Raw genomic sequence first — 57,011 nt, 5'->3', positions numbered from 1 at the left:
TCAGCCAGCAAGTAGCCGGTTCCTCCGTGGAGTTCGACCATATCGAACCCGGCCCGTTTCGTTCGGGCGGCCGCCTCCGCAAAGCGGTCGACGATGGAATGGATTTCCGCGTCGGACAGGGCCCTCGGCATCCGGCCGAAGGTCTCGACGGCAGACGGCGCAAGCGGTTCCTCGCTCCCGGCAAAGCGCCCGGCATGGTTGATCTGAAGGCAGGCCAGGGCTCCTTCACCATGAATCACCGATGCCAGTTCCTTCAAACCGTCGAGGTTTTCATCGGTATCGGCGCGCAGGGTCCTGTTGGAGCCGCTCCCTTGCGGGTGATCGATCGTTGCATTTTCGACCACCACCATCGCTACGCCGCTCTTCGCCATCAGACGGTAATGGTCGAGTAGGAGGGGGCTGACCGTACCGCCCTCGCCGGCGTATCCCAGATAGAGCGGCGCCATGGTCAACCGGTTTTTCAAGGTGATCCCGGAGATTTCGATCTCGGAAAAGAGTTTCGGGTACACGTTCCACCTCCCTGGATGTCTCGATGTCGTCGTTCTGAAGAATTCTTCACCGGCCTGCGGAAACCCAACCGCCGGGGCATTCGCTGCGGTGGTCAAAAGGTGATGACCGTAAAGCCTTCATCCTGAAAACGGGTTCGTCGAGCAGGGTCAAACCCTGTCCCTTCTTAGAATCATACCACATTACAATCGGGTCGGACCAGCCAAACATAATGATTTGATTAAAATAGTAGCTTTTTAAAAGGGTGTTTTAGGTGCTTAAATGGACCATTTTGGCATCGAAAAAGCCCTTTTAACCTGAATCCGGGGGGGAATTTCTTGCGAGGATAGCCTATCCAACAAGATCGTTGAATGGTTCGATTTTTTTCGCTAACCTGAACCATTGGATTCGATCGGACAAGCCCCACAGATTCAGGGACGATGTTACGATGTGGGACCGTGAGGTGCATGCCAAAGGGAGAAGGAGAGGGTTGCAATGGAAATTATCGTCCTGAATGGGAGCCCAAAAGGTGACCTGAGCGTCACGATGCAGTACGTCCACTTTGTCCAGAAAAAATTCCCCCAGCATGAGTTGAAAATCCTGAACGTAGGGCAGCGAATCAAAACGATTGAAAAGGATGAGAGTGCTTTTCGAGAAATCGTTGACGCAATCGGAGCAGCAGACGGCGTGCTGTGGGCTTTTCCTGTATATTTTCTGCTGGTGCCTTCGAACTATAAACGATTCATCGAACTCATCCGGGAGCGTGGAGTCGAAGGTGTATTCAAAAATAAGTATTCAGCTTCTTTAAGCACTTCGATTCATTTTCATGACCATATCGCCCACAATTATATCAATGCCGTTTGCGACGATCTCGATATGAGATACGCTGGGGGATTCTCTCCTGACATGTATGATCTGCTGAAGGAAAAGGAGCGAAAACGACTGATCCTGTTCACAAGTCACTTCTTCGAAACCATCGAAAAGAAGATGCCTACGCCCAGGAATTTCAGCCCTTTGGTTCACAGCTCATTCAAGTATGTTCCCGGAGATGTCGATAAAAAGATTGGGACCGGCAGAAGAAAGGTGTGTGTTCTAACGGATTCAAAAGAACGGGAAGCGAATTTGGGGCGGATGGTGCACCACTTTACCGGGATGTTTCATGAGAATTTAGAAGTGATCGATCTGAACGAGGTCGATATCAAGGGAGGATGCCTGGGATGTATTCAGTGCGCATATGATGGCCGTTGTGGGTACGACGAAAAGGACGGCTATGCGGGATTCTTCAACACGCAAGTGAAAGGCGCGGATGTCCTCGTTTTTGCGGGATCGATCGAGGACCGGTATTTGTCCTCAAGGTGGAAGCTCTTCTTCGACCGGAGTTTCTTCAACAATCACGCCCCGGTCTTGACAGGCAAACAAGTTGGTTTCATCGTATCCGGGCCTTTGCGTCAGGTGCCGAACCTCAGGCAGGCTCTGGAGGCATTTTGTGAAATTCAGCAGGCCAATGTCGTTGACTTCATAAGCGATGAATGCGGGAATTCCCCGGAAATAGACGCTCTCCTCGAAGGCCTGGCCGGGCGGTTGATCCGCTTTGCAGAGGAGGGTTATGTCAAACCGGCCGGTTTTCTCGGTGTAGGCGGCAGGAAGATTTTCAGAGACGATATCTATGGCCGCTTGCGATTCCCTTTTCGTGCTGACCACCATTATTACAAGAAGAACGGGTTTTACGATTTCCCGCAGAGGGATTACAAGACTCGAGTCAGGAATGCGATAATGCTGCTCCTAACCCGGATACCATCGGTACGGAAAGAAATCTACACCGGGCGGATCAAAAAAGAGATGGTGAAGCCGCTCGAAAAGGTATTGGACAGGGACTGAATCGAGACGGCGAGAGATATGGAGAACCGAATAACACCCGCTATCGGGAGTGGAGAGATACCCCATGGCGAAGATCATCCATGCCCACCCGCTGCTCAAGGCGGGTTACGAATACCATGTCTTCACAAATCTGGACTTCTGGGACGCCCGCCGAATCCTTGGGGATTTGGCCACGGTCCAACGCAACTTCGGGCACGAACCCCCTGGAGATTGTTTTCCGACGCAGGTGGTGATGCGAAGGGGCCAGCCAGCGGTCGCCCGCACAATCGAAAGACGCCTGCAAAAGGCCATTCCCTCTCCTCCCCGCCATGTCGTGGTGGAGGCCGTGCTCATGCAGGGGTTCTATGACTTCGACCCGCTCCAGTACTACCCACCCAGGTGGCCTTGCGCAAGGATGATCCATTTCAGCCGGTGCCGCCTGCCGATTCACTTCCCGCCGTTGTCCACGCCCCATCGTGAGATGATCCTGGGATGGTTCGGGGATTTCATCCGCATTGAGCGGGTGCAGCGGGGCAAGAAGTTCGATCCGGTGATCACTTCGCACAAAGAAGCCAAGCGCCGCCGCTTTGCCCCGCTCTGTTTCTAGGCGTAACGCCGCCGCAACTCGATCTTCAGGACTTTGCCCAAGGCGTTCTTGGGCAGGGTCTCCACGAACTGAATGCGCCGGGGAGGGTGTTCGTGGTGCGCCGGATCCATTCAACAGCCATGGGAGGGGCCCCGTAAATCATTCCCCGAAGATTGGACAGGTCGTATGTGGAGAAGTCCGGTGCCTGAAGGGCCATAATGATCATGGTGGGCGGCAACATGGTGAAGGTGATTTTGAGGCGGTCCAGGGTTTCAAGCAGACCCGATGGGGAGAAGGCCGGCATATAGGCGTGAGCGCCTCCGAAAAGGTACCAGATGGTGCCGAGCAAATCCGCCGAATGGAACATGGGTGCGGCGTGCAGGCAGATGTCATCCTTCCGCGGGCCGAAGACCGGGGTGCACTGGAGTGTTCAAGTGTACCGGACATCTCTCGGATCAAAAGCAATGGCCCCCGAAGGGGCCATTTTAAAGGTGTAGAAAACGTCCCCGTCAGTCGCTGAGCCACAGTTGGGAGGTGTAATTGGCGACCGGGACGTGGAACGAACCCCAGGGGACGCCTCCCACCAGGACCCGGACCTGGGCGTTGCCACGGATCGGCCTGTGCCTGGGGTGGAAGGCCTCCCGCTCGATGGTGGCGAACCATGTCCTGGCGGCGAAGTCCACTTCCACATAGAGGCCGTCTTTTTCGTAGACGATGGTCCGTCCGCTCTCCAGCGCCTCCTGGAGGTAGGGCAGATCGAGGAAGGGCGCCCGAACCGGCTGACCGTTCACCTCGAGGCTCATATCGCCGAAGGCCCCGATGGTCTCGGGCAAAAGGCCCTGCAGCGACACAGACCCCTTTTCCGAAGCGCTGTCGTACCACCCCTCATAAGCCGTGAGTTTGGCTCCACCGACGTCATGCGGCACGCCTTGCCAGACCCAGTCCGTCATGACATGGTGTCGCAGGTGGCTGCTCAGGCTGTATTTGTCGTTCACGGTCAGAATGACCTGGAGGTCACCCGAAAGCGGGGTGATGACACTGGAGAGGTCGGCTCGCTGGATCTCGAAATCCCAGAGCTTCCTGAGGAAATCGAGCTTCAAGGTCACCCTGTCGCGCCTGACCGACGGATCCGTTTTGAAGGTCCAGACGCCTCTGCAACGTGTCCATCGCCCGTAGGCTTCCCGCGAAGACCATACATAGCCGTTCAATTCAACCGTGACGCCCTTTCGGGGGTTGAACGTGAACGCGTTCATGGGAATCCGCTCCAGCCAGCCGTCCGAGTTGAGCCACCCCAGTCGACCCCCCTCCAGGGAATACGAACTCATGCCGGGCAGCCTGACCAGGACATCGTCCAGCCAGCTTTCCGAGACCACCCCTTCCGCCCAGCTGGCAGGCGGGCTCTGGCCGATCTTGGTCCCGTTGTTGTATTCGCCGCCGGTCACGCTCCAGGCAACGCACCAGGGCCGCTGATCCGAGTAGGCCGTCGGGATCCAGGGGGCCGTCTCATCCGTAGCCATCAGGTAAAAGGGCTGGACGCTCAGGTTTTTCACTCCCAGAGGATCCGAACATGATTTCATGCCGATGTGGAACGAGAGTTCCTTGCCGAAGCTCGTCGTGTTCGTGACCCTTGTCATGAGGCTCGATTCGTACCCCACCTTCAAGTCCACCTTGAACCCTTTGAGTTTCGTCCCGAAGCTGAGCGAGGTCTCGTTGCTCATCTCCACCGTCGTGGTCTCTCCCTCGGACTTGGTTTCCTCTGTCTCCTCGCTGATATAGGAATAGGGGGTGGCTCCGGTCGTGAAATTCAGGGGGTTAATGGAAGGCTCACCCAACGATCCATCGCCGAAAAGCACTTCCCAGGGCATTTGCAGGGACTCCCAGCCCCGCCGGTACCAGCCCTCCAGATCGGTCGACCTTGGAAAGGGTTCGATCCCAGAGAGAAGCCCGGGGACATCATCTTGATCCCCACCGGGATCCGCCAGTTCGAATGCAACCGGTTTGACGTTGACGGATGTGGGTTGGACCTCGATGACGTGGACGTTCTGATTCAGCGCTGTGCCAGCTCCGGTCAGATAGTTGTAGTCATAGGCGTGCAGGCTGAAGTCCTGGACCATTACTTTGGGGACACCGAAGATCGCCCAGCCGATGCGCCCGAGTTCGTCCAACTCCTCGGCGCTCTGGCCCTCGGTGCCCAGGGTCTGACCGAACCCGGTCGTGATCGATGAACTGGTCGACACCTCGTTCTCGAGCCCGTGCGTGTAACTGATGTCCGCCCGGTCTTCAGCCTCGAATACGTGTAGCAATCCCGCATGGACCTCCATCCCGGCGGAGAACATGGTGACCTTGTCCCACTCCTGTGTGTGCTCGACCTTCGTACCCGTCGACTGACCGTATTCCACATTCGAGAGGCCTGCAACCTCGCTGGGTATCGGATCGTTGGGCGCAAAGGGAGGGGAACCGAGGATGATGCCATAGAGGGACCAGTAATTCCTGAGGGTGGCCGCATCCTCCTCGCTCTCCGGCATGCCGGTGTCCGTACTCGTCCCGCCCCAATCCCCGCAGCTCTTCGACGGCGTGGCCTGATTGATGGGAACCATGAAGTCGGAGATGCCGGCGAAGGCCCTGTCCCCAGAATCCGTGCGGTAGTGTACCACGAGGGTCTGCTGTCTCGCCTGGGTGGAGAGGTGAGCCGCATCGCAGGCTACCGTGTACCAGGGATAGGTCCAGACTTCACTCAGGCTGTCCCCGCCCGAGAAGGTATAAGAGTCCAGCCGCCAGCTCCCCTTCGGAGCGGCGGTGCTGTAAGTGAACTCGGCACGGCGGATCCGTGCAGGCCCGCTGCTCGTGGTGGTTTTTATGAAAAGCTGGATCGCAGGCGTTTTCGCCCCGGCGGCAAACCCCCCGAGGGCGCCCAGGGTGCCGACCTGCAGGGAGGCGGGGCCATACGCCCAGCTGTTGTATGGGACGGCAAGCGTACTCGGAAAGTCGGAGCCGCTACCGATCTGGCCGTTCCAGCTGGCTGCGGAGATCTTCGTGTAGTAGTTGGCCGGCCCATAGACGAGGTCGGGGGAGCCGTAGACGATCAGGATCCTGGGATCCGAGTCGGGCGGGTAGTACGTGACGGCATCCAGCGGCTGGTAAGCCCCGCCTGGCAGCAGGGAGGCGTAACCGCTCCAGTTGACCCCGTCCCCGCTCGTGTAGGTCCCCGAGTCGGTGAAGACATAGAGCATGTTGTTGAAGACGGTGATGGCGGCCCCGGCACCAGCCCCTTCCGAGTCGAGGTCGGTGCGCACCGACCCCAGCCGTTTCAGGGTGCCCCAGGCGTTCTTGGCCAGGTCAAAGTAGCAGACATAGGCGTACATGGCCGTGCCCTGGCAGCTGGAGTGGGAGGTGTAGGAATAGAAGATCTTGTTGTCGAAGATGGCGAGGCCGCTCGCGTTCATGTACTTGTAGGAAACGCACCAGCCGCTGTCATGCGGGCTTTCGGCGCGCACGAAGACCCAGTCGCCGGCAGCGGGATCTCTCGGCTGGCCGGCAACATGCATGATATTGCCTCCGAGCCATATCCGGTGGACTTTCCCGTTGACGTAGACGGCGCGCCCCGGCAAACTGGCCCATGCTCCAGACCCCCACAGCAAGAGTGCAGCGGCCAGAAGCGCTGAACCCACGAACATACGTTGCAAATATGCCCTCATTCCATGCCCTCCCTGTATCTAAAATACCCACTTCACTAGGCTTGCAGCGGACCCGATGCCCGTTTGCCGCCCTGCTAACGTCTCACTTGTAACACCTTGAGGAATTCTCCGGCCTTTTTGCCGCCGGTGCTCAGATAGGCGCCCGGGCCGGGGTGCACCTGGCTCCTCGAGCCACTGTTCAGATTCCACAGTGTGGGTGGAGTCCTCTCAAATGCTGTGCCAGGGACCTTTTTGATATGTTTACATTCCCCTTTGACGAGCCCCGGCGATGAATCTTCGCCGCAGCTCCAGATTTCTCCGATTTCTTGCGAAAGGCGCCCTTTTGTAGAGAATCTATAACATCTTCACAGGATTTTCCATGCTGAAATAAATGCGGGCAGCTCGAGGCGGATGGCCTCGAACAATCAGCCCGATATCCGGCCCCATCCAGGCCTTAAGATCCTGATATCACATTTTCCTTGACACCCAAGTCCGTTTTCAGCACATCTTTTCCACAAAAAATGCGGGTTCTTATCAGCGAAATCCGAGCCGATGTCCGGGAAGGTTTTGCCTCGGCCGTCTTCGAGACGGAAGACGCCATCCGCGTCTCCTTCCAGGTGGCCATGGGACTGTCGGTATCCTTCCTGGGCGCCTTCATCTGCGACGGGTTTGACGATGAGCGGTTCCTTTCCCCATCAAAAGACGGTGTGCCTTCTGTAGTGCAGGCTCGTGTCGAGACACAGGTATTCGGTTTTGCACAGGTGACGCGCGTGATCGTCCATGAAGCAGGATCAGACTTCGAAAGGTTTTTCCTTGCTTAAGAACAGTCTATTGTGTGAGCCCGAACATAGAGTTGTTTCCATCCGGAAATGGTCTTTTTGGCCAATCTCGGCGTCAATCTGCACGTTTGCTTGTGCGGCGACCACCAGGTCGTCTCAGTGTAAGCACTTGATTTAATTGATATTGACAAAAATTTTCATTCCCGGATTGGAAACTGAGCTGTACCGGGAAATCATTCCCGGATGGACACGATTTAATTCTGGTATAACTGAAATTGTCATAACCGTGGTTTTTGAAGACGGTTGCTTTCATAAGGGAGAAACGCAGACTTTGACATGAGGATGCCATTTGGTTCGGAGGTTCCATGACTACGTTCGTTCACGCCGCTGACATTCATTTGGATTCGCCTCTCAGGGGGCTGTTTCCCTACGAGGGTGCGCCTTCCATCGAGGAGATCCGGGGCGCGACCCGGCAAGCGCTCGACAATCTGGTCCGTTTTATCCTCGCGGAAGAGGTGCCGTTGCTGGTGATCGCCGGGGATCTTTACGACGGCGACTGGCAGGATTTCAATACCGGCCTTTATTTCGCGGGGCAGATGCGGCGCCTGGCAGAGGTTGGGGTGCGGGTGGCCATTGTCCAGGGCAACCACGATGCGGCCAACGCCATGACCAAGACGCTGCCCCTGCCGGATAACGTCAAGGTGTTCAAATCCCGCAAGCCCGAGACGTGGCTCCTGGAGGATCTCGGGATCGCGGTCCACGGCCAGAGTTATGCATCTGCGGAGGTTACGGCCAACCTTGCCGCTTTCTATCCGGAGCCGGTGGATGGCATGTTCAATATCGGCCTGTTGCATTGTCTGACCTCCGGCGCCCGGGGGCATTTGCCCTACGCCCCCTGCACGGTCGATGAGCTTGCATCCAAGGGGTACGATTACTGGGCCTTGGGCCATGTCCACAGTTTTTCGGTTTTGCGGGAAAGGCCCCGTATCGTCTATGCCGGCTGCAGCCAGGGGCGGCATATCAGGGAGACCGGACGGAAAGGGTGTGTGTGGGTCGAAGCGGATCATGGGGCACTGACCACCGAATTTGTCCCCCTGGATGTTGTCAGCTGGCTCGGTGTTGCTGCAGACGTCAGCGGGGCTGAGAGCATCGCGGAGGCGGCTTTCTTGTTTGGTAAGGCTTTGGGTGAGGCTATGGACAGCCAGGGCGGGCGGCCCTGCTGCGTGCGGGCGGTGTTGAAAGGACGCTGTGCCGTTCACGGGCGGCTTTGCTCCGATCCGATCGCGCTGACCGCAAATATCCGGGCGGTTGCAGCAGATGTTTCCGGCAAAAAGGCCTGGATCGAAAAGGTCGTGGTGCAGACCGGTCCGGAGGCGAATCTCGACCAGCTGGCGCAAAGCGATACCCCCCAGGGCGAATTGCTGCGCTATTTGGCCGAGTTGGCGGCCCATCCCCAAGATATCGATCTGGACTTGACGGACCTCAAAGCCAAACTGGCGGGCAGCGGCGTGGAGATTCCCCTGCGCGACATGGAGCAGGTGCTCAAAGACGCCGGGGCCCTGCTGCTGACCGCACTGGCGGACGCCCAAAGCGAGCAGGAGGCATCATGAAAATCGACATCCTCAGACTCCAGGCCTTCGGCCCCTTCACCGATAAAGTGGTTGATTTCTCCGGCGACGGTCACGGTCTGAACATCGTTTTCGGACCCAACGAAGCCGGCAAGAGTACGGCCCTTCGCGCCATGCTGGGGCTGCTTTACGGATTCGGCCACAAGGTGGAAGATGCCTGGCTGCATGATTACAGAAATCTGGAAGTGGGCGGGTCCCTGAGGCTTTCCGATGGCAGGCTGCTGAATCTGACGCGATACAAGCGCCGGAAAAACGATCTGATCGATGATGATACCGGAAAACCCATGGATCAGCTCGAGTTGGATGCCATTTTGGGCAAGATGGACCGCCAGGCGTTCGAACATGCCTTCGGCATTTCCCACCAATCCCTCCGCCAGGGGGTGGAAAGTGTTCTGGCTGCCGGCGGCGAACTGGGCCATGCCCTTTTTGCCGCCACATCCGGGCTCAATATCCTGAGGCAGGTCATGGCCGGGCTTGAAGAAAAACAAGACGGCCTGTTTCGACCCAGGGCGCAAAAGGCCGTCATCAACGCCGATATTGCAGAACTTGAGCACTTGAACAAGGAGCTTCGCACAGCGTCGGCCAGCCAGCAGCATTGGAAGAAGATGAAAAGCCGGCTGGACGATCTTTGCGCCCGTGAAGCTCGGGCGGCCGATCGTTTGGAAGCCATGTCTTCGGAAATCAGTCTGTTGTCCCGCCATCGCGAAGCGCTGAAGTATGTGACCCGTCGAGACGAACTGCAAAAAGCCCTCGCTGCCCTTGGCCCCGTGCCGGATCTGGCGGAGGACTTCGCCCAGCGAAGGGTTGGAATCCAGGTGACCATAAAAACCGCAGAACAGGCCGAACAAAACCTGCGTCTGGAGTTGGCGGATATCGACCGGCGGCTCGAAACGCTTACGTATGACGACCGGATCATCGTCCACGCAAGGATCATCGAAGAACTGGCGAAACAGGTCAGCGTTCATACGACGGCCCTGGCCGACATGAAGAAACTGAGGGGCGAAATATACCGCCACAATGAATCCGCTCAAAAAAATATCAGTCTTCTGCGAGCCGGATTGACCCTGGAGGGCATCGAGTCCCTCAGGCTGTCCACGGCGGATAAAGCCAAGATTCAGAGGCTGGGGAACCGCTCCGCTAAACTGGAAGAGGCGTTCAATCACGCCGAAATGGCGCTGCAAAATGCGAAAGCCGATCTGGCCCGGGTCAGAGAGGATCTTGACGGCCTCGAGACGCCGAAAGACTCCTCTTCACTGGAAGATTGCCTCGATCGTGCGAGTGGACTGGGAAAGATCGAAGAGCAGCTTTCCCATGCCCTCATGGAGTATGCATCGGTCCTGGAACAGGCCCAAGCCGATCTGTCCGCCTTGGGTCTGTGGTCCGGGGAACTGGGCGCGTTGGAAAAGCTGGCCATTCCCTCCGCGGAAACGATGCGCGGTTTTGAAAAGGCTTTCCTGGAACTCGAACAGGGTATCGAAGAACTCAAAAAGGAAGGCACCCGCCTGGACGGGGAGCTGAAAGAAAAGCGAAAAGCCCTTTCCGATTTGACCGAATCGCGGGGTTTGCCTTCCATGGAGGATCTGCAATCCCACCGTGCCCTGAGGGAACGGGGCTGGCGTTCGGTACGTTCGGTCTGGCTGGAGCAGGGAGAAGCCGACCGGGGCTTCCTGGAGGCCATGTCCCATGGCACCGACCTTGCCGGCGCATACGAAAAGGCTGTGTCCATAGCGGATGAGACCGCGGATATCCTTCGCGACGATGCGGAAGACGTGGCGCGCGCCCAGGCGCTGAAATCGGGCATCCAGGATCTTGGCGACAAGGTTTCGGCAAACAAGAGTCGTCAAGAGGCGCAGGAACGATCCCTGACCGTTCAGTGGAATGAGTGGAAAAATCTGTGGCAGCCGTTGGGCATTGCACCGCTGAAACCCCGGGAAATGGCGGCATGGTCGGCAAGGGCGGAGGAGATCAGACGCAGGGCGGCGGAATGCAGAAAGAAAAATAGTGCGGCTGCGCAGCTGAGAGCCGACATGGAGCGGATGGCCGGGGAACTGACTGCAAGATTGGGAGAACTGAACGTCCCTCTTCCGGACAAGCTCGGTTATGCCGAGCTGGTTGACCTTGGGAAACGAACCCTGCGGCAAAACGATCGACTCATCAAGGACCGCCAGAGCCGCGAATCCCAGATTGCCGGCTACGAGCGGCAGATCAACGACAGCATTCGGCTCAAAGACCAGGCCGAACGGGATATGAAGGCCTGGGCCTTGCAGTGGACCCAGGCAGTCGGCAAACTCGGGTTTTCGGCAGATGCGATACCGGAGGAGGTCAACGACTTCGTTCTGGCGCTGGACCAGGTCTTTGGTGAATTGGAAAAGGCCGGGGACAAAAGGCAGCGGATCGCCGGCATGCAGTCCAACTATGAAAAATACGCCGCTCGTGTAAAGGATCTGCTGGATGAACTGGCCCCGGATCTCGGGGCTGAAGACCCCACGGCGGCGATCGTTGAACTCCACGACCGTCTGACCTTGAATCAGTCCCGGTTCAAGGATCGAAAATTGTTTGAAGAACAGCGGAAAAAGAAGCAAGCTGATCTTTCGAAGGTCAGGGAAAATCTGGCGGCCGAAAGTGAAAAACTTCGGCTGTTGTGCGAGGACGCCCAAACGGATGCACCGGATCGGCTGCCGGAAATCGAAAAACGGGCGGCCTCCAAGGGCCGGCTGGCGGCGGATCTCGACGCTGCAAACGAGCGTCTGGCGGAGCTTGCCTCCGGAAGGGAATTCGCCGTTTTTGTGGCCGAAGTTCAAGCCCACGATCCCGATGAGCTGATCGCAAAACTGGGGCGGTTGGACCAGGAAAAAAAGGAGCTGCAACGCGAGCAAAAACAGCTGGTCGAAGACATCGCGCTGCAAAAAAGAGAGCTGGGAACCTTCGGCGGGCAAGCTCTTGCGGCTGGCATCGCCGAAACGACTGAAGGGCTCATCGGCAAAATTGAGACGGATGTTGAACACTACATCCGTTTGAGGCTTTCCACCGTCATTCTTGCAAGGGCCATCGAGCGCTATCGCCAGAAAAACCAAAGTCCGGTGCTGGATGCCGCCAGCAGGTATTTCAAGACGATGACGCAAGGCGCCTTCGAGGGGCTCAGGGCGGATTACGATGAAAAAGGAGACCCGGTCATCAAGGCGTTTCGACCGGACGGCAGGACGCTCATGGTCCATGAGATGAGCGACGGCAGTCGCGATCAGCTGTTTTTGGCACTTCGGCTGGGGGGGCTTGAAAAGCACGTCAAAAACAACGGCCCCATGCCGTTCATTGTGGATGATGTTCTGGTTCACTTCGACGATGACAGGTCCGCGGCCGCCCTCGCTGGAATGGCGGGCCTCGCCCGGAATACACAGATCATATTTTTTACGCACCACCGGCATCTCGTCGATATAGCGAAAGCCACCTTGAGGGATGAAATTCTGAAGGTGCATTCTTTACAATGAAATAGGGCGGTCAGGCCAATGGTCTGACGTCGTGGACGGATTCCAAACGGACTTCCCTTGACCAGAAGGAAGCGAAAAACATCCTGCAACCGCGTGCAGTCGACATTGCTCCGCTGCGCTCAGCCTCGCGGCTGAACCGGACCTTTAGAGACGATATCTAGTTTCCATCCGGAAATGGTCTTTTTTGCCAATCTCGGCGTCAATCTGCACATTTGCTTGTGCGGCGACCTATAGGTCGCCTCCGCGCAAACGCTTGATTTCCTTGATATTGGCAAAAAATCCTCATTTCCGGATTGGAAACTGCGTTGTACCGGGAAATCATTTCCGGATGGAGACTATCTAGTTTTCATCCGGAAATGATCTTTTTGGCCAATCTCAGCGTCAATCTGCACATTTGCTTGTGCGGTGACCTACAGGCCGCCTCGGTGCAAACGCTTGATTTCCTTGATACTGGCCAAAAAACCTCATTTCCGGATTGGAAACCGGGTTCTGTAGGGAAATTATTTCCGGATGGATACGAGTAGCATTTATGAGGTTCCCGGTTTGCCATGGCGGCGATCTACGACCCGTTTCAGATAGGAACGGTTTTGTTCCGAAGGATAAACGGGTATAATGCGAATCGATGCTCTTCTTATCGAACAGAATAGACAGGGTTTGGTCTTATAAGGGAAGGTGAATGAATCAGCCGTTCATGATGCAATTCTTGAAAGAGGATCCACCTGCGGCGATGTGAGGCGGCGCCGGTATTGCGGGCCGTTGTTGGGTAGTCTGCCAAAACAGGAGGAGGGAGGCAAGAGACAGGATTATGTTCGGTACCGTTTTCAATGGACTTAACAAGGGAGGATATCGCATGAAGGCGCTTGTGGTTATGCTGATCCTGATGACATTCGTCTGCGCATTGACGACATGGGCTGAAGAAATTCCAGAGATTGGGAAAGGAAGGGTCATGAAAACATGGTCCGAGGCGGATCAGGAGATTATCCGGAGAGAAGTGCGAGATCAGTTCAATCTACTGATTTCGGCCGTCAACCAGATGAACGCCTGTGCCTGGTCTGAATATTACAGCAAGGATGGGTTTTTATCCGCTTTCGCTGGAACAGACTATTTCGGTACGCGAAGGGAATGGGTCGATACCATTACATCCTATTTTTCGAAAAGAGATAGCCAGCATCTTGAACCTTTATCCGTGCACGTCACTCCCCTGGCTTTCGATATGGCTCTCATGACGAGTCAAGAGCGGTCAGAGGTGTGTTTAAAGAGCGGACAAACAACCAAATTCACACATGTGTTTACGATGATTTGGAAGAAAGAGCAAAGCGGCTGGAAGATCCTCCATTCCCATGAATCATGGATTGACGAGCAGGTGAAGTGACGGCATCTGCCTCAGAACAGAACCATTCGAATGGGTATACCATATGCTGCTCGAGGTCGTGAATTGACTCGAATCTGAGGCTTCGCTCGCAGCGTGTGGCTGTCGGGGACCGCAATGGACCTTAGTGATGCAGGCATATACCGCTGGCGGATCGAATAGTAAAAGCAAATGAAATCTTCGCAAAAATTTAGGTGGCTCTGGGCCTTCCCGCTGTTATAGCGTTTTCTCGAAAGAGCAGAAGGAGAACCACGTGCTCAAAAAGTTGGCAACAAGATTGCTGACCATTGGTATTGACAGGCCCTTGCCTGCGCCATCGAGTAAAGAAAAAAATCCTTGCTGAGCTTCAGACTGCATTTCGTGATTTGCCGGTATTGGAAATTGCAGATGGATTACCAACAGAGATCGAGTGGGCCAGAAATATGAACCGTTTGAGAGAACGCATTTTGAATCAAAATCCACGGAAATTACTGCGGTGAGATGTTTCCAACAAAACGATGTTTGCTTCTGCTGCTCGCTATATCTTTACCGAACTGAATTTTGTCAAACGCAGTCCTGAATGGATCACGTGCCGGCACCGAGCGATCAGGGAATCGTCAGTAGGCCATCCGATCCCGTACCCTTTCTATCCTGCCAGCAGCGGGAACCTGATCCGTCATGCGTATCATGTAGCCAGCTTTGAGGAAAAAACACAATGCAAGACGAAGGATATCGATTTTGTATTCGAATTCGGCGGTGACGGCGGCTATGGGAGCATGTGCCGGTTGTTCTACAATGCGGGTTTTCACGGAAAATATGTTATTTTTGACCTGCCGCCATTTTCTGCTTTGCAGGTTTACTTTCTCAAAACTCTTGGGTTGCCGGTTCAATCTGAGTTTGAGTTCCTGGAATGAAGAAGCGGAAGAGTTTACCTGTCTGATATACAGCGCTTAGAAAGCATGTTTATGAATCCGATTGAAGACAAGAACAAGACGTTTGTGGCTACATGGTCAATCAGCGAGGCGCCAATCCGTATCCAAGAAGCAATTCTGCCTTTGACGCGTCATTTTGATTTCTTTCTTATTGCCTATCAGGATAGGTTTGGGGAAGTGAATAATCTGGAATTTTTAGTAAATGGAAGGAAACTGTGACAAATATTGTCTGGGATAGTCTGATAATCGAACACATTCCTGGCAATAGTTATCTTTTCAGAAGGGCGCGCGATAAATGATACCGGTGCAAAATGAAAACTAGTGACCGATGATTTCCGATGAGATTCACCTGCGCCTCTTTATTGAACGCGGTTAGTGCGCGATAGTAGGGATAATGATATGAGTCAGTCACTGAAAGAATTCGTTAAGATGACACCCCTATATCCTGTTTTGAGGAACTGGTTCTTTTCCAGACAGCAGAAGAAGGAATTTGCAGAATGGGAAAGACGTGGGAGGCCAAATCCGCCACCGCATATCGTAAAGCAAAAGACAATCAGGGAATTCGCTGATAAATTCCGTCTGAGAATTCTAGTCGAGACAGGAACTTACTATGGAGATATGGTTGAGGCAATGAAAAACCATTTCGACCAGATATACTCTATTGAATTGAGCAGAGAATTATATGAGTGGTCAAGGAGGAGATTTTACGGTGACAAAAGAATAACGATAATCCACGGTAATAGCGGAATTGAGCTTGGAAATATAATTAGTTTTATAAAAATACCTGCGTTATTTTGGCTGGATGGGCATTACTCTGCAGGATTGACAGCTAGAGGCGATAAGGATACGCCAATATATGAAGAATTGATGCATATATTCCAAAGTGATCAGAGAGGGCATGCCATTATTATTGACGATGCAAGATGTTTTGGAACAGAACCTGGTTATCCGAGCATGTCCGAACTCATACAGTTCATTAAAGAAATGCGTCCTTATTCGTATATCGAGATAGAGAATGATAGTATTAGGATTACAATGAATACGGACCAACCCAAGGGATTGAATCTGGATTTGCAGCCAAAATGTTAGGTGGTTTCCATCCGGAAATGGTCTTTTTGACCAATCTCGGCGTCAATCTGCACGTTTGCTTGTGCGGCGACCTACAGGTCGCCTCCGCGCAAACGCTGGATTTCCTTGATATTGGCCAAAAATCCTCATTTCCGGATTGGAAACCGGGTTCTATAGGGAAATCATTTCCGGATGGATACTAGGTGTAGGGTTGCTGACGGGTATCCATCCGGATATTTTTGCCGGCCAAGTGCGAGTCTCCCATCCTGGAAGAGGCTTTTTCGGCCGAGATCTGTGAAAATGTCCGCCTGCGTGGGTGCTGCCTGCAGGTCGCCGTTTTCCGTTGCCGGGATTAATTCCATCGGAGGGTAATCATGGCTAAAATTTTTCCATTGAAATGCCTCGTTGTTTTATTGGCCGTTTGCTTCGTTTCAACCATTTCTTCGCATGCATCTGATAGAAAATCAAGCCTGTCCAAGGGGCAGCTTGTCTATGTACCCGCATATTCACATATTTACAGCGGAGACAAAGAAAAGCCATTTCTTCTTACAGTAACGCTAAGCATCAGAAACATCGACCCTAAGCGGCAAATCAAAATCACACTGGTTGATTATTATGAGACAGAAGGCAACTTGATTAAAAAATTCGTAGACGATCCAATCATTTTACAGCCATTGGGTTCGCTGCGCTATGTCATAGCGGAAACGGACAAGAGCGGCGGATCCGGCGCGAATTTCATTGTTGAATGGCAATCCGATAGACTGGTGAACCAACCCATCATTGAATCAATCATGATTGGGACACAGACGCAGCAAGGGATCTCATTCACTTCTCGTGGACGGGAAATAATTGTTACTAAGGAATAATCAGAGCTAATTTTCCCCTTCCGCTATGCGATTTACTATGCGATTCACGATTTTTGCCTGGGCTGACTCTACAGACGGTTTGTTCAAGAAGGGGCTTCTGTGAAAAGTATGCGTCTCTAGGGTCGGATTTTACAGGACATGCGGTTTCTGTTTTTCTGGTTGAAATGAGTTCACTGAAGCGGCTTCGCTTCGTTTTGTGATGTTTTCCTCCTTCATTGCTGTCAGAGAGGGTGAACCATGAAAATCCTGAGCGCTCCACGGATGGAACGCTGCATCGGCTGCCATTCGTGTTCGCTCGCCTGTGCGCGCCTGGTGCACAAACGCCTCTCCGGGGATACTGCAGGCATTGTCATCCTTTCCTCGGGAGGGCTGTCGACCGGTTTCGAGGCTCGCCTTTGCATGGCCTGCAATCTTGCCCCCTGCGCAGAAGCCTGTCCGACAGGGGCTTACAGCCAGCGAAAAGGCGGAGGCGTCATCGTGAGGATGAACCTGTGCATCCGCTGTGGGGCATGCGTTGAGACCTGTCCGGTCGATGCCATCTTCCTGGATCGAAGCGGCGAGCCTTTTGTCTGTTTGCATTGCGGTCAATGCGTAAACTACTGCCCGCATGATTGTCTGGAGATGGTCGACAGAGGGAATCCGTATGATTCGAGATTACTTTCGCGTTCTGCTGGTCGATCTTGAAACCGGAAAAGGGCGGATCGAGAAGGTGGAAGGGCGGGATAGCCATGCGGGGGGCAGCGGCTTGGCTGCCGTCGTCTTCGAAAGATTCAGCCGGGTGAATCGCCCTTGGGATGACCCGGAGCAGCCGTTTATTCTGGCGATTGGTCCACTGACCGGCTTCTTTCCCCTCATGAGTAAAACGGTCTGCGCTTTCAAATCCCCCTATCACGATCAATTCGCAGAGAGCCACGCCGGGGGGCGTTCGGCGCTGGCACTGCGTTTCGCCGACCTCGATGCCCTCGTCGTGACTGGCAGGGCCAAGGCGCTATCCTGCCTGGCGCTCGGATCGAAGCGACTGGAGATCCGAAACGTTGCCTTCATGCAAGGGATGGACGTTTCGAGTACGGGCAAGATCTTTCGGCGCATCTTTCCCGGGGCCGGGCACCGGAGCATCCTGCGGATCGGCCCGGCAGGGGAACGTCTGGCTGCCACCGCCTGCATCAATGTGGATAGTTACCGTCACTTCGGGCGGTTGGGCGCCGGGGCGGTCCTGGGTGCCAAGAATCTCAAGGGCATCTTCATTCACGGGGACGGAATCGGTCAGCTGTCTGACCATAAAGGATATTCGAAGCTGTACCAGCGGGTTTACAGACAGTTGACGTCCACGGACATGATGAAGAAGTATCACAATCTGGGAACACCGGAAAATATCGGGGTTCTGAACGAGTTGAAGGCCTTGCCGATCCGTAATCTCCAGAAGACCTTCGATACGGAGGTCAGCGGCATTACCGGAGAAAGGTTTGCCGAGGAGACCCTGCTGCGAAATCAAGCCTGCGCCGGCTGCCCGATCGGCTGTATCCACCTGGGCTACGTGCGTGAGCAGTTTATGAAGGATAACCGATATTTTTTCCTTCAGGTTCCATACGATCACGAACCTATTTTCGCTGTCGGCGCCATGCTTGGGGTCAACAGCGCTTTCGATGTGTTGGGCCTTATCGACGCCGTTGAACGGGCGGGTCTGGACGTGATGTCGACCGGGGTAGCACTGGCCTGGGCTACGGAGGCCTTCGCCGAGGGGATCCTATCCCAGGAAGATACCCTGGTCGGCCTCAGATTCGGGGATGCCGGAGCGTATAAACAGGCTGCGCATCATATGGGCCGCGGGACGAACCCGTTCTACCGCCTGCTGTCCGATGGCATCATGCACGCGGTGAGGACTTACGGCGGCGGAGATTATGCCTGTGTGCTCGGGTAGGAAATGGCCGGCTACGCTACAGGGGAGGTTTTTCTGACAGACCAGGCCCTTGGGTTTCGGCATTCGCATCTGGACACCGGCGGTTACACGTATGATCAAAAAACCCAGGAGAAGAATGTTGCGAACGCCGTTGACTTCCTTGTCGAAGATGAGCGGAGCCGTGTGCTGTTGACCAGTATGGCGGCCTGTTTGTTTGCCCGCAAGGTCTACCAGCCGGAGCTGTTGACGGAATGCCTGGAGTCATTGGGCTACGACAGACTCGCCCGGGACATCGACACCGTCGCGGCGTCCGTCCAGAGGCTGCGATGGAATATCCGACTGGCGACCGGCTACGAGCCGCATCGGATCGACATACCCAAGCGGTTTTTGGAGACGGTCAACTGGAAAGGGGCGATCGACGCAAGTTACCTCGACAACCTCAAAAATGAATACAGCCGGCGCATTCTGCAGTTCAAGGGGTGAATGGAACGTCGTTTTTGGGAGGGGCTGCTGCCGACGACAGGATGCGGCATCGATTCATCGTTCCGTTGTCGGTAAACATACGGCTGCAGGCATTCGAACCTGGTATACGCGCGTTCAGCGCCGTTCATAGGTCCGATAGCGTGAAGTGCGCTGTGAGAAGAGACGGCCTGTACCTAAGGGACCTTCTAGCAGGCTGTTAGGATTTCAAGGGGAGAAAGGCATGATGGTGGATATACCTGTGGAAGAAGGCTATGTTCTGCTACAAGACGTTAAGGTCTGGTATCGGATCGTCGGCCGCGCAGAAACGCCCGGCAAAGTCCCGCTGCTTTGTCTTCACGGAGGGCCCGGAGTGCCCCATGATTACCTGGAGCCTCTGGAGGCCTTGGCTGCCGGGGGGCGTCAGGTGGTCTTCTACGATCAGTTGGGATGCGGGAATTCAGACGTGCCGGATGATCTGTCGTTGTGGCGGATGGAGCGCTTCCTCGAAGAGATCGACGCCGTTCGAAAAGCCCTTCAGCTCGAGGACATTCACCTCTTGGGGCAATCATGGGGCGGCATGCTGACGATGCAGTATGCGCTGCGCCAGCCGCGTGGTCTGTGTAGCCTCGTCCTTGCCAGTGCGCCGGCCTCCTCCCGTCAATGGGCCACGGAGGCCAAACGCTTGCGGGAGGAGCTGCCGGCCGAGACCCAGGAGACTCTCTCCCGGCACGAAGAAGCCGGGACGACGGATGACCCGTCCTATATCGAAGCCATGATGGGCTTCTACCGCCGCCACGTCTGCCGACTGGATCCATGGCCCGAATGCCTCGATCGCGCTCTGGAAAAACTCATGCGGAACCCGGTGGTTTACCTCACCATGTGGGGCGACAGCGAATTCCACGTGACCGGGAACCTCAAAGATTGGGACGTCAGCGGCCGCCTGAATGAAATCGCGCTGCCTACGCTATTGATCTCGGGGCGCTACGACGAAGCCACTCCCGCGGTTATGGAGACGGTCCATCAGGGGATTCCCGGCTCCAAATGGGTCATTTTCGAGCAAAGCGCCCACGAGGCGCACCTGGAGGAGACCGAACGATACCTTCAAGTGATCGATGCGTTTCTGGAAGAGGTCGAATCGCGGCGAATGTTTGAAATTCCGAAAGCTTAGATCAGGGCGCGCGCGCACGCGCCCTGATCAATTTCCGGTCGGTCAGTCAAATCTTGAACTCAGGTGCTGGTATTGCCCCTGCAGGACTCCGTTGTAGTGTACTGAGCGACTGTCGACAAAAGACAAAAAGATTTTGCCGATGTTCTCGCTTTCTATGGGCTGACTTCCTGGCATAACTGACGCCTTGTTCTCACAATTCCCTTGGGTGGAGGTGTGACCCATTCAAGGCGATGTGAGCAACAGCGTCCTTTGAAATGCTGGGAGCACACTATTTGGGTTTTGTATTATCCCGGAAATCAAAGCGTTTCGCTGTTCAGCGGGGCTCATCCCTGACGCCACAAATGATGTGGAATCAATTTTTTTAAAATAGGAAAATACATATTTAGAAATTTTTTATTGAAAATATAAAATAAGTATTTTGTTTTATTATGTATAAATTTTTTAGTATAATGAAAATGTATGATAGCATAAATCAGGATGGCTTATATAACCCCATTGCGTTATGTTTCTGCTTTCATTATCTATTATCATGAACCATTGACAGCCGGTATCTTTGTACTCATATATATGTTTAACATATTTATCATTGATATGATGAATACTGATAGGTTTAGGTACTGGTATATTATCAACTGATTTTCCTATAAAGTAGTTCATCTCATGTATAAACGATTCCTTTTTTTGCTCGATTGAAAAGCATGACATAAATATGAGCGATATAGTAGTGAAGAAGAAAATTTTTCTTATATATTTTATCTTATTCTTTATCATTGTTGGATTTCGCATGATATATTTCAAATAATGCCGACATGACAGTTTTAATAAATGTGTGGATTTAGCTTATTAATATGTCAAATTGAAAATTGCAGGTTGTAATAAATCATTTAAAATAAATTGTACTGCTTTAATTGTTTTATGGGAGAGTTTATTGCTTATATTCTAAGATGCATATGAATCTATTGTGGATATTTGTTAAGTTTTTATAAAGGGCTAATTGAGCGTCCTTGCTCATAGTAATTTACTGGCGGATAGTTAGTTCATGATAACACAGATCTGGATCGCTTATATAATCCCATGACATAATTTCCTTTGTATCGTTTCTGATAATATAAAACCATTGGCATTTTGTCTCTTTATATTCATATATGTATTTGCTTTGATATTCATTAATTTTTATTATTTGAATGGGATCAGGTAATGGAATATTGTAAACATATTTTCCGATATCATTATTTCTCCGTGTAATAAACATTTCTTTTTTGAATTGCAGTGTTGTGCTGCAATTTATTGATAATGCGATTAACATATATATAAATATTTTTTGCATATTATAATTTTATGTGCTTCTAATGCAATGATAAATTTATTATATTTTTATTTATTTTGTAATATAAACGGCATTACCGCATTGCAATTGTCGCTTAATACAAAAGGTGTAGATGTAAAAAGATTAAATGTAGCTAGTAGATTGCCAATGTTGGTTTCAAGCGAATTCATACACCTTATATCGCGTTTTCCTCCCTTCGCCTGCTTGAACTCAAGCTGGGCGGACCAGAGAGCGCCAAGACCATCATGGAAGAGATGACAGCCCTCAACTGTGTTCTCACTTGGCATCAGGGCAGAAAAGCACCATCTGTCCAGATTGAGGAACTCAATGAGATCCAGGCCAAAGTGCTGGCCGCCTTTGGGTATAAACAATAGCTGACGGTTAGGTTCTACAACTCCGAGACTAAATTGTATTGTAATTACAGGATATTGGAACTTACTTCAACTTCAAACTCTGAAACTCCTGTCATAGAGCAACGGAGCCTTGGCCAAAGGGCAGGTTTTCCGATTTCTGGCGGGATTCCAAACACCGAAGAATTCTTTCGTCTCATTGTCGTCAGGGACGCGCATGGCAGATCTGTCAATCGCCAGCAGACGAAATCCCATCCAGGACCGAATAGGGAAGGACTGATAGAAGAAAGAAAGCAGTTTCTCATTCAAATCAACGAAAGCCTCGAAAGAAATTTTGCGCTTGGCTAGACAGTACGCGCCAGGCTTAAACTTTCTTTCGGAGCGATTGGAGGATAGAAAAAGTTGAAAGAATCCGTCAAGTTCTTTTTGCAAGTCGCAACGGAGGAAATTCATGAGGAAAAGTATAACGGCGCTGAAGGGGGGGTTATGATTGCAAGAAAAATATTTTTCAGACAAAAGGTGGCGGTGAAAAAATTCGTGAAAATGAAAAAATTTTTTGTAAAATTTGATAAGTTTGGAACAAATTATGAAAATCACCTTCTGTGACAAACGCAGCATTTGCATCAAATTTCTCTGTAAATATATGCCGCCTTTTTCAAAATTAACATGCAGTCCAATTTCTGCTGTTGGCATAAAATAATAAACGTTGATATTTACAAGTAAACACATAATAAAAGCTATCTTGAGTCAATGACATTGAAGTTGATAATGAATATCAATTGCAATGTGCATTTTTGAATTGCTACTTTATTTACATTCTGATCCTACTAATTTGTACCCTATAATAGTACCGTGATTGTCAACTTCCCAATGTATTTCACAATTGCGCCAAACCGGTTCTGCAAAGACACAATTACCATTTGAATTCACATATTTCCTCCATGTTTTTGGATCACCATATACACGTGGAATGGACATCAATTTATATATGGAATCTCCCACAGCAATATCTGCATAGTCTTTTATCGGCATCATGGATATTGAGCAACCGAGTAGCGAAATTATGATGGAAATAGTTGTTAATAAATGGGTGGAATTTCGCATTATTTTATGATTGTTTATTGCATCAGTCATTATCTATCCTTGCTATGCTATTATAAGCTATAATAGAATTGTGATCTGTCATCAAAGCAATACTCGTAAAAGCTGCTGCGGGAAGCATGCCTGGCCAACATATTGTATTTCGCATGTCTGGTCCGCCCCAGATCTGAGCGCCGATTTGGAAGACATCGTGTAAACCCGCTACTGCATTGATGCCTGGAACTCGGTTTACAGTTTCCGATAAAGGTCCTCCCTCACTCAAGAATGTAGCTCCAGGTTCCGTAGTTGCGTGTCCGACGTTGTTAGCGCCTTCAAATGGCATAGTGTTGGGAGTTTTCGGCTGCGCTTTTCCGCCTTTTTCCCAGGTTACTCCATAGCGAACGAGTTTATTGTATGTGTATGCAGCGGATGCTGCAGCCAGGCTAAGAAGCGTTCCTTCTTTGAAGTCAAGACCGGTAAGATTTGCTACAGCTCCGCCAGCCAAAGTGTGAAGTGCAACCCGGCTCATGGTCCATCTGGAACCATAGTGGCCATTGATCCCACCGAAGAGCCCTCCGCTCAGGATGCCGATGCCGGCACCTGAGAGAATTATGTCCAATGGGTCGCCGCCGGTCATTTCAGCGGAAAGCCAGCCTGCGGTCGCTCCGGAGGCGAGGCCTCCGACGGCGCCTGCGGCGGCGCCGCGAAGAGCCGCTTGCTTGATCACGCCCTCCAGGGCGGCGGAGGCTGCCCCTTGTGCACTCGCGTAGACCCCGGTCGAGATGCCGCCGATAAAGGCACCGGCCAGCATCGATCCAAAATCCCAATCTGACTGTATCCCGGCGACGATGGTCCCGATGAGGGCGCCGACAATGAAATGGGGAAAATGTCCGCTCGGATCCACATACATGAGCGGGTTATTGCGGCAATAGCTGTATCGGTTCAACGTCTGGGGATCCATTGGATCGGGCACGATGGAATCCGGGGAGATGAAGCGCCCGATGCTGGGATCATAGAGGCGGGCGTTGTAGTTGTAGAGGCCGGTTTCGATGTCGTGCTCCTGGCCGGTGTAGCGGTGGTCGGCGATCTGGCTTCGGGATGCTTTCCGTTCGGCGCCGAAGGGGGCGTAGTCGGCGCGCTCGACCACCTGGCCGTTGGCATTGGTGAGGGCCGTGGTGCCGCCCAGATGATCCTGGTGAAAGAAGAGGAGGCCGCCGGAGTCCATGCGGGCGATTCTGGCGGCGCCGGCAAAGATGTATCGCGTCTGGATGCCGGCGCGGATCTCGAAGTGCTCGCCCATATACCAGGTGTCGGGGGTCCCCTGGACGGTCTTCTTCACCCGTCGACCTTCCGGCCCGTAGACAAACTGGGTGGTGAGGGTCCCGGACGGGCGTTTATGAACGATCTGCACGGGCTGGTTGTCCGCGTTCCAGGTGATCTGCCTCTCCGCGGGGGCGAGGGGGTCGGTGAGATCAGGGCCGTTGAGGAGGTTGCCGTTCGGGTCGTATTGAAAGGGGTTCCGGGAAAGGATTCTGCCGCCTCCCGCAGCGCTTTGCTCGACCTGAAGGGATGAGACCGCGTGGGGACGGACCGAATCGTAGGCATAGCGGAAGGTGACATCCCCGCAGCGCCGGGTGAGGAGGTTCCCGGTGGGCCCATAGGAGAACGAGAACGGAGGGAGGGAGGCCGTGGAGGGAGTTTCCGCGGTCAGCCGGTCGAGGCGGTCGTAGGTGTAGGTTAAGGTGACGTCCTGGACGCTGTCGAGGATCTCGGAGAGGTTCCCGCCCTTCGTGTACCGATAGGTCTTGTGCTGGATATCCTTCGAGGGCATCCCGCTCGGATCGGTGGTGAGGATCGCGGTCAGGCGCATCGAGGAGGGGTCATAGGAGCGGGTGGTGGCGGTCCGGTTGCCGTAAGCGGTGCGGCCGATCTGGCCGGCGGCGGTATAATCGGTGAACCGGGCGAATTCCCGGCCGTCGGAGCCGCTGACGGCCGCCAGAAGGCTCGTGCCCTTGTGATAGGTGTAGTCGACCCGGTAGGCGTCCGGATAGGTCAGGGTGCGGAGCCGGCCGGCGATGTCGTAGGTGTAACGGGTGGTGCCTTGCTGCTCCCCGAGGTCGGTGGTGACGGCCAGCACCCGCCCGAGAGGATCATAGGCTTCGTAAAGGGTGCTGAGAGGCCCCCGGGCCGCTTTTCGCAGCCTCCCGCGGCCGTTCGGGATGGAGGTGTCGTCATAGGTAAAGGTGATCGACGGCTCCCCGTTCGAATAGGCCTTGAGGACCAGCCGGTTGAGGGCGTCGTAGCCGAAGCGGGTCGTCAGCCCGCGGGCGTCGGTCTGGGCGGCGAGGTTTCCGTTCGGGTCATAGGCGTATCGCCACGCACCCATATCAGGGTCGCGCATGGTGGTTTTTCGGCCCAGGGTGTCGTAGACGATCTGCGTCTGGTTGCCCTCGTGATCGATGACCTTCAGCAGGTCGCCGGCCGCGTTGTAGGTGTAGCGCGTATACAGACAGCCGCTCTCGGCCTGTTCGATGACCTGGAGGACGCGGCCGAGCGTGTCTTTGACGATGGTTTTCCCTGTGCCGTCGGGCCCCCACACGCTTGTGGAAAGGCCCTGATAGGTATAGGCAGTGGCTATTTGACCGTGTTCGCCGTCCGGGCCGATGACCCAGAGCGGGCGCCCGCGCTCGTCGTAGACCGTCTGCCGATAGGGGTAGCGGGCGGGCGGCTTGCCGTCCTCGAGGAAGTAGGGGCCGGCCGTCAGATCCTCCCGGCCCATCGCATCGTAATGGCGGTAGGCGATGACAGGCTTTCCTTCTTCACCGAAGCCGATGGTCTGGATGGGGCGGCCGAGACCATCGACATAGACATATTCGGCCTGCACGTTCCCTTCGCTGTCTTGAAGGCGGGCCGTGGCGGTATATCGGGGAAGGCTTTCGAAGCCGTAGCTCGACCAGGTGACCCCTCCGTCCGGATAGGCGGTTTGGACGAGGCGTCCGAGCGGGTCGTAGGCATACTGGAGGACGCGGCCGTTTTCGTCCTTTTCCCACAAAAGGGAGCCGAAGCGGGGATCGTAGCCCTTCTCGATCACATGATCGATGGTTCCCGTCCGGGGATAGGTGACCTTGACGGGGTAGGAGCAGGTGTCGGTGTCGTAAGTGGTGCGCGTGCTGCGGCCCAAGGGGTCGGTCACTTGGGTCAGGTTCCCGTACATGTCATAGCCAAAGCTGGTGCGGGGGCTCTTTCCCCCGTCAAGCCAGGCCTCCTCCCAGAGGCGGTTGCCCGTGGCGCCGTATCCGCAGCGTTTCCTCCGGGCGGGGATCCACTCGTACTCCTTTCCTGCCGCCCGTCCTTCGAGGAGGGTTTCCTCCGTGAGGCGCCAGAGCCACCCGCCGAGGTTCTGGTAGGTCCACATCCGGGCCAGGGTAGGGGCGTTGGTTGCCCTTTGCCAGGTGCAGACGAGATGGCCGTTTGTCTTGTCGTAGGAATGCCCTTGCTCGGTGGAGACTTCATGGGTCTTGCCGCTTTCGTAGTCGTAGGAGCAGGTCTGCTTCCAGGACAGGCGCACATGGGCGGTTGTTTCGCCCTGATCCAGAAAGGCCTTTTCCCAGGTGTAATGCTCCTCGGCCAGGATGGGTCCGTCATCGGGTCCGCGGTGGACCTGGCAGTAGGGGCGGCCTTTCAGGTACCGGTCTTGATGGTACCAGGTATCGTGCGTGCTGCCGTCCGGGTCTTGCCTCCGGACATAGCCGAAGCCGCGAAACTCCCGTTCGGCGGCATCGAAATACCCCCCGGCATAGGTGTAGCGGGTCGTCGACTGATTCCCGAGCCCGTCGTCGCTCGTGATGCTGGACACCGTATAGACCCTGAAGGGGAGGAGGATGTTGGCGTAGCGGGAGGAGGGCGCGTAGGTGATCGCGGCGCCCCCGCCGAGGTTGCCTTTCATCTCGGCCAGAAGGTCGGGGAAGGGGCCTTTGGACAGAGAGACGTCTGTCTGCTGCTTACCGATGCGGCCGATGTCCGTTTTGCCGTCCCCGTCGAAATCCCCGGTGAGGATCGGGAATTTCATCGTGCTGGTATAGCCCTGGGCCTTGGTGAACCGGACGAGGGGTTCGAGGGCGACCCAGCCCTTGGCGCCGTCGAAGCGGTAAGAGCGGATCTGCTGGTCCCCGGCCCGGCCGATATCGATACCTCCATCCCCGTTGAAATCCCCTAAGACCATCGGATGGGTCCCTGTGCCGGTGTAGCCCTGGTCGAGACCGAGGTCGCCGTCGATATCTGCTACGCGCTCCCATTGCCCGTTGCCTTTGGAAAGCAGAACCCCGACCCCGCGGGTGTGCACGCGGCCGACATCGCTCTTGCCATCCCCGTTGAAATCGCCGACGAAGACCGGGTACTGACCGGCGTTCACGTATCCCACATTGCGCCCGAACTCGGAGACGTCCGGCATCCGGCGCCATCCCGTCGCAGGATCCGAGAAGTAGACCCGCATCCCCGAGGAATGGACCCGTCCGATGTCGGTGCGCCCGTCCCCGTTGAAATCCCCGATGACCATCGGGTAGAGGCTCGTGTCGGTGTAGCCCTGTCCGGTGCTGAGATCCCCCTCGATCGAGGCGAAGGGGGCCCACTGTCCGTCTCCCTTCGAGCGGTAGACGCTGATCCCGCTGCCTCCCGCCCGGGCGATGTCGGTCTTGCCGTCGCCGTCGAAATCCCCGGTGAAGGTCGGATAGCAGGACCAGCAGGGATAGGCCCCCGCCCCGAAATCGGCCAGATCGGGCATCCGCCGCCAGCCATCGCCGGCTGAGGCGAAATAGATCCGGACCCCGCCGTCATGGACCCGGCCGAAGTCGGTCCGGCCATCCCCGTTGAAATCCCCGGTGATCACGGGCCACTGGGCGCCTTCGATCAGGGTGCAGTTTCCGATCCGGTCGTCGACGATCTCCTGGATCTTCTTCCAGCCTCCCTCCGGCGTACGTACATAGAAGATCGCCCCGGTGCAGGTCAGCCGGCCGATATCGGTCCGGCCATCTCCGTTGAAATCCCCCGTCATGACCGGGTAGCGGTCGTAAAAGTCGATGTGGACGCCGTATTCCCAGCCCATATAAAGGCCGGTGTGGGGATAGGCCGCAAACCCGAAATCGTTCAGGCTCCTGCCCTCATCCCAGCCGGTGCCGCCTTCCTGCCAGCCGAAGGCGGCCGGGGGGAGCGCCGTCTTGCCGTCGGTGCCGTACTGGGTGATGGAAAGGAGCCGGGAGCGGCCGCTGGCGCGGCCCTGCTCGTAGGCGAGGACGTAGCGCCGGGCCAGCTGGCTGCCGGCGTAGACGGCGATGCTCTTCAAGCGCTGAGCCGTTACGGCCTTGTCATGCCCCGGATAGGAAAGGGTCTTGTCCGGGCGGTCTTCCGTCGTGAACTCGACCCGGTTCGATGGGGCGAGACTGCCGTTCCCGGTGTAGTCGACCCGAAGGGGATAGATCTCCCCCTGGTCCTTGCGGTAGGTCACCGTCAGGAAGTTCCCGTTCGGGTCTTCGACCCGGTCGAGGCACCACTTGAAGATGCCAAAGGGGCCTTCCTGCCTGGAGGCGGCGCTCGATCCGTAGAAGTACCTCAGCCCCTCCCGCGAGAGGATCTCCCAGCCTCCGGAAGAGGGGTTGCGGTAATATTTCGAGAAGGCCCCCTCGATCCGCTCGCCGTAGTACCCCTGGCCCCATTCGGGCCTTCGAACCAGTTCGGAGGCGGCCCCCTTGATCGTGGCGACGAAGTCATCGGCTGCGTAATCCAGACCGTGTCTGGTCGAACGCTGGATGGCGCCGAGGTCGAACGACCACCCGACGCCGACCCAGCCGTTTGTGCGGGAGCTGTCATAGGTGAGGGCGAGTTCGGGCGAGACGGCGCATCTCCCGGGCGGAACGAGGATCGGGATGGCGCAGGCGGCCGACCCCCCGAAAGAGGGGCTTCCCGGGAGCAGGACGCCGAGCGTGCCACTCGTATCCTGATCCGAGGGCATGGGTTCGGCCGGGCTGCTCCGCTGAGGATCCTCCGGAGGGGGCTCCGATGGTTCGGGAGTGGGTTTCGGGGATTTTGAGCTTGCTTCGAGCACTTGTTCGGATGCCTGGAGGCTTTGCCGGAGCGGGTTGGCCAAGGCGCCGGAAGCGGCTGCGAGCCGTCCTGCTTCGCATCCGGCTTCAACCAGCCGGGCATCGCCGCCCGTGGTGGTTTTGCAGTATCCCGTTTCAATCCCCGGAATCGTTGTCACCATCAGCATCCATCCCAACACCCACGCAATCGGGCGGAGACCCGCACCGCGGTCGAACAGCCGGTTCACGATCCAACCCCCTCGGGAAGGCCGCAGGCGCCAGGGAAACGGGGTGCCTGCTTTCAGACTCTGTGGCCTTCATGGCACGGGGGGCGAGTCCGGTTAGAGGTTCAAGGTTTAGGGCCCATGCGGTCGGTTAGGGATCGCTTTTACGGGTCCGCTGCGTAGTCGCTTTTAATGATATCGCCTGGCGATCGTCTGAATGGGGTCGATGTCCAGGTCGTATCCATCCGGAAATGCTTTATCCAGCACAACCCAGTTTCCAATCCGGAAATGAGGATATTTGGCCAATATCAAGGAAATCAAGCGTTTGTGCGGAGGCGACCTGCAGGTCGCCGCACAAGCAAACGTGCAGATTGACGCCGAGATTGGCCAAAAAGACCATTTCCGGATGGAAACTAGGCTGATTGGAGGACGATCATTCAAGGGCCTGGGCTGCAAGATGGCTGACCGCAATCCTGCGCTTGTAGGGTCCCGGTTCTCCTCGATGCTGCAAGTTTTTATGCATGGGCTGAAATCAAGATGTGTGCCGGATGGAGGAAAATTAGGGTAAAAATGTTGCTTTTGGAAGGTCGAAGCGAAGAAGGTTGAGTTGTTATAAATATTTATAAGCGATAAAATCTTGACCTGAGGTTGGCCAAAAACACTTTGTCTTTGAATGTACCCCGTAAAGGGCATCAGTGCGCAACGATAGCGCCCGATCTACAAGGCATCCGTGCCCCCTTTATAAGGCACGGTCTACGGGGGCGGTGCTGGCCCAAAGACCGGCGGGTTCCCGTCGGATGCGTGCTGGTTTATGACGAAGCCAGGAAGGTGATTGCCTTGCCGGTGCATGATGGTGTAAAAAGGAAAAACACACCTCAAGTGCAAATACCTTTATTTTTGGTCTTCAATGCCCATGCATGAACGGGGACGGACGGATCTTCGTGTTCCCATGACGGTAGGAGAAAATCACATGGCTGAGAACTCCACCCATGAGCAGCTTCTCGAACGGGTCAAGACACTGGAAATGGAGGCCGCGAGGCGCACGGAGGCGGAAAACGCGCTTCGCGACAGCGAACAGCTTCTCTCGCAAATCATCCAGGGCAGCCCCATCCCTACCTTCGTGATTGACAAAGGCCACTATGTTACGCATTACAACCGTGCCTGCGAGAGTCTGACCGGGGTGAACGCGGAGGATATCCTCGGGACGAGCCGCCAGTGGTCCGCCTTCTACTTGGAGGAGCGGCCGGTGCTCGCGGATTTCATCGTCGATCAGGCGCCCGAGCAGGAGATCGTGCGCCTTTACGGCACGCGGTGCCACCGTTCGAGCGTCATCGAGGGCGCCTACGAGGCGGAGGGTTTTTTTCAGGCCCTTGGGCAGAAGGGCCGCTGGCTCTTTTTTACGGCGGCGCCTCTGTATGGCCAGCATGGCGAGGTGATCGGGGCTGTGGAGACCCTGCAGGACATGACCGACCGGAAGCGGGCGGAGGAGGTCGTCCGCAATTCGGAGCGGCGCTACCGGACGCTGCTGGATTTTGTGCCCTACCCCATGGTGGCCTTTTCGCTCGAAGGCAAGGTCACCTATGCCAATGCCGCATTTACCGAGACCTTCGGCTGGACCTTTCAGGAGCTGAAGGGACAGCGCATCCCCTACGTCCCGGAAGGGCTCGAGAAGGAGACCAGCGAAAAACTCCAGGAGCTGATCCGCACGCGGCTGGTCCTGCGCCACGAAACCAAGCGCCGCACCCGGGACGGGCGTACCCTCGATGTCGTCATGCGCGGGGTGGTGTTCCTGGACGACGAGGGCGAGCCGGCCGGGGAATTGGTGATCCTCCGCGATATCACCAACGAAAAACGGATGACGCGCAACAACGAGATCCTGCACCGCATCAGCATCGCCCTGCCCGAGTACCCGGACCTCGAGGAGCTGTTGGACTATATCAGCGAGGAGGTGCGGCACCTTCTCGGGAGCGAAGGGGCGCTCATCATCCTGCACGACGAGGAGAAAAAGGAGCTTTACGCCCTCGGCGGCGCCTACGACGACACGGCCACCGAGCGCCGCGTGAAGGAGATCCGCTGGGGGATGGATCAGTTGGTGGCGGGGAAGGTCATCCAGACCGGGGAGCCGATGATTGTCACCGACACGTCGACCGATCCCGCCCTCCATCAGGAGCGGGACAAAAAGCTAGGCTATCACACCCGCAACCTGGTGCTGGTGCCCCTCCGCAGCTTCGACCGCATTATCGGATCGCTCTGTGCGATCAACAAGATCGAGGGGACCTTCGATGAGACAGACGAATCCCTCCTGAGCATGATCGCTGGCACCGTCGTCCTCTCGATCGAAAACGCGCGGTTTTCAGAGGAGCTGAAGCGCGCGTACCGGGAGGTCAGCAGCCTCAACCGTGCGAAGGACAAGGTCATCAATCATCTCAGCCATGAGCTCAAGACCCCGATCTCCGTCCTTTCAGGGTCTCTGAACGTCCTCGAACGGAGGCTCGAGGACCTGCCGGAGCAGAACTGGAAGACCACGATGGCGCGCGCGCGCCGGAACCTCGACCGGATCACCGAGATCGAGGACGAGGTCGACGACATCATGCAGGGCCGGTCGCACGAGATCTACGCCATGATGAATCTGTTGGTGGAACAGTGTACGGACGAACTGGAGACGCTGCTGGCGGAGATGGTCGGCGAGGTGCAGGGCATCGCCCGGGTGCGGCGGCGCATCGAGGATCTCTTCTCGCCCCGTGAGATGGTGGCCCGCAAGGTCCTGCTGCACGATTTCGTGAGTGAGCGGCTGCCCGTGCTTCGGGCTGAATTCCCCTCGAGGGAAGTAGATATATCCCTGGACGTGGAGCCCGTCCCCCCGATCCTGATCCCCGTCGAGGCCATCCAGAAGATCTTTGACGGGCTCGTGAAGAATGCCGTCGAGAATACCCCCAACGAGGGGAAGATCGAGATTGCGGTCAAGAAAGAGGGCGCCGGCGCCCTCCTGCGCGTCAGGGACTATGGGGTCGGGATCACCGCTGATCACCAGCGGCGGATCTTCGAGGGGTTTTTCACCACCCGTGATACCCTGGCGTACTCGTCCAAGCGGCCCTTCGACTTCAATGCAGGCGGCAAGGGCGCCGACCTTCTGCGCATGAAGATCTTCTCCGAACGCTACCACTTCCGGATCGATATGGATTCCACGCGCTGCCGCTTCCTCCCCAAAGAGGATGACGTCTGCCCCAGCCGCATCAGCGACTGCGCCTACTGCGACTCCCCGGAGGACTGCTTCAACTCCGGAGGGACCGTCTTCATCCTGCACTTTCCCCCCGCCCCATAAGAGGGAGCGGCGCATTCGCCCCAGGCCCCGCTTTCACAGGTCTTTACCCTGTTGAAGAAATCCGTTGCGGAGGAGTCTCTGCTAGGACGTTCCGGAATGTGGAATCATCAACTTACGATGATATCGGGGGGCCGGGGAGACCCCTTTTCTTCCAGGAGTCGCTCCAGAGTCAGTTCCTCGACCAGACGTACCTCGCTTACGGCGAAATAGACGTTATTGGATGCATGGTAGCCGAAGGATTGGTCGGCGCCGTCGAGGACCTCGGCCCATTCTGCCCCGAAATGACCGCGGAAGGCCTTTTTCAGGTCACCCTCGGCAGTATCCTCCGGGACTGTCGACCAGATCTTGTCGAGGTTGCCGACGGCAACCACCCGGCGCGGGATGGTTCATCCGGTTTCATAGAAATACACCGACGGAGCCGGCGCCGCTGCACCGTCGACGCTCTGAGCGAGAGCAGCAACGACGTCATCCCCGATCGCCCCGAACACGACAAGGCCGTGCCGGTTCGCAATCTCGAGTATACCCGGCAACCGGCCGCAGCCAATCGCCGCCAGAAGCATTTTCCCTGCCATATCAGCTTCTCCTTAGAGCCGATTCAATTCCTTGGCGAATCTTTCGGCCGCCATCCCATGGATCCGCTTCGCGAACGATGACAAAGTAATCGCGAAGTATTTCAAAAAACCATCTGCTGAGTTTAGAATTCGCGCCTGTGCTGCGGGGTGTGGTGTCTTCCGGTGTTCTTGCGATGTGTGCCGCCTGTATCAGCCGGCGTTATTGAGCTTGGAGCCTCTGCCGGGAAGGTGCAGACCGTGCATCATTCCCCACCGGGCTTCCCTTCCAGGCCTTTCAGCAGCAATTCGTTTTCCCCCGGAATGACCATTTCGAAGAGGGAGTCCACGGTGGTGTAGTCATAATAGCCAAGGCGCGCAAGAGGGCGGATCTTGAGGATGTCGAGCTTTCCATCCGAGGTGATCGCGTCGTCCCGGATATGCACCATCACCACCCTGCCGATGACGACATCGACGGTGCCGATCGTTCCGCTGCCGGGCAGTCGAAGGGTCTGGTGGTGCACGCATTCGAACTGGACGGGGGATTCCGCCACCCGGAAGGGCTTGACCCGAACGGAGGGCGCCTTGGTGAGCCCGGTCATCTCGAACTCGTCCACTTCGGGGGGGACCTCCGCCGCCGAGAGATTGACGGCTTCCCGCAGATCGTAGGTGGCCATGTTGTAGACGAATTCTCCGGTCTCCTCGATGTTGACGACGGAGTCTTTCCGTTTTCCGAGCGTGTTCTGGTTTGCAGCGAACATCACATAAGGGGGGTCGAAGGTGAGGTTTTGAAACTGGCTGTAAGGGGCGAGGTTGTCCACATTGCCCCTGCTGCGGGTCGAGATCCATCCGATGGGCCGGGGGACGACGCAGGATTTGAATGGATTGAAGGCCAAGCCGTGGTCGCCTTTTTGAGGATCGTAGTGCATGGCTTTCTCCTGGGGGTGTAGTCCCGATGAGCGATGGGGGATGCAGAGCGAACACTTGGGATCGGTATCCATCAGGGGCGGTTCTGCCGGCAGACCGCCATCCCTGTGAACCAACCAACACGCCGCCCTGTGATTCTCTAGTTTCCAATCCGGAAATGAGGATTTTTTCTTCACACCCTTCGGGTGCTCAGTCCCACCGCTTCGCGGCGGGTCCCGGTTTGCCAATATCAAGGAAATCAAGCGTTTGTGCGGAGGCGACCTGGTGGTCGCCGCACAAGCAAACGTGCAGATTGACGCCGAGATTGGCAAAAAAGACCATTTCCGTATGGAAACTGGGTTGCTCCGGGGAATCATTTCCGGATGGATACTCTCTATCTTCGGGCCTCTCTCTGTAAAGTCGGAGAAGGAGGCGCTACATCGGCCGGATGCCGGCATCCCCTTGTCTTTTGACAGGGATCATATTATATAAATCGCTCGGTTTTCGCCATCCGTAAATGATTGTTCATCAAAGGCGGCGTTCCAATCCGAAAAGAGGAAAAGATGCACGCGATAGTTTCGAGACACCTTGCTTCGCTGGCGATCGTGATGTTCCTGTCCCTGCATCCCTGCGGGGGAAGCGCCGCGCAGAAGGATGGGCCCTTTCAGGAGCCCGCTGCGACGTTTGAAAGCGGGAAGCTTTATCGGTGCGGCAAACTGAACGTCCTCGATCTGCGCGGGAACTATAAGCAGATGGGGCGGCAGTACGGCCATCTCCTGCGTGATGAACTGGCGCGTCTCTACCAGGAGGCCATCGAGGGGTACTTCATCCGAGAAAAGGGACTGGCGCCGGAGGCGATGAGGCACGCGGCCCAATGGCTCTTCGCATTCTATCCCCATCGTTTCAAGACCTTTTTCGAGGGCATGGCGGAAACCTCCGGGCTTCCGCTCGAAAAGCACATCCTGCTCAATGCCCTCGAGCTTTACGGGATGCTTCCCGGCTGCTCGGGCATCGCCGCATGGAACGATTACACGGCGGGCGGCCCTCTCGTCTTCGGCCGGAATTACGACTGGTTTGGCCGTTACCGCCCCTTTGCGCGCTTCCTCACGGTCACTGTCTTCAACGGGGAGGACGGCATCCCGACGGCCATCGCCACCTTTGCCGGCGTGATCTATGCCACGACCGGCATGAATGCGGAGGGGCTTTTCCTCGAACTCAACAACGGGTTCCCCTCCGGAGGGTCCCTTTCCTACTCGAACCGGGTCCCGGCCGTTGTCCATCTGCTGGCGTTTCTTCTGGACTGTTCGAACATGGCGCACCTGGACGCCGCCCTCAATTCGACCCGCTCGAACTTCACGTTCATCATCGATGCCGCCGACCGCGATGCGGCTTATGCCTACGAATGGCTCCCTTTCGATATCAAGAGGCGCGAAGGCAAGGCCGACGGCCTGCTTGTGGCGACGAATCACTTCGTGCACCCCGACTGGGGGATCGAACTTCAGGACACCGCCGGCTTCAAGAGCAGGGAGCGCAGGGAGAATCTCCTTTCCCTGGCCGAAAACCATAAAGGGAAGATGACGGTTGCCGCGATGATGGAGATCCTCGATACGCCGATCGATCATGGCGGGGCGACCTGGCCGGCGGGCGACGCGATCCAGACGGTCTATCAAGTCGTCGCGGTTCCCGCCGAGCGGATGCTTTGGGTGAAGGTGCCGGGGTTTCAGGACTGGACCGCCGTCGACCTGGGTGGTTTGTTTTCAAGGGGAAAGTGAGAGTCCGATAGACGGTTACGCACCCGTGTCAGGCGCGGGCATCCGTTGTTGGCGCGTTGCCTGCGTGAGGCCCTTCCTTCATGACCGTCGCCTCGATCTGCCGGACGAATCTCGCGCCGAGGCGGTTCAGTTTGTTTTCGATGGCGCTCAACTTGCCGAGGAGGAAGTTGTGCGCCAGGGTGGCGGGGATCGCCACGATCAGGCCGAGGGCCGTGGTGACGAGTGCTTCGGCCATGCCCGGCGCCACCGCGGCGAGCGTTTTCTGGGTGAGCCCTTCGAAGCTTTGAAAGGAGTGCATAATCCCCCAGACCGTGCCGAAAAGGCCCAGGAGCGGTGCGGCGTTGGCGCAGGTGGCGAGGAAGGGAAGGGTGCTGAAGAGCCTGTCGGTCTGCGCCGCGATCTCGTCCCGGGTGGTTTGGCGGATGCTTTCCATGATGAGTTGGGCGTTGTCGGCGGAGTGGTTCTGCATAGCGCGCAGGCGCTTGAATTCGCTGAAGACCTCCAGGGCGAGGAGGGCTGACGGGGCGTCCTTGTGGCGCCCCGTCTTCTTGACATGCCCGTGCACATCCCGGATGTCGCCGGGCCAGCGCAGGTCGGCTGCGGCGGCCTTATCGGCGCGGCGAAACTGGATGGACTTCATCAGGATGATGGCCCAGCTGATCAGCGACATCACGAGCAGAATCGCCAGATCGATCCGGATGATCAGGGTCGAACGGCCGAGCATCAGCCAGAAATCGAATTCAGCCAAGGATCCTTATCCTCGCGCGCGCCGATGCACAGTGCACCGTGCGCCGCCGGCTACTTTTCCAGATCGCGTATGCCGCTGAGCACCGCGTCGAAAAGGGCCTGCACATCCCCCTCTTCGAGGCACGAAAACGCGACGCGCAGATCGGTCTTTCCGAGGGCGATGAGCCCTACACCATAATGATCCAGAAGGTGCACCCGCAGCTGCTCCGCATCCGCCGTCTTCAGTTTGAGGCACATGAAGTATCCGGAGTTGAACGGGTAGACGTCCCAGGCATCCTGGTATTTCGGATCCTGGAGCACGCGTTTGACCTCGCGGGCCCGCCCCGCCAGGATCTGGAACTTCTGCTCCTTTTCGATCGGATAATCGGGCGAAAGAAGCGCTTTCAGCACGATCTCCTGGCTCAGACGCGACGCGTTCGAGATGGAGCCCCGGACATCCCCCGCCGTTTTCCGCTCCAGGGCGTCGCAGGCGGCCTTTTCGTTTTTGAGGAACAACCCCCCATAGGTGATGAAGCCGACGCGAAGGCCCCAGACGAAGTTTTCCTTGGTGGCGCCGTCGAGTTTGACGGCCAGAAGCCGCGGGTGACGGTCGACCAGGCGGGTGAAGACCGATTCCTTGGAGGCGGTTTCGTCGTAGAAGAGGCCGAAGTAGGCGTCGTCCGTGAGGGCGAGGACATTGGTCCCGGCCTCGGCGACGGCCGTGAGGATCTCCCCGATCCGGTCGGCCTCCGCGGCGCCCACGGTGTAGCCGGTCGGGTTGTTGGGGAAGTTCAGGATGACGATGAGCTTTTTCCGCGAGGCCGCCTCCTTTTGGACGCAGGCCTCGAAGGCCTCCAGGTTGAACGCGCCCGACTCGTCGAAAAGTGTGTAGTTCACCACCTCCGCGCCCCTGCGAACGCCGAAGATCATATTGTAGTTGCCCCACATCTTGTCGGGCAGGATCAGGACGTCGCCCGGGTCGGCCCACATGTCGGCGATCACGCTGAGGCCGTGGGTGATCGCGTTGGTGACGATGGGGAGGCTGATGGTCTGGCCCTGCAAGGAGGGGTTCTTGGCGAAGAGCCCTTCCTGCCACACCTGGCGGAGTTTGGGAAGCCCGAACGAGGGGGCGTAGGTAAGCGCCTGTTCGGCGGTCAGACCGGAGATCGAGGCCATGACCGAAGGCAGGTACATGGTCTCGCCCTTTTCGGTCGCCATGCCGATAGTGGCGTTGAAGCGATAGGCCTTCTGCTTGGCCTCGGCGCTCTGCGCCAGGATGCCTTTCGGGAAGAAGAGGTTTCGGCCGACCTGGCTCAGCATGTCGAAAACGTGCGGGTTCGCCCCGCGGATGATCTCGTTCAGTTCCTGTGCGATGGGGTTCATGAAGGGTTCCTTTCTGGTTCGAAAAGTTAAGGATTTTGAATTACCTGTTGTTTGCGCAATGGTCAAGAAAAATTGCGGGCCTGTCCATGCCCGGGCCCGCCCGGGAGCCGAAAAAGGCGGTTTGCGGATGGAAACCTGCTTGACTTGAAACGTGTTACCTATATATAAAGATGCGAAAACTTAATGTGAAACCATTTCACACGCCCGTTTTTCGGGCGGGCGCAACAGGCGGAAAGGGGAAACGGTCATGCGGGATGTGGTCATCGTCAGTGCCTGCCGGACGGCCATCGGGGATTTTGCGGGCTCCCTGAAGAACAGCGTTGCGACGGATCTTGGTGCCCTGGTCCTCGCGGAGGCGGTAAAGCGGGCCGGGATCGCCGCCACGGACGTGGACGAAGTGATCATGGGCAATGTGCTTCCCCACGGGCTCGGCCAGAACCCGGGCCGTCAAGCGATGGTCAAGGCCGGCTTCCCCTGGGAGGTCGGTGCGATCACCGTCAATAAGGTGTGCGGCTCGGGTCTGAAGGCGGTCATGCTGGCGGCCCAGGCGATCCAGTGCGGCGATGCGGAGATCGTGGCGGCCGGCGGGATGGAGAACATGAACCTCTGCCCTTATCTGCTCGACAAGGCGCGGACGGGTTACCGCATGAACAATGCCCAGGTGATCGACGGGATGGTCTGCGACGGCCTCTGGGACCACGTGAACGATTTCCACATGGGGGTGAGCGCGGAGCTTGTCGCCGAGAAATACGGCGTAAGCCGCTCCGACATGGACGCTTTTGCCCTCGAATCCTATCGAAAGGCCTGGGCGGCCATCGAGGCTGGAAAATTCCGTGATGAGATCGTGCCCGTGGAGATCGCGGGCCGCAAGGGTGAAACCGTCCGCTTCGACACCGACGAGATCCCGCTGCGCAAGCCGCGCACCGGTGCGGAGGCCCTGGCCTCCCTCCGCCCCGCCTTCAAGAAGGACGGTGCCGTGACCGCCGGAAACGCCTCGAAGATCAGCGACGGGGCCTCGGCGTTGGTGGTGATGTCCCGGGAAAAGGCGCAGGCCCTGGGTTGCCGCCCGTTGGTCCGCGTCGGCGCACAGGGCGCCGCCGGCATCGACATGAAATACGTGCTGGTGGCTCCCATCCTGTCGATCCCCAAGGTGCTCGCCAAGGACGGCCTCAAGGTGTCCGACGTAGGGGTGCATGAGATCAACGAGGCCTTCAGCTCTTCGTCGGTCGCCATCAACCGGGAGCTGGGCATCGATCCGGCCCGGGTGAACGTCCACGGTGGGGCTGTGGCTTTGGGCCACCCGATCGGCGCCAGCGGCGCGCGGGTCCTGACGACCCTTATCTACGCCATGAAGGACCGGGGGACGGAGATCGGCCAAGCCTCGCTCTGTCTGGGGGGTGGTGAGGCCGTAACCCTGGTTGTCTACAACGAACCCTGATTTCCGGCTGGGTTTGCGGCCGGCCTGGCTTTGGCGGATCGGATGTGTCCGCCGCGGCTGCATCTGTCCGGGGGATAGTGCTTTTCAGGGGTTTTTCGCACCCGATTCGGGCGCGGTCTTCGATCAACATGATCCTCCAGCCTCGGAAGCCGGATTTTTAGCTTTGCCCGTCCGCTGCCAGGGTTGTGTGGAGGAGATGCTCCGGTCGCCGCAGGAGGAAATCACCGGCGTCCGGTCCGCGGGATCGGCCCGAAAAACCGCTTCTGTAATGAAAACGCGGATTATTTCATAAAAGAGAGAAGGAGAGAAAGACATGCGAGATGTAGTGATTGTTTCCGGCGCCAGAACGCCCGTAGGTTCATTCGGCGGCACGTTGAAGGATACCCCGGTGGTGCAGATGGGCGCCCTGGTTCTGAAAGAGACCCTCAAGCGGGCCGGCCTGCGGCCGGAGGCCTCCGAGAGCGTTCTCCAGGTTGCACCGGATCCGCTCAAGGGCACGGGCAGGATCGAGCTGGAAAACAAGTCGTATGACTACGACCAGGGCCTTCAGCCCGTATCGGTCGACGAAGTGGTGATGGGCAACGTGGTCGGCGCGGGGCAGGGCCAGAACGTAGCGCGGCAGGCGACCATCGCCGCCGGCATCTCGAAGGAGACGCCCGCCTTCACGATCAACAAGGTCTGCGCCTCGGGCATGAAGGCGCTGGCCCTGGCGGCTCAGGCAATCCGCCACGGCGAGGCGGATATCATGCTCGCCGGCGGCATGGAAAACATGAGCCTCATCCCCTACGCGATGCCCGCTGCCCGCTGGGGCGTCCGGATGAACAACACGCAGCTCGTGGACCTGATGGTCTTCGACGGGCTTTTCGAGATCTTCTATGGCTACCACATGGGCATCACCGCCGAAAATATCGGGGTGAAGTACGGCATCAGCCGCCAGGAGCAGGACGAATTGGGGGCCCTCAGCCACCAGCGGGCCCGTAAGGCCATCGTCGACGGCCTCTTCAAGGATGAGATCGTGCCCGTGCCGATCCCGCAGCGCAAGGGCGACCCGCTGTTCTTCGACACCGACGAGCGCCCCATGGATACGAGCGTCGAGAAGATGGCCAAACTCCGTCCGGCCTTCAAAAAGGATGGGGCGGTCACGGCTGGGAACGCCTCCGGGATCAACGACGCGGCTGCGGCGATGCTGCTGATGTCGGCCGAAAAGGCCAAGGAGATGGGGTTGAAGCCCATGGCCCGGATCAAGGCCTACGCCTCGGCGGCGATCGATCCGGCTTACATGGGTCTCGGGCCGATCCCCGCGGTCCGGAAGCTCCTCGCGAAGGAAAAGCTCTCCATGGGTGATTTCGGTGCGATCGAACTGAACGAGGCCTTTGCGGTCCAGGCGATTGCCTGCCTGCGCGAACTCGGCTGCGACCCGGAAAAGACCAACCCGCTCGGCAGCGGTATCTCGATCGGACACCCGATCGGCTGCAGCGGCGCGCGGATCGTCCTGACCCTGATCCACCGGATGCTCCGCGAGGGGTGCGACCTCGGGCTTGCCTCGCTCTGCATCGGCGGCGGTCAGGGCATGGCGATGGTGATCGAGCGGGCATAATCTGCTTTGCGGCTGGCAGATGGATCGAGGCCCCGCGTGTCCGGAAACGGCGGCGGGGCCGGCAAAGGCAGGAACTGGATGTATCCCCGGGAATGGTATGTTGAGGACGACCGGGTTTTCAATCCGGGAATGAGCATTTTTTGCCGTTATCAGGAAAATCGAGCGCTTGTGCGGAGGCGGCCTGCAGGTCGCCGCACGGGCAAACGCGCGGATTGACGCCGGGATTGGCAAGAGAGGCCATTTCCGGATAGAAACGATTCTCATTCAAGGAGTTCACGATGGCATACGCAAACATCATCTTCGAGGTTCAGGAAAATGTCGCAGTGATCAAATTCAACCGGCCGAAGGCCCTGAACGCGATCAACCCGGCGGTGCTGGCAGAGGTCAGCGCGGCCCTGGACGAGATCGAGGCCAACCGCGCGGTGAAGGTCCTGGTGTTCACGGGCGAGGGGGAGAAGTCCTTCATCGCCGGCGCGGACATTGCCCACATGGCGAACCTCTCGCCGCTCGAGGGGCGGAAATTCTCCCGCGAAGGGCAGGACCTGCTGCTCCGGATCGAAAAGCTGCCCATCCCGGTCATCGCATGCGTCAACGGATTTGCGCTGGGCGGCGGAACCGAGTTCGCGATGGCCTGTGATTTCATCTATGCTTCGGAGAAGGCGAAGTTCGGACAGCCGGAAAGCAACCTGGGGATCATCCCGGGCTTCGGCGGCACCCAGCGGCTCGCGCGGCTGGTCGGAAAGGCCATGGCGAAGGAACTCTGCATGACAGGCAACGTGATCGGCGCCGAAGAGGCCCGGCAGATCGGGCTGGCCAACAAGGTCTTTCCGGCGGATGCCTTATGGGAAGAGACTATGAAGACCGCCAAACTGATCGCGTCCAAGGGCAAGGTGTCCATGCGCGGGATCAAGCACTGCATCGACCGCGGGCTCGACGTGGACCTGCGGACAGGCTGCTACCTCGAGGCCGATGCCTTTGCGCTCTGCATGGCGAGCCCGGATGGCAGCGAAGGCATGAAGGCGTTCCTGGAAAAACGCAAGCCCGATTTCAAAGGGGAGTTGAGCTGATTTCCGTGCGGAAGGGGCTTTTTCGCTTGACCCCGCTAGCGATCTGAAGGGCTGCCTGCGAGATGCCCCTGGCGGGCCTTTTCGCGGGCGGATGCCCGAAGGCTCGTGCAGCAGGCAGGCGGAAATCCCCGCTTCCGCTCTGGAAACCTTGGGTTTCGTAATCTTTTCCGGATGGAGACGAGCCAGTTATGGATTTTGCACTGACTGAAGAACAGCAGATGGTCCGTGAAATGGCGCGCCGCTTCGCTGAAGCGGAGATCAAACCGAAGGCCGCCGAACTGGATGCGACCCATGCCCACCCGGCCGCGATCGTCCGGGAGTTGGGCGAGCTGAAGATGCTCGGCATCGCCGTGCCCGAGGAGTACGGCGGCGGCGGGATGGATTACGTGAGCTACGTGCTGGCCCTGATCGAGGTGTCGAAGGCCTGCGCATCGACCGGCGTCATCATGTCGGTCAACAACTCGCTTTACTGCTTCCCGGTGATGGCTTACGGGACCCACGAACAGAAGAAGAAGTACCTGGAACCCTGCGCCTCGGGGGCGAAGCTCGGCTGCTACGGGCTGACCGAGGCCGGGGCCGGCTCCGACCCGTCCGCGATGCGTACGACGGCCGTCAGGGACGGCGATCACTGGATCATCAACGGCGAGAAGAAGTTCATCACCAACGGAAACGTGGCCTCCTACTGCGTGCTCGCCGCCGTGACCGACAAGGGCAAGGGCTACAAGGGCATCAGCACCTTCGTGGCCGATCTCGAAAACACGCCCGGCTTCAAGGTGGGGCGGGTTGAGGAAAAGCTCGGCATCCTTGCCTCCGGCACGGCCGAACTGGTCTTCGAGGATGCCCGCGTGCCTGCCGACGCCCTGCTCGGCCATGAAGGCGAGGGGTTCAAGCAGATGTTGAGTACCCTGGACGGCGGCCGCATCGGGATCGCCTCTCAGGCCTTGGGCATCGGGCGGGCGGTGCTGGAGGAGGCGCTCGCATACTCCAAGACGCGTGAGCAATTCAACAAACCCATCTCGACCTTCCAGGCGATCCAGTGGAAGCTGGCCGACATGGCGACGGAGCTGGATGCCGCGGAGCTCTTGACCCTGCGGGCGGCTTGGCTCGAAGACCATCACATGCCCTATGAAAAAGAGGCCGCCATGGCCAAGATGTTCGCTTCGGACGCGGCGATGCGCGCCTCGATCGAGGGGATCCAGATCCTGGGCGGCTACGGCTATTCCCGGGAATACCCCATGGAGCGGCACATGCGGGACGCCAAGATCTGCCAGATCTACGAAGGGACCAACGAGATCATGCGCCTGGTGGTGGCCCGGAACCTCCTCAAAGGCAAGTAGGGGCGCTCCTTCCGGGGAGGGAGCAGCCCCTTCGAGGGTATAGGGATCGGCTGCCGCAGACCGGCCGCTGTCCCGCGCTTTTTCTCGGGCATGCCGGGTTCAGGCGCCGAGTCAATCATCGTCGATCCACCGGCTGGTTCGACGGGGTCATCGGTCCAAATAGGAGGGTGCCGTATGTCTACGACCTTCAACCCGAAGGTGTTCGGGGACATCGAGAAGGCTGAAGAGCGCTGGCGGAAAGAGCTGGAAAAGATCTTCAGGCAGCACGGCGAGAGGCTGGAGCGGTTCTCGACCGTGTCGGATGTCGAGATCGACCGCATCTATACGCCGCTCGATGTCCGGGATCAGCGGTATATGGGGGCCCTGGGCTTCCCGGGCGAGTATCCGTTCACCCGCGGCGTGCAACCGTCCATGTACCGTGGACGTCTCTGGACGATGCGCATGTTCGCCGGGTTGGGCACGGCCAGGGACACCAACCGCCGGTTCCACCTGCTGGTCAAAGCCGGCCAGACCGGCCTGTCGACGGCCTTCGACATGCCGACCCTCATGGGCTACGACTCCGACGCCCCCAAGGCCCGCGGTGAATGCGGGCGCTGCGGGGTCGCTATCGACACCCTGAAGGACATGGAAGACCTCTTCGAAGGTCTGCCGATCGATCAGATCACCACCTCCATGACCATCAACCCGCCCGCCTCCATCATCTGGGCCATGTATATCGCGATGGCCGAAAACCGCGGGATACCGCGCGAGGTGATCGGGGGGACGATCCAGAACGACATGCTGAAGGAATTCATCGCCCAGAAGACCTTCATGTGCCCGCCGCGGCCCTCCGTCCGGCTGGTGACCGACACCGTGGAGTTCGGGACCCGGGAGGTCCCGCGCTGGAACACGATCAGCATCAGCGGCTACCACATCCGGGAGGCGGGCTCGACAGCGGTGCAGGAGTTGGCCTTCACCCTGGCCGACGGGATCGCATACACCGAAGAGGCCGTGAAACGCGGCCTGCCGGTCGATTCGTTCGCGCCGCGCTTCTCCTTTTTCTTCAACTCCCATCTGGATTTCTTCGAAGAGGTCGCCAAGTTCCGGGCGGCCCGGCGGATGTGGGGCAAGATCATGCGCGAGCGCTTCAAGGCGCAGAATCCGCGCTCCTGGTGGCTGCGGTTCCACACCCAGACGGCCGGCTGCTCGCTGACGGCCCAGCAGCCTTACAACAATGTGGTCCGAACGGCGCTCGAGGCGCTGGCGGCTGTCCTGGGCGGGACTCAGTCGCTGCACACCAATTCGCTCGACGAGGTCCTCGCGATCCCCACCGAGGAGGCGGCCACGATCGCGCTCCGGACCCAGCAGATCATCGCGGAGGAATCCGGGGTGGCCAACACGATCGATCCGCTCGGCGGCTCCTATTTCGTGGAGGCGCTCACGGACAAGATGGAGCGGGACGCTTTCGAGATCATCCAGAAGATCGACGACATGGGGGGTATGCTCGCGGCGATCGAGCGCAATTACCCGCAGCAGGAGATCGCCGACGCGGCCTACCATTACCAGCGGCAGGTCGACGCCGGCCAGAAGACCGTGGTGGGGGTCAACAAGTACGTCACCGACGAGGATATCCCGGTGGAGATCCTGGAACTCGACGAAGAGCTCGAGCGGCTCCAGATCGAAAAACTCGACCGCGTCAAGTCGCTGCGCGATGCGGCCAGGGTGGCGGAGTGCCTCGAACGGGTGGGCGAGGCGTGCGCCGCCGAGAAGAACGTGATGGAGCCGGTGATCGCGGCCGTCAAGGCGCAGGCCACCCTGCAGGAGGTCTGCGACGTGTACCGCTCGGTGTTTGGCACCTACCGGGACCCGGGGATCTACTGAGGCCGAGGCCGGCGAAACACCGCTGCGCCGATCCCGCAGCGACGGGAGGGACTGACCTCGATCGGGTTGTGCCCTTCGGCGGAAGAGGGCGGTTTGCTGAAGATGGCCTGGTTGGACTTTTCGGGGCGCGGGCTGCAGCCTTCGGGCTGCTGGATGGAGCGGGTTGAAGGGGTGGGCCGTCGGTCCGGGCGTTCGGCGGCCCCCTGAAGATCGCGACGTGCGTTTACAGCGGTTTGGTTCCAAGGTTAGCGTGAGGAGGAGAAGATGACAGGCGGCAGAAGGGTTCGGGTCATGGTGGCGAAGCCGGGGCTTGACGGTCACGACCGGGGGGCGCGGATCATTGCGAGGGCCTATCGCGACGCCGGTTTCGAGGTGGTGTACAGCGGCCTTCATCAGAGCCCTGAAGAGATCGTGGAGGCCGCCATCCAGGAGGATGTGGACATGATCGGGCTTTCGAGCCTCGCAGGGGCCCATCGCTATCTTTTTCCACGCGTGGTGGAGCTTCTGAAAGAGAGCGGGGTCGACGACATCATCGTCGTCGGGGGCGGGATCATCCCGGAAGACGACATCCCGAGGATGAAGACCGCGGGGATCAGGGAGATCTTCACGCCTGGCACGCCGCTCGACCAGATCGTCCAATGGGTGAGGGACCACGTCACCCCGAGGGAGGCCTGAACCCGATGAACGAGGTCGTCGAGAAGGTGATCGCCGGGGATATCCGCACCGTTGCGCGGCTCATTCGCGACATCGATGACCGGATGCCGCATGTGAGAAGCATTCTCAAAGCGCTTTACCCCCACACGGGCCGAGCCTATGTGATCGGGATCACCGGTGCGCCCGGTGTGGGCAAGAGCACCCTGGTGGACCGGATGATCAGTTATTTGCGCCAGCGGGGAAAGACAGTCGGCGTCCTGGCCGTCGATCCGACCAGCCCCTTCAGCGGCGGGGCCATTCTGGGCGACCGGGTCCGGATGCAGCGCCACAGCATGGACAAGGGGGTTTTCATCCGCTCCCTCGCGACGCGGGGGCACTTCGGCGGGGTGACGCAATCGACGCGCAGCGCCATCGATGTCCTGGATGCCATGGGAAAGGACTATATCATTGTCGAGACCGTGGGCGTAGGCCAGGACGAGGTGGATGTGGTCAAGAGCGCGCACACGACCGTGATCGTCGTGATCCCGGGGATGGGGGACGATATCCAGGCCATCAAGGCGGGGATCCTCGAGGTGGGCGACATCTTTCTGATCAACAAGGCCGATCGGGATGGGTCCGACAAGACCATGACGGATCTCCGACTCATGATCGACATGGATCAGAAGAAATTTGCCGAAGGGCGCTGGAAGCCGCCCATCCTCAAGGCCCAGGCGGTCTTCGACGAGGGGGTGGCCGAACTGATCGAGGCGATCGATCGGCACCGGGCCTATATCGAAGAGACCTGCGGGACCCTGCGGTTCCGGCAGCAGCGGGGGCGGGTGCGCGAGGAACTGGTGCAGATGATCAAGGACCGGCTGGTCGAGGAGATGATCGGGCGCCTGATCGCGTCGGGCGAATTCGACCAGGCGGTGGATCTGATCGCCGACGGGTCGCTCGATCCCTATTCCGCCTGTGACGATCTTGTCCTGCCGCACCTTCAGATCTAGCGGGACCGCGCGGGCGGGCGGAGCCCTCTGCGTGGCAGGCGTCCGTCGGGCGGGATCGGAGGACAAACATGTCTAAGGGCCTATGGTGGCTGCGGCAGTGCGCCATGGTGGCTGCGGCGCTGTTTTTCCTTCTCTTCGGCGTATACGTTCTCATCGCCGCTTACCATTTGAACGATCCCTTTTCCTTTGTCATGACCTTTTTTGCGTCCAACCTGATGATCCTGATCAGCCTTGCCCTTCTGGCAGGCTTTGTCTTTCAGATGTTCAAGGTTTTCAAGAAACCCGAAGAAGAAGATCGGCCGGGCGGACCGGTGGTTTGAGGCCCTGATGCGGAGGCGGCGGGGCCTTCGGCTCAATACCCGTGAACGGATTCAAGGGAGGGAAATCCCATGCCGCAAGAACAGTCGAGCAAGCCATTCGGCAAGCGCCTCGCGGCGCTGCGGAAGAAAAAAGGCCTGACCCTCAAACATCTCGGCAACGAGACGGGGCTTGCGCCCAAGTACATCTCGCAGGTCGAAAAGGGGGAGGTCATTCCCCCGGTGGCGGTGATCCTTCAGCTTTCGAAGGCCCTGGAGGTCGACTCCAGCATCCTTTTGAAGGAGGAAAAGAAGCGGGCCGACGAAAAATCCGCCGAAGACTACCGCAAACGCACGGAGGACTATACGTACGAAAACCTGACCCCCGAGGCGCGGCACAAGCACCTGAAGGCCTTCAAGATCTTTATCGATCCGCGCTCCGAGCACAAGGGTGTCAGCTACCAGCATCCCGGCGAGGAGTTCGTCTATGTGCTCCAGGGCGAGGTGGAGGTGATGGTGGGCGAGAACCGGAACGTCCTCGCCCCGGGCCAGAACGTCCACTTCGACTCATCGATTGTCCACAGGCTCAGGAATCTGAGCGGCGAAAGGGCCGAACTCCTGGTGGTGCTCTACACCCCCTGAGGCAGGGTCCGTCGTGCGGCGCGGATGGTTCTCTGGTTCCAACCGTTTGAGCGAGGGGGAGGCATGGGCTACCAGTTGACGGAAGAACAGCGGATGATCCAGGCGATGGTCAGGGACTTCGCCCGCGAGGAATTGCTGCCGACGGCGGCCGAACGGGACCGCACTTGCGAGTTCCCGCGGGAAAATCTGCGGAAGATGGGGAATCTCGGGTTGATGGGGATGAACGTCCCGGCGGAGTACGGCGGCGCGGGGGCGGACACGGTCAGCTACTCGGCGGCGATGCAGGAGGTCGCCTATGCCTGCGCCGCGACGGCGGTCATCATGTCCGTCCACAACTCCGTCGCCTGCGGCCCGATCTACCTCTTTGGGTCGGATACCCTCAAAGAGACCTACCTCAAACCGCTCGCCGCCGGGGAGAAAATCGGCTCCTTCGCGCTGACGGAGCCTTCGGCGGGGTCCGATCCGGCAAGCCAGCACACGAAGGCCGAGCGGGACGGCGACAGCTATGTCATTACCGGGAACAAGATCTTCATCAGCACCGGCAAGAACTCCGATGTCACCGTGGTGACCGCGTACACGGACAAGGGCAAGCGCCATAGGGGGATCAGCGCCTTCGTGGTCGAAAAGGGAACCCCGGGGTTTTCGGTCGGGAAAGAGGAGGAGAAGATGGGGCTCAGGGCCTCGGACACGGTGGAATTGGTCTTCGATCAGTGCCGCGTTCCGGCCCGGAATCTCCTCGGCCAGGAGGGGGACGGCTTTCTGATCGCCATGGCATCCCTCGACGGCGGCCGGATAGGGATCGCCTCTCAGTCGGTCGGGATCGCCCAGGCCTGCCTCGAAGCCAGCGTGAACTACGCCAGGGAGCGGGTTCAGTTCAACAAGAGCATCTCGCAGTTCCAGGGGATCCGCTGGATGATCGCCGACATGGCCCTCGAGATCGAGGCCGCGCGCCTCCTCACCTTCAACGCCGCCGCGATGCGGGATCGGGGCGAAAACTTCGGCGCCGCAGCGTCGATGGCCAAGCTCTACGCCTCGGAGATGGCCAACCGGGCGGCCTACAAGGCCATCCAGGTGCACGGCGGGTACGGGTACATGAAGGATTTTCCGGTGGAGCGCTATTACCGCGACGCACGGGTCTTGACGATCTACGAGGGGACCTCCGAGATCCAGCGCCGCGTGATCGCCAAGCACATCTTCGGACGCTGAACCCGTTCTACCGTTTGGCCTCGATGTGGCGCAGGACGCGGTCGATTCGCCGCAACACCTCGTCACGGCCGAGGACCACCATCACCTCGAACAGGCCCGGGCTGGCCGTTCGGCCGGTCAGGGCCAGGCGCAGCGGTTGGGCGACTTCCTTCAGCTTGATGCCGCGCTCCTCGAGAAAGGCCCTGAACAGGTCCTCCAGGGCGCCTTCGTTGAACGCCTCCATCCTTTTCAGCCGCTTGGCGAGGTCCTCGAGGTGGGGCAGGACCTCGGGGACCAAGAACTTCTTCTCCCCCTTTTCTTCGTAGGTCAACCCCTTATCGAAGTACATCCGGGCCGCCTCGGCCATCTCGACCAGGGTCCGGCTGCGCGGTTTGAGGGTTGCGACCGCCGCCTCGAGTTGCTTGGCCGGAACGCCCCGGATGCCGATCGCCTCCAGGAAGGGGACGAGCAGGCCGGCCAGATCGTTGTCGGGTGTTTCACGGATGTACTGCGCGTTCAGGTCGATCAGCTTTTCGAGGTTGAAGACGCCGGCGGACTTGCCGACGTTTTCGAGCGAAAATTTTTCGATGAGTTCTTCCCGTGTGAACTTCTCCTGGTCGCCGTAGGACCATCCCAGGCGGACAAGGGCGTTCAGGAGCGCGTGCGGGAGGTAGCCCATGTCGCGGTAGGCGAGGACCGACATGGCGCCGTGGCGTTTGCTCAGACGGGTCTTGTCGGGGCCGAGGATCATGGGGACGTGGCCGTAATGGGGCGTCGGCGCCCTCAGGGCGTTGTAGATCTGGATCTGCCGGGGGGTGTTGTTGACGTGGTCGTCCCCGCGGATCACGTGCGTGATCCCGAGGTCGATGTCGTCGGCCACCACCGCCATGTGATAGGTCGGGCTGCCGTCCGAGCGGCGCAGGATGAGGTCGTCCAACTCTTCGTTCGAGATGCGGATCGGCCCTTTGATCAGGTCGTCGAAATGGGTGGAGCCGGTGGTGGGGCATTTGAGCCTGACGACGGAGCCCGGGGCCGGCCCGAGGCCGAGGTCGCGGCATGTGCCATCGTATTTCGGTTTGAGACCCTTGGCCTTGGCGGCGCTGCGCTTCGCTTCCAGGAGTTCGGGGGAGCAATGGCAGTGGTAGGCCTTGCCTTCGGCGAGCAGTTGGTCGATGGCGCGGTTGTAGAGGTCGTAGCGCCGGGACTGGAAATACGGGCCGGCGTCCCAGTCGAGCCCCAGCCACTGCATGGACTCGATGATCGCCTGCGCGGCCTCGTCCGTGGAGCGCGCCTGGTCGGTGTCCTCGATCCGCAGGATAAACGTCCCGCCGTGCCTGCGGGCGAAGAGCCAGTTGAAAAGCGCTGTTCGGGCGCCGCCGATATGCAGGTAGCCGGTGGGGCTCGGGGGAAATCGGGTGACGATCTTTTGTACGCTCATGGAATCGAAAAGCCTCCGGAGAAAGTATAGATAAACCAGGCGCCGGGCCCTGTAAAGAAACCTTGGACCCGCGCCCCGGCAGGGGTGGGACTGAGCAGGCGGGGCCTGTGAAGAATATTCCTCGGTTTCGGGTCGAAATAAACCTATAATATAGCACATGTCTTTCAGAAGGACCAAGCGGATCGTGAACCGTAACCTGCGGAGGGCGGCTGGACTTTTGCCGCACGCATGTGGGGGGGCCGTGCCGGGGGAAAGGAAATGACATCATTGTGGCTGTCGGTGCGGGTGGACGCCTATTCGGGATACAAGGCCGACGAGCGGCCCATCGCCTTTGAATACAAAGGGAGGGAGCACCGCATCGAGGAGATTCTGGACCGCTGGTACGGGGAGGACGACGATTATTTCAAGGTGCGCACAGTGGAGAAGGACGTTTATATCCTGCGGTGCCGGCGGGGAACGGGGGTGTGGTTCCTGGCTCTCGAACGGTGAGGTTTCCGTTCGGCCGGAGGCTCAGGAGGGCGGCTTGGGGGGCGGTTCGGGGCTGCTGCTGTATACCCAGCTGTAGCTGATCGGCTGGGCGTTGAGCGCGTTGATCCGCGGGTGAAGGAATTCGTCCTCGATGCGAAGCCAGTTGTAGGCCGGTTTGAGTCTGCGGAGCTTGCCGTCTTCCGGGGGGCGGCCGTAGACCGTGTGGCTGTATCGGGCTTCGGCGATGCCGATGGAAAAGCCTTCGGCCGGATACAGGTGATTCGCCTTGAAGGCTTCGGGAGAAACGCTCTCTTTCCCGGCCAGTTGTTCGACCTGGCGCTCGTTCAGTTGAACGAGGTGGAATTTGGAGACGCCGGACTCGGAGTACTTGTACATGCTTCGGGACTCCGAACTCGAAACGAAGATGGTCGAGATGCAGTCGAGCGAGCGCAAGAGTTGTGCGGCGATGAGCCCCGCCGTCCGTCTTCCCCCGACGCTGTGGTGGCATCCGTAGTATTCGAAGAGTTTATTCTGGAGGATGCGCCCCTGTTTGTCACCGTTTTCATAAAGGTGATTCTGGATATAGCGAAGCCCTTTCGCGAGGTCCTGGGCGGCTTCGGCGATGGGCCAGTCGATCTTGACGTGGAAATGGGTGAGGGCGTAGCGGTTGCGCTTTACGACGGTGGGATCTTGCTGGATCAGCAGGGCGTAGTCGATGTTGAGCAGCCCCTCCACCAGATCGAAGAAGCCGGGCGTTTCGAAATAGCGCAGATTGCGATGGAATCGTTTATAGAGGGCGAAATTGGCTAGATAGGCGAGGTTCTTCTTGATGACGGAGTTTTCCGGGAAGAACCGAATATAGGTTTTCTGCTGCGGCTTGAGCTTCCCTTCGCAAAAGATGACGATAAAGGTATTGTCGAGGGCCGACTCCTTTTCCATGCGCTTGGATTTGGGTTTGAGTTCGCTTCTGTCGACAAATGGATATTCGATTCCCTCCCTTTCGTAATTGTAAAAGGAATCGACCAGGGCGATCTTCATCAGTTGCCGCTCGAGGGAGTCCCGCAGAATTTCATAGAAGGAACGTCTGAGTTTTTCGTAATAATTGAGATTTTGCCGCGACTTCCACATAGATCACATCAAGGCGGGGTATGAATCGAGCACGATTGCGACTCTCGGCCTATGAAAATCTTTATTCTGGTAAATATCATAAGGATGTGGCAAACGTCAATAAAAAAATAAAACGTAAGAAAAATAAGTTCAATACATTTAAAGCTTGCTGAGATATGGCTGCAGGAATTAAATTCTTGACAAAGGTAAGCCTATTTATATACTAAATCTTTTATTTTTTTGATGGGCGCTGATGCCGGAGGGATGCGGATTCAAAGAAGCTCCGCCGTGCCGAGGCGGCCTGCGCATGTACTGAGGCCGCCTAAAATCGATGATGACCCCGTCCGGGCGGAAAGGGCGGCCGGACGGCGGACGGAAAGGATCGAACCCGTTGATCATTGATCTTCGAACCATTACAGGTCCTTATCGGGAGTTCAGTTTTGAGCTGACGCCGGGCTGGTGGCGGTCCGAAGGCCCGGACGATCCGGTCTTGGGGCTGGACGGCCCCATTTCCGTTTCGGCGACCTTGTCTCGGTTGGGAAGCAAATTTGTCCTCGAGGGCCACATGAGCGGGAGGCTCAAGGTTCCTTGTGACCGATGTCTCGAGACCTATATCCTTCCGGTTGACGCCGCATTCCGCCTGTTTCTCGTGCTGCCTCCGCCCGGCGAGGCCGGGGAGGAGGTCGAGTTGAGCGAAGAGGACCTTTCCACTGATTACATCACCGCCAACGAGATCGATCTGGCCGAACTGGTCCGGGAACAGATCTACCTGGCGCTGCCGATGAAGCTGCTTTGCCGGGAAGACTGCCGAGGGATCTGCCCCCAATGCGGGGTCAACCTGAACGAGGCGGCTTGCCGTTGCAAGGAAGACCGGACCCATCCGGCCTTTGCAAAGTTTAAAACCTTAAAGATTCAAGGAGATGGATAAACGATATGGCTGTCCCCAAGAAACGGAAATCCAGAGCGAAGCGTGATACGCGCCGGGCGCACGATCATGTAAATCTGCCCAACCTTTCGACCTGCCCGCAGTGCCATGAGCCGGTGCTCCCGCATCGGGTCTGCCCTGAGTGTGGCACTTACAAAGGAAGGACCATTATCGCCAAAGAAGAGAGCTAGTTTCCATCCGGAAATGGTCTTTTTTGCCAATCTCGGCGTCAATCTGCACGTTTGCTTGTGCGGCGACCACCAGGTCGCCTCCGCGCAAACGCTTGATTTCCTTGATATTGACAAACCGGGACCCGCCGCGAAGCGGTGGGACTGAGCACCCGAAGGGTGTGAAGAAAAAATCCTCATTTCCGGACTGGACACGAGCTGGATTCCATTTGACAGGTGGTCTCCTTGATCCTGGCCAAGGCGGACCCCCCGCAAGGGTTGCGCTGCGCTGCGAAGCCGTGGCCCACCCTGCAGGGGAGGGATTGAACGGCGAAGACGTTCGAAAAATAGACCTTTTCCGGTATGGAGGCACCCGGTGCCGCGTTTTTTCCCGAATCGGCGTGTCCTGACAGGCAGCGGACCCGGACCGAAAATCGTTTGAAGGATGGAAACGGGCTGGCATGATCGTGGCGGTGGATGCCATGGGAGGGGATCTCGCACCGGATGCCATTGTTCGAGGGGCCGTTGAGGCCGCTAGAGAGCGTGGCATCGAGGTGGTTCTGGTGGGTCGTGAACCCGCGATCCGCAAATCCCTGCGCTCCCAGCGAGCGGTGTCGGGGGTGTTCGTCCACCACTGCGAGGATGTCGTGGAGATGGGCGAATCGCCTATGAAGGCGGTTCGTGGTAAGAAAGGTGCCTCGATCCGTGTGGCCTTCGAACTCATCAAAGCCGGTAAGGCGCAGGCGGTGGTCAGCGCCGGCAATTCGGGTGCGACGCTGGCTGCGGGGCTCCTGATACTCGGCCGGCTGGAAGGTGTCGATCGGCCTGGCATCGCAACCTTGCTCCCGTCACCATCCGGCCCCGTCGTCCTGATCGATGCGGGTGCGAACGTGGACTGCAGGCCTTCACACCTCCTGCAGTTCGGTCTGATGGCGCATGCCTTTTCCTCGGCCTGTCTCGGGGTCCGTCGGCCGAGAACCGCCCTCCTGAACATCGGTGAAGAGGTCAGCAAGGGGAATGAGCAGGTGCGCGCGGCTTGGGAGCTTTTCACGCGGAGCCCGCTCCATTTCATCGGCAATGTCGAGGGGAGGGATATTCTTTCGGGCGCCGCCGATGTCATTGTGTGCGATGGCTTTGTGGGCAATGTGGTCCTGAAGCTGATCGAGGGGCTGAGTGACCAGATGGAGGCGCTGATGCGGGCGGAGCTGCGCCGCTCGACGGCGGGGCGTCTGCTGCTGTTGGCCGGGGGCCGCGCCCTTGCGCGGGCGCGCAGGGTGCTCGACTACGCAGAGTACGGTGGGGCGCCGCTTTTGGGGATTCAGGGCGTGGGCATGATCTGCCACGGCGGATCGCCGCCCCGGGCCATCAAGAACGCGGTCATTTTGGCGGCCCGGTATGTGGAAAACCGGGTGCTGGATAAAATGGCCCGGCAGCTGATTTCAGTTCAAACTATAAACAACGATCACGAAAAACAGGTGGTTTCCTGACGTGCTCCTCTGCCGGAGCCGGGTGCGGTCGGTGGCGGGAGCGGTGCAATCGAGGTGAGAGAATGGGAGAAGAAGCTTCCAGGGTCGTGATGATCACCGGAGGATCCAGGGGAATCGGGAGGGCAACGGCCTACGCCTTTGCGGAGGAGGGCGCCCGTCTGGTCCTGGCCCACTACGATCCGGATGAAACTGCTGCCGAGGAGACCCTCGCCGTGCTCAAATCGCGGGGCATCGCGGCGGAGAGCCACCGTGTCGATGTCTCTTCCTACCCGGTTGTTACGGCCCTTTTGAATGACATCCTCGATCGATTCGGCCGTATCGACGTGCTGGTGAACAATGCCGGCATCACCCGCGACAAGATTCTCGTGCGGATGAGTGAAGAGGAGTGGGATGCCGTCATCCAGGTGAACCTGAAGAGCGTTTTCAACTGCACCCAGGCCGTGTTGAAGCCGATGCTGAAGCAGCGGTCGGGCTGCATCGTGAGCCTCTCGTCGGTCGTGGCCGAGCGCGGCAATTTCGGGCAGGGAAATTACGCCGCCTCCAAGGCGGGGGTCCTGGGATTCACCCGGAGCGTAGCGCGGGAAGTCGCCTCGCGTGCGATCAGGGTCAATGCCGTTGCCCCGGGTTTCATCGAGACGGATATGACGGCGGTCCTGCCCGAAAAGGTGAAGGAGAGCTTCATCGAGCAGATTCCCCTGGGCAGGATGGGGCATCCCGAGGATGTGGCCAACGCCGTTTACTGGCTCTGCTCGGACAAGGCCGCCTACCTGACGGGGCAAGTGATCCACGTCAACGGCGGGATGTATATGTAAAATTCCGAGGACCATTGCTTTTGAGGGGGTCTTCGGTTACATTGGGCGGGTCGGCCGGCCGGCCCTTGCGGGTCGCTGCGCGGTAAGAGTTTAGGTTTCTTTATGATCTCAAGGAGGTATCGCAAGAATGGGTCAGGTGGAAGACAAGGTTAAGAAGATTATTTGCGAACAGCTGGATGTGCCCGAGGAAGATGTGGTTCCAGAGGCCTCTTTTGTGGACGATCTCGGTGCGGATTCCCTGGATCAGGTCGAACTGATCATGGCCATGGAGGAAGAGTTCGATATCTCGATCCCTGACGAGGATGCGGAGAAGATCGCAACCGTCCGGGACGCCATCGACTACATCAAGAAAACCATCGGTTGATCCCTCCGGATTCTACCGTCCAGGCCCCGCGGGTGAGGTCTTCCAGGAGCGTGGAGCCTCCGTGGGGCCGATATAAAGAGGCAGATGGAGGCAGAGGATGGCCAAGCGGGTTGTCGTAACGGGCATGGGCATGGTGAGCCCTCTCGGAACCGGTGTGCAGAAGAACTGGGAGGCGGTCATCGCCGGAAAGTCGGGCATCGGCCGGATCACCAAATTCGATCCGTCGCCCTTCTCGAGCCAGATCGCAGGAGAGGTAAAGGATTTCGATCCGTCCGATTTCATGGACAAGCAGGAGATCAGGCGGTTCGATGTGTTTATCCACTATGCCATGGCGTCGGCGAAGATGGCGATGGCGGATTCCAGCCTCAGGGTCGATGCGTCCAATGCCGACCGTGTTGGCTGCGTCACGGGATCCGGTCTGGGCGGATTGGGTATGCTGGAGCATTATCACCAGGTTCTGATGGAAAAAGGACCCCGCCGAATCAGTCCCTTCTTCATTCCGGGCATCATCGCCAATATGGCCCCTGGCCTGATCGCCATTGAATTCGGGGCCATGGGTCCGAACCTCTCGATCGAGACGGCGTGTGCCGCGAGCACGCACGCGATCGGGGAATCCTTCCGCATGATCCGCGAAGGAATGTGCGATGCCATGATCACCGGCGGGGCCGAGGCGGTCATTACGCCGCTGGCCCTCGGCGGATTCTGCTCCATGAAGTCGCTTTCGACGCGGAACGACGATCCTGAAAAGGCTTCGCGTCCCTTCGATCTCGATCGGGATGGTTTCATCATGGGAGAGGGTGCGGGGATTCTGGTCCTGGAAGAACTGGAGCACGCCTTGTCCAGGGGTGCACCGATCTATGCGGAGGTGGTCGGCTATGGCCTCAGCGGGGATGCCCACCATGTATCCGCGCCGCATCCCGAAGGGGCGGGGGCGGTCCTCTGTATGCGCATGGCGCTTGCCTTTGCCGGGATGAAGCCCGAGGAAGTCGATTGCATCAACGCCCACGGCACGTCCACGAAGCTGAACGATGCCGCGGAAAACCGGGCGATCAAAGCCGTTTTCGGCGAGCATGCGTCGAAGATCGCCGTCAGTTCGACGAAATCGATGACCGGTCATCTGCTCGGGGGGGCGGGCGGTCTGGAGGCCATCTTTTCGGTTCTGACCCTGAAGGAAGGCATCATCCCCCCGACGATCAATTACGAAACCCCTGACCCGGAGTGCGACCTCGACTA

At 58.0% G+C, this 57,011-nt stretch carries 52 protein-coding genes and 1 pseudogene (2 of these 53 running past the window's edge); 37 read left to right on the top strand and 16 right to left on the bottom strand.

The annotated features are described in order from the left end of the window. Positions 1-509, bottom strand: partial view of an oxidoreductase gene (locus tag ACZ500_RS12815; RefSeq protein WP_464232865.1) — the beginning only. 607 nt of this gene lie to the left of the window's left edge; 509 of the gene's 1,116 nt are visible here — the first part of the coding sequence; its start codon is at positions 507-509; the stop codon falls past the left edge of the window. A 472-nt stretch (positions 510-981) separates the two neighbouring features. Here ACZ500_RS12815 and ACZ500_RS12810 point away from each other — a divergent pair, with 472 nt between their 5' ends. Together ACZ500_RS12810 and ACZ500_RS12805 are read left to right on the top strand one after the other, a co-directional pair. Then, entirely contained in the window at positions 982-2,364 is a 1,383-nt protein-coding gene (locus ACZ500_RS12810) for an NAD(P)H-dependent oxidoreductase (protein ID WP_464232864.1), read from the top strand. A 64-nt stretch (positions 2,365-2,428) separates the two neighbouring features. Further along, positions 2,429-2,950, top strand: coding sequence for a hypothetical protein (locus tag ACZ500_RS12805; RefSeq protein WP_464232863.1), 522 nt, complete (start codon positions 2,429-2,431; stop codon positions 2,948-2,950). A 136-nt stretch (positions 2,951-3,086) separates the two neighbouring features. Here the strand turns inward: ACZ500_RS12805 and ACZ500_RS12800 are convergent. Both ACZ500_RS12800 and ACZ500_RS12795 read right to left on the bottom strand, forming a co-directional pair. Beyond that, positions 3,087-3,296 (bottom strand): annotated as a pseudogene (locus ACZ500_RS12800) (AMP-binding protein); the annotation flags it as partial. 142 nt (positions 3,297-3,438) lie between these two features. Next, entirely contained in the window at positions 3,439-6,624 is a 3,186-nt protein-coding gene (locus ACZ500_RS12795; RefSeq protein ID WP_464232862.1) for a hypothetical protein, read from the bottom strand. A 500-nt stretch (positions 6,625-7,124) separates the two neighbouring features. Between ACZ500_RS12795 and ACZ500_RS12790 the strand changes: the two genes are divergently transcribed. The 14 genes from ACZ500_RS12790 (at position 7,125) to ACZ500_RS12725 (ending at position 20,236) form a co-directional block, all read left to right on the top strand. Beyond that, a complete protein-coding gene (locus tag ACZ500_RS12790; protein ID WP_464232861.1) occupies positions 7,125-7,424 on the top strand; it encodes a hypothetical protein in 300 nt (99 codons plus the stop codon). Between the two features lie 323 nt (positions 7,425-7,747). After that, complete coding sequence (locus tag ACZ500_RS12785; RefSeq protein ID WP_464232860.1) at positions 7,748-8,992, top strand: metallophosphoesterase family protein; 1,245 nt, start codon at positions 7,748-7,750, stop codon at positions 8,990-8,992. Further along, the gene (locus tag ACZ500_RS12780; RefSeq protein WP_464232859.1) at positions 8,989-12,495 is read left to right on the top strand and encodes an ATP-binding protein; all 3,507 of its coding nucleotides are present in this window, start codon (positions 8,989-8,991) and stop codon (positions 12,493-12,495) included. Before ACZ500_RS12785 ends, ACZ500_RS12780 begins: the two co-directional genes overlap by 4 nt. A 356-nt stretch (positions 12,496-12,851) precedes the next feature. Continuing rightward, positions 12,852-13,019 (top strand): hypothetical protein, encoded by a 168-nt coding sequence (locus ACZ500_RS12775; protein ID WP_464232858.1) that lies wholly within the window; start codon positions 12,852-12,854, stop codon positions 13,017-13,019. 326 nt (positions 13,020-13,345) lie between these two features. Further along, a complete protein-coding gene (locus ACZ500_RS12770; protein ID WP_464232857.1) occupies positions 13,346-13,867 on the top strand; it encodes a nuclear transport factor 2 family protein in 522 nt (173 codons plus the stop codon). A 494-nt stretch (positions 13,868-14,361) separates the two neighbouring features. Next, a complete protein-coding gene (locus ACZ500_RS12765) occupies positions 14,362-14,757 on the top strand; it encodes a hypothetical protein (protein WP_464232856.1) in 396 nt (131 codons plus the stop codon). A gap of 51 nt (positions 14,758-14,808) precedes the next feature. Beyond that, positions 14,809-14,994, top strand: a complete 186-nt coding sequence (locus ACZ500_RS12760; RefSeq protein ID WP_464232855.1) for a hypothetical protein — start codon at positions 14,809-14,811, stop codon at positions 14,992-14,994. Positions 14,995-15,174: 180 nt separating this feature from the next. After that, on the top strand, positions 15,175-15,864 hold the full coding sequence (locus ACZ500_RS12755; protein WP_464232854.1) for a hypothetical protein: 690 nt from the start codon (positions 15,175-15,177) through the stop codon (positions 15,862-15,864). A 17-nt stretch (positions 15,865-15,881) separates the two neighbouring features. Next, positions 15,882-16,046: a hypothetical protein gene (locus ACZ500_RS12750; protein ID WP_464232853.1), complete on the top strand. Its 165-nt coding sequence runs from the start codon at positions 15,882-15,884 to the stop codon at positions 16,044-16,046. A 171-nt stretch (positions 16,047-16,217) separates the two neighbouring features. Then, positions 16,218-16,709, top strand: coding sequence for a DUF3124 domain-containing protein (locus ACZ500_RS12745; protein WP_464232852.1), 492 nt, complete (start codon positions 16,218-16,220; stop codon positions 16,707-16,709). Positions 16,710-16,946: 237 nt separating this feature from the next. Beyond that, the gene (locus ACZ500_RS12740; RefSeq protein ID WP_464232851.1) at positions 16,947-17,393 is read left to right on the top strand and encodes a 4Fe-4S binding protein; all 447 of its coding nucleotides are present in this window, start codon (positions 16,947-16,949) and stop codon (positions 17,391-17,393) included. Beyond that, positions 17,353-18,627 carry an aldehyde ferredoxin oxidoreductase N-terminal domain-containing protein gene (locus ACZ500_RS12735; protein ID WP_464232850.1) on the top strand — a complete coding sequence of 425 codons (1,275 nt, stop codon included), beginning with the start codon at positions 17,353-17,355 and terminating at the stop codon, positions 18,625-18,627. Before ACZ500_RS12740 ends, ACZ500_RS12735 begins: the two co-directional genes overlap by 41 nt. A gap of 3 nt (positions 18,628-18,630) precedes the next feature. Beyond that, the gene (locus tag ACZ500_RS12730) at positions 18,631-19,089 is read left to right on the top strand and encodes a hypothetical protein (protein ID WP_464232849.1); all 459 of its coding nucleotides are present in this window, start codon (positions 18,631-18,633) and stop codon (positions 19,087-19,089) included. A 220-nt stretch (positions 19,090-19,309) separates the two neighbouring features. Next, entirely contained in the window at positions 19,310-20,236 is a 927-nt protein-coding gene (locus ACZ500_RS12725) for a proline iminopeptidase-family hydrolase (RefSeq protein ID WP_464232848.1), read from the top strand. A 1,374-nt stretch (positions 20,237-21,610) separates the two neighbouring features. Here the strand turns inward: ACZ500_RS12725 and ACZ500_RS12720 are convergent. Together ACZ500_RS12720 and ACZ500_RS12715 are read right to left on the bottom strand one after the other, a co-directional pair. After that, complete coding sequence (locus tag ACZ500_RS12720) at positions 21,611-21,934, bottom strand: hypothetical protein (protein ID WP_464232847.1); 324 nt, start codon at positions 21,932-21,934, stop codon at positions 21,611-21,613. Positions 21,935-22,009: 75 nt separating this feature from the next. Next, positions 22,010-22,345: a hypothetical protein gene (locus ACZ500_RS12715; protein ID WP_464232846.1), complete on the bottom strand. Its 336-nt coding sequence runs from the start codon at positions 22,343-22,345 to the stop codon at positions 22,010-22,012. On the opposite strand from ACZ500_RS12715, the gene ACZ500_RS12710 reads away from it, so the two are divergent. Continuing rightward, entirely contained in the window at positions 22,340-22,519 is a 180-nt protein-coding gene (locus ACZ500_RS12710; protein WP_464232845.1) for a hypothetical protein, read from the top strand. The two genes, ACZ500_RS12715 and ACZ500_RS12710, sit on opposite strands and share 6 nt — an antisense overlap. Before the next feature lie 520 nt (positions 22,520-23,039). Here ACZ500_RS12710 and ACZ500_RS12705 read toward each other — a convergent pair. Both ACZ500_RS12705 and ACZ500_RS12700 read right to left on the bottom strand, forming a co-directional pair. Beyond that, positions 23,040-29,315 (bottom strand): FG-GAP-like repeat-containing protein, encoded by a 6,276-nt coding sequence (locus tag ACZ500_RS12705; protein WP_464232844.1) that lies wholly within the window; start codon positions 29,313-29,315, stop codon positions 23,040-23,042. Between the two features lie 232 nt (positions 29,316-29,547). Further along, positions 29,548-29,691, bottom strand: coding sequence for a hypothetical protein (locus ACZ500_RS12700; protein ID WP_464232843.1), 144 nt, complete (start codon positions 29,689-29,691; stop codon positions 29,548-29,550). 570 nt (positions 29,692-30,261) lie between these two features. On the opposite strand from ACZ500_RS12700, the gene ACZ500_RS12695 reads away from it, so the two are divergent. Then, positions 30,262-32,613, top strand: coding sequence for a PAS domain S-box protein (locus ACZ500_RS12695; protein ID WP_464232842.1), 2,352 nt, complete (start codon positions 30,262-30,264; stop codon positions 32,611-32,613). A gap of 107 nt (positions 32,614-32,720) precedes the next feature. Here ACZ500_RS12695 and ACZ500_RS12690 read toward each other — a convergent pair whose 3' ends face one another. The 4 genes from ACZ500_RS12690 to ACZ500_RS12675 all read right to left on the bottom strand — a co-directional run bounded on the left by ACZ500_RS12690 (position 32,721) and on the right by ACZ500_RS12675 (position 34,409). Beyond that, complete coding sequence (locus ACZ500_RS12690; RefSeq protein ID WP_464232841.1) at positions 32,721-32,984, bottom strand: hypothetical protein; 264 nt, start codon at positions 32,982-32,984, stop codon at positions 32,721-32,723. A 15-nt stretch (positions 32,985-32,999) separates the two neighbouring features. After that, positions 33,000-33,185, bottom strand: coding sequence for a hypothetical protein (locus ACZ500_RS12685; RefSeq protein WP_464232840.1), 186 nt, complete (start codon positions 33,183-33,185; stop codon positions 33,000-33,002). Between the two features lie 242 nt (positions 33,186-33,427). After that, the gene (locus ACZ500_RS12680; protein ID WP_464232839.1) at positions 33,428-34,090 is read right to left on the bottom strand and encodes a flavin reductase family protein; all 663 of its coding nucleotides are present in this window, start codon (positions 34,088-34,090) and stop codon (positions 33,428-33,430) included. A gap of 187 nt (positions 34,091-34,277) precedes the next feature. After that, positions 34,278-34,409, bottom strand: a complete 132-nt coding sequence (locus ACZ500_RS12675) for a hypothetical protein (RefSeq protein ID WP_464232838.1) — start codon at positions 34,407-34,409, stop codon at positions 34,278-34,280. Between the two features lie 221 nt (positions 34,410-34,630). Here ACZ500_RS12675 and ACZ500_RS12670 point away from each other — a divergent pair, with 221 nt between their 5' ends. Beyond that, positions 34,631-35,839 (top strand): C45 family autoproteolytic acyltransferase/hydolase, encoded by a 1,209-nt coding sequence (locus ACZ500_RS12670; RefSeq protein WP_464232837.1) that lies wholly within the window; start codon positions 34,631-34,633, stop codon positions 35,837-35,839. A 28-nt stretch (positions 35,840-35,867) separates the two neighbouring features. On the opposite strand, the gene ACZ500_RS12665 is transcribed toward ACZ500_RS12670, so the two are convergent. Continuing rightward, positions 35,868-36,587: a MotA/TolQ/ExbB proton channel family protein gene (locus ACZ500_RS12665; RefSeq protein ID WP_464232836.1), complete on the bottom strand. Its 720-nt coding sequence runs from the start codon at positions 36,585-36,587 to the stop codon at positions 35,868-35,870. 50 nt (positions 36,588-36,637) lie between these two features. Continuing rightward, entirely contained in the window at positions 36,638-37,948 is a 1,311-nt protein-coding gene (locus ACZ500_RS12660) for an aminotransferase class I/II-fold pyridoxal phosphate-dependent enzyme (protein ID WP_464232835.1), read from the bottom strand. A 247-nt stretch (positions 37,949-38,195) separates the two neighbouring features. On the opposite strand from ACZ500_RS12660, the gene ACZ500_RS12655 reads away from it, so the two are divergent. After that, positions 38,196-39,386 carry an acetyl-CoA C-acetyltransferase gene (locus tag ACZ500_RS12655; protein WP_464232834.1) on the top strand — a complete coding sequence of 397 codons (1,191 nt, stop codon included), beginning with the start codon at positions 38,196-38,198 and terminating at the stop codon, positions 39,384-39,386. 313 nt (positions 39,387-39,699) lie between these two features. Further along, complete coding sequence (locus tag ACZ500_RS12650) at positions 39,700-40,983, top strand: acetyl-CoA C-acetyltransferase (RefSeq protein WP_464232833.1); 1,284 nt, start codon at positions 39,700-39,702, stop codon at positions 40,981-40,983. 118 nt (positions 40,984-41,101) lie between these two features. On the opposite strand, the gene ACZ500_RS12645 is transcribed toward ACZ500_RS12650, so the two are convergent. Continuing rightward, entirely contained in the window at positions 41,102-41,224 is a 123-nt protein-coding gene (locus ACZ500_RS12645) for a hypothetical protein (RefSeq protein WP_464232832.1), read from the bottom strand. Between the two features lie 37 nt (positions 41,225-41,261). Between ACZ500_RS12645 and ACZ500_RS12640 the strand changes: the two genes are divergently transcribed. The 8 genes from ACZ500_RS12640 to ACZ500_RS12605 all read left to right on the top strand — a co-directional run bounded on the left by ACZ500_RS12640 (position 41,262) and on the right by ACZ500_RS12605 (position 49,031). Continuing rightward, positions 41,262-42,050, top strand: a complete 789-nt coding sequence (locus tag ACZ500_RS12640; RefSeq protein ID WP_464232831.1) for an enoyl-CoA hydratase-related protein — start codon at positions 41,262-41,264, stop codon at positions 42,048-42,050. A 188-nt stretch (positions 42,051-42,238) separates the two neighbouring features. After that, complete coding sequence (locus tag ACZ500_RS12635; protein WP_464228538.1) at positions 42,239-43,387, top strand: acyl-CoA dehydrogenase; 1,149 nt, start codon at positions 42,239-42,241, stop codon at positions 43,385-43,387. A gap of 174 nt (positions 43,388-43,561) precedes the next feature. Next, positions 43,562-45,247, top strand: a complete 1,686-nt coding sequence (locus ACZ500_RS12630; RefSeq protein WP_464232830.1) for an acyl-CoA mutase large subunit family protein — start codon at positions 43,562-43,564, stop codon at positions 45,245-45,247. Between the two features lie 264 nt (positions 45,248-45,511). Next, positions 45,512-45,922, top strand: a complete 411-nt coding sequence (locus ACZ500_RS12625) for a cobalamin B12-binding domain-containing protein (RefSeq protein WP_464228540.1) — start codon at positions 45,512-45,514, stop codon at positions 45,920-45,922. Between the two features lie 5 nt (positions 45,923-45,927). Beyond that, complete coding sequence (gene meaB / locus ACZ500_RS12620) at positions 45,928-46,887, top strand: methylmalonyl Co-A mutase-associated GTPase MeaB (protein ID WP_464232829.1); 960 nt, start codon at positions 45,928-45,930, stop codon at positions 46,885-46,887. Between the two features lie 68 nt (positions 46,888-46,955). After that, positions 46,956-47,207, top strand: a complete 252-nt coding sequence (locus ACZ500_RS12615) for a hypothetical protein (RefSeq protein ID WP_464232828.1) — start codon at positions 46,956-46,958, stop codon at positions 47,205-47,207. A 69-nt stretch (positions 47,208-47,276) separates the two neighbouring features. Further along, complete coding sequence (locus ACZ500_RS12610; protein ID WP_464232827.1) at positions 47,277-47,825, top strand: helix-turn-helix domain-containing protein; 549 nt, start codon at positions 47,277-47,279, stop codon at positions 47,823-47,825. Between the two features lie 63 nt (positions 47,826-47,888). Then, positions 47,889-49,031 carry an acyl-CoA dehydrogenase gene (locus tag ACZ500_RS12605; protein ID WP_464232826.1) on the top strand — a complete coding sequence of 381 codons (1,143 nt, stop codon included), beginning with the start codon at positions 47,889-47,891 and terminating at the stop codon, positions 49,029-49,031. Between the two features lie 7 nt (positions 49,032-49,038). Here ACZ500_RS12605 and gltX read toward each other — a convergent pair whose 3' ends face one another. Continuing rightward, positions 49,039-50,448: a glutamate--tRNA ligase gene (gltX, locus tag ACZ500_RS12600; RefSeq protein ID WP_464232825.1), complete on the bottom strand. Its 1,410-nt coding sequence runs from the start codon at positions 50,446-50,448 to the stop codon at positions 49,039-49,041. A 258-nt stretch (positions 50,449-50,706) separates the two neighbouring features. Between gltX and ACZ500_RS12595 the strand changes: the two genes are divergently transcribed. Then, entirely contained in the window at positions 50,707-50,937 is a 231-nt protein-coding gene (locus ACZ500_RS12595; protein WP_464232824.1) for a hypothetical protein, read from the top strand. Between the two features lie 21 nt (positions 50,938-50,958). Here the strand turns inward: ACZ500_RS12595 and ACZ500_RS12590 are convergent, their stop codons facing one another. Continuing rightward, positions 50,959-52,044 (bottom strand): hypothetical protein, encoded by a 1,086-nt coding sequence (locus ACZ500_RS12590; RefSeq protein ID WP_464232823.1) that lies wholly within the window; start codon positions 52,042-52,044, stop codon positions 50,959-50,961. A 310-nt stretch (positions 52,045-52,354) separates the two neighbouring features. Between ACZ500_RS12590 and ACZ500_RS12585 the strand changes: the two genes are divergently transcribed. From ACZ500_RS12585 to fabF, 7 genes are all read left to right on the top strand, one after another. Then, positions 52,355-52,951: a YceD family protein gene (locus ACZ500_RS12585; protein WP_464232822.1), complete on the top strand. Its 597-nt coding sequence runs from the start codon at positions 52,355-52,357 to the stop codon at positions 52,949-52,951. Between the two features lie 5 nt (positions 52,952-52,956). Further along, positions 52,957-53,139, top strand: coding sequence for a 50S ribosomal protein L32 (gene rpmF, locus ACZ500_RS12580; RefSeq protein WP_464232821.1), 183 nt, complete (start codon positions 52,957-52,959; stop codon positions 53,137-53,139). 13 nt (positions 53,140-53,152) lie between these two features. Next, positions 53,153-53,284: a hypothetical protein gene (locus tag ACZ500_RS12575; RefSeq protein WP_464232820.1), complete on the top strand. Its 132-nt coding sequence runs from the start codon at positions 53,153-53,155 to the stop codon at positions 53,282-53,284. 292 nt (positions 53,285-53,576) lie between these two features. After that, a complete protein-coding gene (gene plsX / locus ACZ500_RS12570; RefSeq protein ID WP_464232819.1) occupies positions 53,577-54,602 on the top strand; it encodes a phosphate acyltransferase PlsX in 1,026 nt (341 codons plus the stop codon). 62 nt (positions 54,603-54,664) lie between these two features. After that, on the top strand, positions 54,665-55,414 hold the full coding sequence (gene fabG / locus ACZ500_RS12565) for a 3-oxoacyl-[acyl-carrier-protein] reductase (protein WP_464232818.1): 750 nt from the start codon (positions 54,665-54,667) through the stop codon (positions 55,412-55,414). 127 nt (positions 55,415-55,541) lie between these two features. Then, positions 55,542-55,778: an acyl carrier protein gene (gene acpP / locus ACZ500_RS12560; protein ID WP_464232817.1), complete on the top strand. Its 237-nt coding sequence runs from the start codon at positions 55,542-55,544 to the stop codon at positions 55,776-55,778. Between the two features lie 97 nt (positions 55,779-55,875). Beyond that, positions 55,876-57,011, top strand: the 5' portion of a protein-coding gene (fabF, locus tag ACZ500_RS12555; protein WP_464232816.1) for a beta-ketoacyl-ACP synthase II. Its footprint extends 112 nt past the window's final position; only the first 1,136 of its 1,248 coding nucleotides appear in the window; it begins with the start codon at positions 55,876-55,878; the stop codon falls past the right edge of the window.

This window comes from Desulfatiglans parachlorophenolica (genome assembly GCF_055394735.1).
The sequence above is the reverse complement of the archived record's forward strand: the minus strand, read 5'-3'. Positions and strand labels throughout refer to the sequence as shown.

What these genes read in the sequence shown, in the direction of transcription:
- ACZ500_RS12810 (WP_464232864.1), top strand. Translation starts at nt 982, where the DNA reads ATGGAAATTATCGTCCTGAATGGGAGCCCAAAAGGTGACCTGAGCGTC.
- ACZ500_RS12805 (WP_464232863.1), top strand. Translation starts at nt 2,429, where the DNA reads ATGGCGAAGATCATCCATGCCCACCCGCTGCTCAAGGCGGGTTACGAA.
- ACZ500_RS12795 (WP_464232862.1), bottom strand. Translation starts at nt 6,624, where the DNA reads ATGAGGGCATATTTGCAACGTATGTTCGTGGGTTCAGCGCTTCTGGCC.
- ACZ500_RS12790 (WP_464232861.1), top strand. Translation starts at nt 7,125, where the DNA reads ATGCGGGTTCTTATCAGCGAAATCCGAGCCGATGTCCGGGAAGGTTTT.
- ACZ500_RS12785 (WP_464232860.1), top strand. Translation starts at nt 7,748, where the DNA reads ATGACTACGTTCGTTCACGCCGCTGACATTCATTTGGATTCGCCTCTC.
- ACZ500_RS12780 (WP_464232859.1), top strand. Translation starts at nt 8,989, where the DNA reads ATGAAAATCGACATCCTCAGACTCCAGGCCTTCGGCCCCTTCACCGAT.
- ACZ500_RS12775 (WP_464232858.1), top strand. Translation starts at nt 12,852, where the DNA reads ATGATCTTTTTGGCCAATCTCAGCGTCAATCTGCACATTTGCTTGTGC.
- ACZ500_RS12770 (WP_464232857.1), top strand. Translation starts at nt 13,346, where the DNA reads ATGAAGGCGCTTGTGGTTATGCTGATCCTGATGACATTCGTCTGCGCA.
- ACZ500_RS12765 (WP_464232856.1), top strand. Translation starts at nt 14,362, where the DNA reads ATGTTTGCTTCTGCTGCTCGCTATATCTTTACCGAACTGAATTTTGTC.
- ACZ500_RS12760 (WP_464232855.1), top strand. Translation starts at nt 14,809, where the DNA reads ATGAATCCGATTGAAGACAAGAACAAGACGTTTGTGGCTACATGGTCA.
- ACZ500_RS12755 (WP_464232854.1), top strand. Translation starts at nt 15,175, where the DNA reads ATGAGTCAGTCACTGAAAGAATTCGTTAAGATGACACCCCTATATCCT.
- ACZ500_RS12750 (WP_464232853.1), top strand. Translation starts at nt 15,882, where the DNA reads ATGGTCTTTTTGACCAATCTCGGCGTCAATCTGCACGTTTGCTTGTGC.
- ACZ500_RS12745 (WP_464232852.1), top strand. Translation starts at nt 16,218, where the DNA reads ATGGCTAAAATTTTTCCATTGAAATGCCTCGTTGTTTTATTGGCCGTT.
- ACZ500_RS12740 (WP_464232851.1), top strand. Translation starts at nt 16,947, where the DNA reads ATGAAAATCCTGAGCGCTCCACGGATGGAACGCTGCATCGGCTGCCAT.
- ACZ500_RS12735 (WP_464232850.1), top strand. Translation starts at nt 17,353, where the DNA reads ATGATTCGAGATTACTTTCGCGTTCTGCTGGTCGATCTTGAAACCGGA.
- ACZ500_RS12730 (WP_464232849.1), top strand. Translation starts at nt 18,631, where the DNA reads ATGGCCGGCTACGCTACAGGGGAGGTTTTTCTGACAGACCAGGCCCTT.
- ACZ500_RS12725 (WP_464232848.1), top strand. Translation starts at nt 19,310, where the DNA reads ATGATGGTGGATATACCTGTGGAAGAAGGCTATGTTCTGCTACAAGAC.
- ACZ500_RS12700 (WP_464232843.1), bottom strand. Translation starts at nt 29,691, where the DNA reads ATGGTCTTTTTGGCCAATCTCGGCGTCAATCTGCACGTTTGCTTGTGC.
- ACZ500_RS12695 (WP_464232842.1), top strand. Translation starts at nt 30,262, where the DNA reads ATGGCTGAGAACTCCACCCATGAGCAGCTTCTCGAACGGGTCAAGACA.
- ACZ500_RS12685 (WP_464232840.1), bottom strand. Translation starts at nt 33,185, where the DNA reads ATGGCAGGGAAAATGCTTCTGGCGGCGATTGGCTGCGGCCGGTTGCCG.
- ACZ500_RS12680 (WP_464232839.1), bottom strand. Translation starts at nt 34,090, where the DNA reads ATGCACTACGATCCTCAAAAAGGCGACCACGGCTTGGCCTTCAATCCA.
- ACZ500_RS12675 (WP_464232838.1), bottom strand. Translation starts at nt 34,409, where the DNA reads ATGGTCTTTTTTGCCAATCTCGGCGTCAATCTGCACGTTTGCTTGTGC.
- ACZ500_RS12670 (WP_464232837.1), top strand. Translation starts at nt 34,631, where the DNA reads ATGCACGCGATAGTTTCGAGACACCTTGCTTCGCTGGCGATCGTGATG.
- ACZ500_RS12660 (WP_464232835.1), bottom strand. Translation starts at nt 37,948, where the DNA reads ATGAACCCCATCGCACAGGAACTGAACGAGATCATCCGCGGGGCGAAC.
- ACZ500_RS12655 (WP_464232834.1), top strand. Translation starts at nt 38,196, where the DNA reads ATGCGGGATGTGGTCATCGTCAGTGCCTGCCGGACGGCCATCGGGGAT.
- ACZ500_RS12650 (WP_464232833.1), top strand. Translation starts at nt 39,700, where the DNA reads ATGCGAGATGTAGTGATTGTTTCCGGCGCCAGAACGCCCGTAGGTTCA.
- ACZ500_RS12645 (WP_464232832.1), bottom strand. Translation starts at nt 41,224, where the DNA reads ATGGCCTCTCTTGCCAATCCCGGCGTCAATCCGCGCGTTTGCCCGTGC.
- ACZ500_RS12640 (WP_464232831.1), top strand. Translation starts at nt 41,262, where the DNA reads ATGGCATACGCAAACATCATCTTCGAGGTTCAGGAAAATGTCGCAGTG.
- ACZ500_RS12635 (WP_464228538.1), top strand. Translation starts at nt 42,239, where the DNA reads ATGGATTTTGCACTGACTGAAGAACAGCAGATGGTCCGTGAAATGGCG.
- ACZ500_RS12630 (WP_464232830.1), top strand. Translation starts at nt 43,562, where the DNA reads ATGTCTACGACCTTCAACCCGAAGGTGTTCGGGGACATCGAGAAGGCT.
- ACZ500_RS12625 (WP_464228540.1), top strand. Translation starts at nt 45,512, where the DNA reads ATGACAGGCGGCAGAAGGGTTCGGGTCATGGTGGCGAAGCCGGGGCTT.
- meaB (WP_464232829.1), top strand. Translation starts at nt 45,928, where the DNA reads ATGAACGAGGTCGTCGAGAAGGTGATCGCCGGGGATATCCGCACCGTT.
- ACZ500_RS12615 (WP_464232828.1), top strand. Translation starts at nt 46,956, where the DNA reads ATGTCTAAGGGCCTATGGTGGCTGCGGCAGTGCGCCATGGTGGCTGCG.
- ACZ500_RS12610 (WP_464232827.1), top strand. Translation starts at nt 47,277, where the DNA reads ATGCCGCAAGAACAGTCGAGCAAGCCATTCGGCAAGCGCCTCGCGGCG.
- ACZ500_RS12605 (WP_464232826.1), top strand. Translation starts at nt 47,889, where the DNA reads ATGGGCTACCAGTTGACGGAAGAACAGCGGATGATCCAGGCGATGGTC.
- gltX (WP_464232825.1), bottom strand. Translation starts at nt 50,448, where the DNA reads ATGAGCGTACAAAAGATCGTCACCCGATTTCCCCCGAGCCCCACCGGC.
- ACZ500_RS12595 (WP_464232824.1), top strand. Translation starts at nt 50,707, where the DNA reads ATGACATCATTGTGGCTGTCGGTGCGGGTGGACGCCTATTCGGGATAC.
- ACZ500_RS12590 (WP_464232823.1), bottom strand. Translation starts at nt 52,044, where the DNA reads ATGTGGAAGTCGCGGCAAAATCTCAATTATTACGAAAAACTCAGACGT.
- ACZ500_RS12585 (WP_464232822.1), top strand. Translation starts at nt 52,355, where the DNA reads ATGATGACCCCGTCCGGGCGGAAAGGGCGGCCGGACGGCGGACGGAAA.
- rpmF (WP_464232821.1), top strand. Translation starts at nt 52,957, where the DNA reads ATGGCTGTCCCCAAGAAACGGAAATCCAGAGCGAAGCGTGATACGCGC.
- ACZ500_RS12575 (WP_464232820.1), top strand. Translation starts at nt 53,153, where the DNA reads ATGGTCTTTTTTGCCAATCTCGGCGTCAATCTGCACGTTTGCTTGTGC.
- plsX (WP_464232819.1), top strand. Translation starts at nt 53,577, where the DNA reads ATGATCGTGGCGGTGGATGCCATGGGAGGGGATCTCGCACCGGATGCC.
- fabG (WP_464232818.1), top strand. Translation starts at nt 54,665, where the DNA reads ATGGGAGAAGAAGCTTCCAGGGTCGTGATGATCACCGGAGGATCCAGG.
- acpP (WP_464232817.1), top strand. Translation starts at nt 55,542, where the DNA reads ATGGGTCAGGTGGAAGACAAGGTTAAGAAGATTATTTGCGAACAGCTG.